The 54,357-nt window shown below is 46.3% G+C and carries 42 protein-coding genes and 1 pseudogene; 16 read left to right on the top strand and 27 right to left on the bottom strand.

What is annotated here, in order from left to right; all coding sequences use genetic code 11:
- Positions 1–126: 126 nt before the first annotated feature.
- Positions 127–1,332 carry an ABC transporter permease gene (locus tag HU824_RS11070; RefSeq protein WP_176468868.1) on the top strand — a complete coding sequence of 402 codons (1,206 nt, stop codon included), beginning with the start codon at positions 127–129 and terminating at the stop codon, positions 1,330–1,332.
- A 230-nt stretch (positions 1,333–1,562) separates the two neighbouring features.
- Here HU824_RS11070 and HU824_RS19515 read toward each other — a convergent pair.
- The 3 genes and pseudogenes from HU824_RS19515 to HU824_RS11060 all read right to left on the bottom strand — a co-directional run.
- Positions 1,563–1,907, bottom strand: a pseudogene (locus tag HU824_RS19515) (AraC family transcriptional regulator); the annotation flags it as partial.
- Positions 1,908–1,954: 47 nt separating this feature from the next.
- Positions 1,955–2,122, bottom strand: a complete 168-nt coding sequence (locus HU824_RS11065; RefSeq protein ID WP_168354345.1) for a hypothetical protein — start codon at positions 2,120–2,122, stop codon at positions 1,955–1,957.
- Between the two features lie 4 nt (positions 2,123–2,126).
- The gene (locus HU824_RS11060) at positions 2,127–2,402 is read right to left on the bottom strand and encodes a putative quinol monooxygenase (RefSeq protein ID WP_136010904.1); all 276 of its coding nucleotides are present in this window, start codon (positions 2,400–2,402) and stop codon (positions 2,127–2,129) included.
- Between the two features lie 248 nt (positions 2,403–2,650).
- Between HU824_RS11060 and HU824_RS11055 the strand changes: the two genes are divergently transcribed.
- Positions 2,651–2,962, top strand: a complete 312-nt coding sequence (locus HU824_RS11055) for a hypothetical protein (RefSeq protein WP_136010905.1) — start codon at positions 2,651–2,653, stop codon at positions 2,960–2,962.
- Positions 2,963–3,119: 157 nt separating this feature from the next.
- On the opposite strand, the gene HU824_RS11050 is transcribed toward HU824_RS11055, so the two are convergent.
- Together HU824_RS11050 and HU824_RS11045 are read right to left on the bottom strand one after the other, a co-directional pair.
- A complete protein-coding gene (locus HU824_RS11050) occupies positions 3,120–3,470 on the bottom strand; it encodes a helix-turn-helix domain-containing protein (RefSeq protein ID WP_136010906.1) in 351 nt (116 codons plus the stop codon).
- Between the two features lie 96 nt (positions 3,471–3,566).
- Positions 3,567–4,292, bottom strand: a complete 726-nt coding sequence (locus HU824_RS11045; protein ID WP_176468867.1) for a TIGR02757 family protein — start codon at positions 4,290–4,292, stop codon at positions 3,567–3,569.
- Between the two features lie 193 nt (positions 4,293–4,485).
- Between HU824_RS11045 and HU824_RS11040 the strand changes: the two genes are divergently transcribed.
- Positions 4,486–5,343 carry a GyrI-like domain-containing protein gene (locus HU824_RS11040; protein WP_176468872.1) on the top strand — a complete coding sequence of 286 codons (858 nt, stop codon included), beginning with the start codon at positions 4,486–4,488 and terminating at the stop codon, positions 5,341–5,343.
- Positions 5,344–5,388: 45 nt separating this feature from the next.
- Here the strand turns inward: HU824_RS11040 and HU824_RS11035 are convergent, their stop codons facing one another.
- Both HU824_RS11035 and HU824_RS11030 read right to left on the bottom strand, forming a co-directional pair.
- Positions 5,389–5,577, bottom strand: a complete 189-nt coding sequence (locus tag HU824_RS11035; RefSeq protein WP_176468866.1) for a hypothetical protein — start codon at positions 5,575–5,577, stop codon at positions 5,389–5,391.
- An 80-nt stretch (positions 5,578–5,657) separates the two neighbouring features.
- Positions 5,658–6,671 (bottom strand): N-acetylmuramoyl-L-alanine amidase, encoded by a 1,014-nt coding sequence (locus tag HU824_RS11030; RefSeq protein ID WP_176468865.1) that lies wholly within the window; start codon positions 6,669–6,671, stop codon positions 5,658–5,660.
- Positions 6,672–6,811: 140 nt separating this feature from the next.
- On the opposite strand from HU824_RS11030, the gene HU824_RS11025 reads away from it, so the two are divergent.
- The gene (locus tag HU824_RS11025; protein ID WP_136010912.1) at positions 6,812–8,092 is read left to right on the top strand and encodes an O-acetylhomoserine aminocarboxypropyltransferase/cysteine synthase family protein; all 1,281 of its coding nucleotides are present in this window, start codon (positions 6,812–6,814) and stop codon (positions 8,090–8,092) included.
- 104 nt (positions 8,093–8,196) lie between these two features.
- Here HU824_RS11025 and HU824_RS11020 read toward each other — a convergent pair whose 3' ends face one another.
- On the bottom strand, positions 8,197–10,701 hold the full coding sequence (locus tag HU824_RS11020; RefSeq protein ID WP_176468864.1) for a family 20 glycosylhydrolase: 2,505 nt from the start codon (positions 10,699–10,701) through the stop codon (positions 8,197–8,199).
- 175 nt (positions 10,702–10,876) lie between these two features.
- Between HU824_RS11020 and HU824_RS11015 the strand changes: the two genes are divergently transcribed.
- Both HU824_RS11015 and HU824_RS11010 read left to right on the top strand, forming a co-directional pair.
- Entirely contained in the window at positions 10,877–13,165 is a 2,289-nt protein-coding gene (locus HU824_RS11015; RefSeq protein ID WP_136010914.1) for an NADP-dependent malic enzyme, read from the top strand.
- A gap of 406 nt (positions 13,166–13,571) precedes the next feature.
- A complete protein-coding gene (locus HU824_RS11010) occupies positions 13,572–14,909 on the top strand; it encodes an NADP-specific glutamate dehydrogenase (protein ID WP_176468863.1) in 1,338 nt (445 codons plus the stop codon).
- A 93-nt stretch (positions 14,910–15,002) separates the two neighbouring features.
- Here HU824_RS11010 and HU824_RS11005 read toward each other — a convergent pair whose 3' ends face one another.
- Positions 15,003–16,181, bottom strand: a complete 1,179-nt coding sequence (locus HU824_RS11005) for an energy transducer TonB (protein WP_176468862.1) — start codon at positions 16,179–16,181, stop codon at positions 15,003–15,005.
- A 112-nt stretch (positions 16,182–16,293) separates the two neighbouring features.
- Here HU824_RS11005 and HU824_RS11000 point away from each other — a divergent pair, with 112 nt between their 5' ends.
- Positions 16,294–16,476, top strand: coding sequence for a hypothetical protein (locus HU824_RS11000; protein WP_044467943.1), 183 nt, complete (start codon positions 16,294–16,296; stop codon positions 16,474–16,476).
- Between the two features lie 208 nt (positions 16,477–16,684).
- Here the strand turns inward: HU824_RS11000 and HU824_RS10995 are convergent, their stop codons facing one another.
- The 3 genes from HU824_RS10995 to HU824_RS10985 are packed head-to-tail and all read right to left on the bottom strand — an operon-like array spanning position 16,685 to position 18,850.
- Positions 16,685–17,173 (bottom strand): outer membrane beta-barrel protein, encoded by a 489-nt coding sequence (locus tag HU824_RS10995; RefSeq protein ID WP_136010918.1) that lies wholly within the window; start codon positions 17,171–17,173, stop codon positions 16,685–16,687.
- Positions 17,174–17,198: 25 nt separating this feature from the next.
- On the bottom strand, positions 17,199–17,420 hold the full coding sequence (locus tag HU824_RS10990; protein WP_176468861.1) for a hypothetical protein: 222 nt from the start codon (positions 17,418–17,420) through the stop codon (positions 17,199–17,201).
- Complete coding sequence (locus tag HU824_RS10985) at positions 17,417–18,850, bottom strand: carbon starvation protein A (RefSeq protein WP_176468860.1); 1,434 nt, start codon at positions 18,848–18,850, stop codon at positions 17,417–17,419. The genes HU824_RS10990 and HU824_RS10985 overlap by 4 nt, the downstream gene beginning before the upstream one ends.
- Positions 18,851–19,043: 193 nt before the next feature.
- On the opposite strand from HU824_RS10985, the gene HU824_RS10980 reads away from it, so the two are divergent.
- The gene (locus HU824_RS10980; RefSeq protein WP_176468859.1) at positions 19,044–20,507 is read left to right on the top strand and encodes a glycoside hydrolase family 10 protein; all 1,464 of its coding nucleotides are present in this window, start codon (positions 19,044–19,046) and stop codon (positions 20,505–20,507) included.
- A gap of 99 nt (positions 20,508–20,606) precedes the next feature.
- Here HU824_RS10980 and HU824_RS10975 read toward each other — a convergent pair whose 3' ends face one another.
- From HU824_RS10975 to HU824_RS10955, 5 genes are all read right to left on the bottom strand, one after another.
- Positions 20,607–22,100, bottom strand: coding sequence for a hypothetical protein (locus HU824_RS10975; protein WP_176468858.1), 1,494 nt, complete (start codon positions 22,098–22,100; stop codon positions 20,607–20,609).
- A gap of 12 nt (positions 22,101–22,112) precedes the next feature.
- Entirely contained in the window at positions 22,113–23,807 is a 1,695-nt protein-coding gene (locus HU824_RS10970) for a PEGA domain-containing protein (protein ID WP_176468857.1), read from the bottom strand.
- Between the two features lie 20 nt (positions 23,808–23,827).
- A complete protein-coding gene (locus HU824_RS10965; RefSeq protein WP_176468856.1) occupies positions 23,828–25,528 on the bottom strand; it encodes a hypothetical protein in 1,701 nt (566 codons plus the stop codon).
- Positions 25,529–25,732: 204 nt separating this feature from the next.
- The gene (locus HU824_RS10960; RefSeq protein WP_136010925.1) at positions 25,733–26,368 is read right to left on the bottom strand and encodes a hypothetical protein; all 636 of its coding nucleotides are present in this window, start codon (positions 26,366–26,368) and stop codon (positions 25,733–25,735) included.
- 682 nt (positions 26,369–27,050) lie between these two features.
- Positions 27,051–28,262, bottom strand: coding sequence for a hypothetical protein (locus tag HU824_RS10955; protein WP_176468855.1), 1,212 nt, complete (start codon positions 28,260–28,262; stop codon positions 27,051–27,053).
- Between the two features lie 131 nt (positions 28,263–28,393).
- On the opposite strand from HU824_RS10955, the gene HU824_RS10950 reads away from it, so the two are divergent.
- The 3 genes from HU824_RS10950 (at position 28,394) to HU824_RS10940 (ending at position 33,450) form a co-directional block, all read left to right on the top strand.
- Positions 28,394–29,572 carry an ATP-binding protein gene (locus tag HU824_RS10950; protein ID WP_176468854.1) on the top strand — a complete coding sequence of 393 codons (1,179 nt, stop codon included), beginning with the start codon at positions 28,394–28,396 and terminating at the stop codon, positions 29,570–29,572.
- A 42-nt stretch (positions 29,573–29,614) separates the two neighbouring features.
- Positions 29,615–33,172 carry a pyruvate:ferredoxin (flavodoxin) oxidoreductase gene (gene nifJ / locus HU824_RS10945; RefSeq protein ID WP_176468853.1) on the top strand — a complete coding sequence of 1,186 codons (3,558 nt, stop codon included), beginning with the start codon at positions 29,615–29,617 and terminating at the stop codon, positions 33,170–33,172.
- 89 nt (positions 33,173–33,261) lie between these two features.
- A complete protein-coding gene (locus HU824_RS10940; protein ID WP_016273175.1) occupies positions 33,262–33,450 on the top strand; it encodes a hypothetical protein in 189 nt (62 codons plus the stop codon).
- A gap of 118 nt (positions 33,451–33,568) precedes the next feature.
- Here HU824_RS10940 and HU824_RS10935 read toward each other — a convergent pair whose 3' ends face one another.
- Complete coding sequence (locus HU824_RS10935) at positions 33,569–36,328, bottom strand: substrate-binding domain-containing protein (RefSeq protein ID WP_176468871.1); 2,760 nt, start codon at positions 36,326–36,328, stop codon at positions 33,569–33,571.
- Between the two features lie 365 nt (positions 36,329–36,693).
- Between HU824_RS10935 and HU824_RS10930 the strand changes: the two genes are divergently transcribed.
- Positions 36,694–37,137 carry a tellurite resistance TerB family protein gene (locus HU824_RS10930; RefSeq protein WP_136011094.1) on the top strand — a complete coding sequence of 148 codons (444 nt, stop codon included), beginning with the start codon at positions 36,694–36,696 and terminating at the stop codon, positions 37,135–37,137.
- A gap of 182 nt (positions 37,138–37,319) precedes the next feature.
- On the opposite strand, the gene HU824_RS10925 is transcribed toward HU824_RS10930, so the two are convergent.
- From HU824_RS10925 to HU824_RS10890, 8 genes are all read right to left on the bottom strand, one after another.
- Positions 37,320–38,207 (bottom strand): carbohydrate kinase, encoded by an 888-nt coding sequence (locus HU824_RS10925; RefSeq protein ID WP_176468852.1) that lies wholly within the window; start codon positions 38,205–38,207, stop codon positions 37,320–37,322.
- A 233-nt stretch (positions 38,208–38,440) separates the two neighbouring features.
- Positions 38,441–39,613: an MFS transporter gene (locus HU824_RS10920; protein ID WP_136011096.1), complete on the bottom strand. Its 1,173-nt coding sequence runs from the start codon at positions 39,611–39,613 to the stop codon at positions 38,441–38,443.
- Positions 39,610–41,472: a DUF4980 domain-containing protein gene (locus tag HU824_RS10915; RefSeq protein WP_255260497.1), complete on the bottom strand. Its 1,863-nt coding sequence runs from the start codon at positions 41,470–41,472 to the stop codon at positions 39,610–39,612. The genes HU824_RS10920 and HU824_RS10915 overlap by 4 nt, the downstream gene beginning before the upstream one ends.
- A gap of 132 nt (positions 41,473–41,604) precedes the next feature.
- Positions 41,605–41,811, bottom strand: coding sequence for a hypothetical protein (locus tag HU824_RS10910; protein ID WP_176468847.1), 207 nt, complete (start codon positions 41,809–41,811; stop codon positions 41,605–41,607).
- 14 nt (positions 41,812–41,825) lie between these two features.
- A complete protein-coding gene (locus HU824_RS10905) occupies positions 41,826–43,961 on the bottom strand; it encodes a glycoside hydrolase family 32 protein (RefSeq protein ID WP_176468851.1) in 2,136 nt (711 codons plus the stop codon).
- A gap of 74 nt (positions 43,962–44,035) precedes the next feature.
- Positions 44,036–45,820, bottom strand: coding sequence for a RagB/SusD family nutrient uptake outer membrane protein (locus tag HU824_RS10900; protein WP_136011099.1), 1,785 nt, complete (start codon positions 45,818–45,820; stop codon positions 44,036–44,038).
- A gap of 18 nt (positions 45,821–45,838) precedes the next feature.
- Positions 45,839–48,910 (bottom strand): TonB-dependent receptor, encoded by a 3,072-nt coding sequence (locus HU824_RS10895; protein WP_176468850.1) that lies wholly within the window; start codon positions 48,908–48,910, stop codon positions 45,839–45,841.
- A gap of 414 nt (positions 48,911–49,324) precedes the next feature.
- Complete coding sequence (locus tag HU824_RS10890; protein WP_136011101.1) at positions 49,325–50,170, bottom strand: patatin family protein; 846 nt, start codon at positions 50,168–50,170, stop codon at positions 49,325–49,327.
- A gap of 95 nt (positions 50,171–50,265) precedes the next feature.
- Here HU824_RS10890 and HU824_RS10885 point away from each other — a divergent pair, with 95 nt between their 5' ends.
- Positions 50,266–51,465: an aminopeptidase C gene (locus HU824_RS10885; RefSeq protein WP_176468869.1), complete on the top strand. Its 1,200-nt coding sequence runs from the start codon at positions 50,266–50,268 to the stop codon at positions 51,463–51,465.
- Positions 51,466–51,556: 91 nt separating this feature from the next.
- On the opposite strand, the gene HU824_RS10880 is transcribed toward HU824_RS10885, so the two are convergent.
- Positions 51,557–51,826: a hypothetical protein gene (locus tag HU824_RS10880; RefSeq protein WP_176468849.1), complete on the bottom strand. Its 270-nt coding sequence runs from the start codon at positions 51,824–51,826 to the stop codon at positions 51,557–51,559.
- A gap of 81 nt (positions 51,827–51,907) precedes the next feature.
- Between HU824_RS10880 and HU824_RS10875 the strand changes: the two genes are divergently transcribed.
- The 3 genes from HU824_RS10875 (at position 51,908) to HU824_RS10865 (ending at position 54,046) form a co-directional block, all read left to right on the top strand.
- Positions 51,908–53,296, top strand: a complete 1,389-nt coding sequence (locus HU824_RS10875) for a hypothetical protein (RefSeq protein WP_176468848.1) — start codon at positions 51,908–51,910, stop codon at positions 53,294–53,296.
- A 253-nt stretch (positions 53,297–53,549) separates the two neighbouring features.
- Positions 53,550–53,843 (top strand): DUF3244 domain-containing protein, encoded by a 294-nt coding sequence (locus HU824_RS10870; RefSeq protein WP_136011104.1) that lies wholly within the window; start codon positions 53,550–53,552, stop codon positions 53,841–53,843.
- Between the two features lie 44 nt (positions 53,844–53,887).
- Complete coding sequence (locus tag HU824_RS10865; protein ID WP_168354334.1) at positions 53,888–54,046, top strand: hypothetical protein; 159 nt, start codon at positions 53,888–53,890, stop codon at positions 54,044–54,046.
- Positions 54,047–54,357 lie beyond the last annotated feature (311 nt).

Raw genomic sequence — 54,357 nt, 5'->3', positions numbered from 1 at the left:
ATGTACTCCAACTCCACACGTTGTTTCTTGGTAAGTTTTACTTCTGTGATTCTCATAGCTGTATCTTACCTTGGTATTATGCAAAAACCGTGCCAACATATGTACATTAATTTTTAGTAGCTACTTATGAACCGACTTGTTTGGAAACTTCTTCGCCAGCACATCAGTATCGGACAGCTGGCCGGCTTTTTCCTCGCCAATCTTTTCGGCATGATGATTGTATTGTTGAGCGTACAATTCTATCGTGACGTCCTCCCCGTCTTTACGGAAGGAGATAGTTTCATGAAGAAGGATTATATCATAGTCACCAAAAAGATAAGTGCTCTCGGCAGCTTTGCCGGGAAAAGCAACACATTCTCCGAAGAGGAGATAAAGGAGCTGAAAGCCCAACCTTTTACTAAGGGAGTAGGCGCGTTCACTCCTTCCTTGTTCAAGGTTTCTGCCGGACTCGGCATGCAGGAAGCCGGTATCCGCTTATCAACAGAGATGTTTTTCGAGTCTGTACCCGACGGATATGTGGATGTCAGTCTGGACAAATGGCATTTTGACGAAGATAGCCGGATAATCCCCATCATCATTCCACGCAATTATCTGAACCTCTACAACTTTGGTTTTGCACAAAGCAGGAGCCTGCCGAAACTCTCCGAAGGCTTGATGAGTCTGGTACAGATGGACATCATGATGAGGGGCAACGGACGTGTGGAACAATACAAAGGCAACATTGTGGGATTCTCCAACCGGCTGAATACCATTCTCATCCCCCAATCCTTCATGGACTGGGCCAACAAGAACTTTGCACCGGAAAAAGAGGCCGAACCGTCCCGCCTTATTGTGGAAGTGAAGAATCCCACTGACACAGCCATCACAGATTATTTCCGACAGAAGAACTACGAAACCGAAGGCAACAACCTGGACGCAGGAAAGACAACCTATTTCCTACGCCTCATCACGGGCCTCGTCATGGGAGTAGGACTGTTCATCAGCATTCTGTCATTCTACATACTGATGCTGAGTATCTTCCTGCTTCTCCAAAAGAACACGGTAAAACTGGAAAACCTGCTGTTGATAGGATATAGCCCGACACGGGTAGCCACTCCTTATTATATACTGACAGTAGGGCTGAATGTACTGGTGCTGTTCCTCGCCATCGGTAGTGTGGTATGGGTACGCAGTTATTACATAGAAGTAGTCCGGAATCTCTTCCCGCAATTGGAAAGCGGGTCACTGCTTCCATGTATCCTGGCCGGCGGCCTGCTGTTTCTTGCAGTATCCATGCTGAACGTATTGGCAATACAACGGAAAGTCAGCAACCTCATCAGATTGAGAAGATAAAGCCAAGTTCGCCGGAACATGGTTCTGCCACACTGAGTACAAGTAAAAAAGTTCCTATAGATAAGTAATAAAATTCCGAAGAACAGATAGATAAGTTCCGAAGATTAGAACATTGTTTCTATCCCAAGCCTTGGGATAGAAATTTCAAGTGTTGGGATAGACATCCGCAACCTTGGGACGGACATCCCAACACTTGAAACAAGCTTTATCCGATTTCCTTTTCGCCCATTCCGCCGGTCTGTGGCTATGAAATGGACTCCATTGCCATCCGTTCCTACATACAGCATATTTTTGCCGTCGCTGGAAAGGGAAGAGATGATGTTACACCCCACCTCCACAAAATACTCAAATTCTCCGAAACGGGTGATATTGTTAAAAGCACACACATGCTTGCCGTCTTTTACATTATGATAGGATTTCACTTTTCTGTCAGACAATCGTAACGAATACAGTCCCTTCCCGGTTGCCATCCATAGCATTCCCTGCTCATCCAATGAAAGTCCGGTGACAACATTCGAAGCAGAAAGGGCATTTTTATCCAGTAATATTTACTCCAAGTTTCCTTTCTTTGATACCGGTGCCGGAAAACAAGAGTTCACACGGAAAGCATGGTTGCTCTTCATTACCGGATAACTCGATATACCGTACTCCCATAATAATCTGCGACGGAAGCTCTACTTTTATAATCCATAAACGTATATTGCCCTGCCGGCATCAGCACAATCTCGGCAATTCCGATGTCATAGAAATCAAGAGACTTGTCGGCTTTGGGTGCCTCTTCGGTGTGCACAGATTTAGAACTCGAATTTTTCCAACTTCATGGCAGCCAGTTTCTGTATTTTAGGCACCAGAGTCACAAAATGATCTGCTTTTTCATGGGCAGACAATGACTCTGCATCTTTCCATGTTTCACAAATCATAAGAACATCGCTGCGAGTTGCACTCTCAAACACATCGTAAGCAATGCATCCATTGTCCTTTAAGGAATATGCGACCAGTTCTTTGGCAGATTCCAATACTGCGGCACGGTTCTCCGCACTTACCTGAATAAAAACATTTAATCTAATCATACTTATATAAATTTTAAGTGTACTGCAAATGTAAACAGAATAAACCAAAACTGTGCAATTATTCCTCAAACATGTGGTCTCGTTTCCACACCTTTCCACACTCACAATAAATTAGCAAGTTTACAATTAAATCCTATCACACTGCATTACAACCACATACATCAAAACACATTTTTCTGGCATCCCCTTTGCATCATTCTTAGTATCAGAGATAACAAAATAATATATTCACCTAAAACTTAACGATTATGAAAAAAGTATTAGTAGCATTAGCAATGATTCTGGGAGTAGGCAGTTCTGTAGCATTCGCACAAGAAGCAAATGATTCTACTGTGGCAGTAGCCCAAGTTCCGCAGGATGATTTTGTAAAACTGAATCCGGCAGAGTTGCCGCAAGCCGTCATGCAGACGTTGACCAAAGAGCACCCGGAAACTTTGGTAAAGGAAGCCTACGTAAAGGGAAAAGACGAAGCCAAGGTTTACAAAGTAATTATTGCTGCCCAGGACGGAACGGAAACCACAGTTGTTTTAAACGAAAAAGGTGAAGCCGTAAAGGAATAAACTTATATCGGTAGCAGAAAGTTTCTTCATTACAGACTACACAGATTTTCACGGATCATTTTATTGAAAAAACAAGTATTTAAAATTAGTTCTGTGTCAATCTGTGTAATCCTGTGGTGAAAAGACTTTTGGTTCAATCTTTTTCCGTATCAAACACTCAGTCTTGCAAACTGCGCCTACTCAGAATATCGTCCATGTGCTTCAATGCCCATCCCACCAAAGATTCGATATGCGGCATCAGGCTACATCCGGTTTCCGTAAGATTATATTCCACGCGGGGAGGAACTTCCGCATAGACTTTCCTGACAATCAGTCCGTCCGTCTCCAATGAGCGCAATGTGACTGTCAGCATCCGTTGAGAAATATCCCCTATGGTTTTCTGTATATCGCAAAAGCGCATCGTTCCATTCGCTTTCAGTGTGACCAACACAAGCATTGTCCATTTGTCTCCCAACCTGCTCAGTACATCCCGTACCGGACAAGCATCCATACGATGAAAATTTTCCATTCTTTTATTTTACCAATCAGTTCAACCTCGGCTATGGCGGCTCTATGCTTAGAGTCCGGCATTGCACCACAAAAGTAATAAACTTACTCAAAAGAACTATCGTTTCATACGATAATTAATACTCCCGCTGACTCCGCTTCCAAACAAAGCAAAGTCCCCCAGACACGGATCATCCGGAAAGGCCTCCGCCAGAGCTTCAGTAATCCGACGGGCATTCTTCAAAGAAAATGTTTCCGTCTCGGTGAGTCCCAAGACGTATGCCACGCGGCAGACATGTGTGTCCAAAGGCACAATCAGGTCCCTGCAATCAAACCTCTCCCAAATACCAAAATCCACTTCCGGACCTTTCCTTATCATCCAGCGCAAAAACATGTTCAGTTTCTTCTGGGGACTCTTTGCCGAGACTTCCAGAAATGCACATAACCTTTCCATTGGATTACCGGCATACGTACATAAAGCATCCTCCAGACTGTCAAAAGCAGAATAGGCAGCATGCAAGCGCCTGAAATAGGAATGAAAGTCGGCATAAGAAAGCATCCGGTAAAAACTGCTTCTGTCCGCAGCAGAAAAGTCGTTCTTCCATTGGCAGGACAACACGTATTGATGAGGCGATGCCCCCATCAACCTATGCAACTCATCAGCCTTTTTCAATATCTGTTTACGGTTGCCGAAACTCATGATGGCAGTCAGCAACCCGCTGATTTCAATATCCTGCTTCCGTTCATAGCGATGTGGAAACTGTACGGGGTCGTTCTGAATGAAGCCGACGCAATGATAGGCCGCCGCCCACTCCCAAAGTTGTCTTTTAATCTCCTCGGTCATCTGCAAGCATTTGTTTTTTCATCTGAAATGCAAAGATATTGCAAATCGAATGCAAAACTTTCATGCTTGCACGAAAAAGTTGTGCCGGGATATAGCCTATCTTATTTAAAGATATTGCATTTATAGCAACATCGGACAAGTAACCTATTTCTTTTCCTCCTATTTTTGCAACATGAAAAAGCCCAATAGAGCCATGCAGCAGAAAAAGACAACCCAGGAGGAATACCAAAAGTGTGTGAACGCAGTAGTGGATTATATAAATCTGCACCTCGGAGAAGAAATTGACCTGAAATCTTTGGCCAGGATTTCCCATTTCTCTCCCTTCTACTTCCACCGCATCATGAAAGCTTTCCTGGGTGAACCCGTCGGTACGTTCATTGTCCGGACGCGTACCGAAGCCGCTGCCCGGTTGCTTCGTTACTCGGACATGCCGATAGCGGACATAGCCTACCGTATAGGCTACTCTTCGCCCTCGTCACTGTCAAAAGTATTCAAGCAGTTCTATGGCATTTCACCATTAGAGTATCGTAACAATAAAAACTTTGTAATTATGAAACCAGCCATTATTCGTCCGGAACTGGAACTGAAACACGAAATCAAAGAAGTTCCTGCCCGCAATGTGATTTACATCCGCCTCTTTGGCGACTATAAACTGAACGACTATTGCAGCGCATGGATGCGCCTTTGCCAGTTCATCCAAGAAGAAAAACTGCCTATGGGAGAAGTAATGCCCTACTGTATCTATCACGATGACCCCAAAGTGACACCAGCTGAAAAGCTGCGTACCGATGTATGTATGGTCCTGCCCTCATTTGCAACGGCCAAAGGAGACATAGGATTTAAACAGCTCGCGGCAGGCCGCTATGCCATATTCCTATACAAAGGTCCATACGAACATCTGCAGGCCGTATACGATACCATCTACGGGAAGTATATCCCCGAAATGGAATGTAACTTACGGGATGAGTCCAGTGCGGAACGTTACCTGAACAACCCCGCAGATACGGCGCCGGAGGAACTGTTGACAGAAATTTATATTCCGGTAGAATAGGCAAACTGTTCTGCCGGCGCCATCAGGCTTTCTTCCCGGAAGAGTTTAGGAGCCGGACAGCGAACAAGTATTCGTTCCGCCATGGAGTAAAAATCGTTCCACCGTGGTGGAACGATTTTTACTCCATGGCGGAACGGTTTTTATCTCATGATGGAACGAATAAATGTAAGCTCTGATAGCCGTAGCTATCGGTTTCCTGATATTCAATGAAAGCTTCACACCAATCAATGCCATCGGCATGGCGCTGATAACAACGGTTGTTACAGTCGTGGTGATACACGAAAAGAAAAAGGAAGAGCCATAGTTGATTGTGCCTATTTCGCTTTTTTATAATCCGCGATGAAACCCTCCATCATCCACTTGGACAAGGCTTGGCGGTTCGAACTGATTACAAAACGGCGCTGGTCAAAAGTGTTCTGGATATTTCCCAATTCCACGAATACGGAAGCGGGAGAAGTATTGGCTAACACATAAAGATTGCGTGCGCTGACGGTTCCGGTAAACCCACGGTTGGGCTGGTGCCTGTCATATTCCGATTCGAAAGTTTTCTTCATGGCCTTAGCCAGACGCTTGCTGTCGGGCCTGTTTTTGGAGTGGTAAAAGAACACATCGGTCTGATGGCTCTTGCTGCGACTGTCCACATGAAGAAAAATGGCACGGCAATATTTATAGTTCTTGCGGTCTTTCTTGTAAAGCTCATTGATTTTGGCACAACGCTGCCGGAGGCGCGCCACCTGATTCAAGGGTATGGAAGCTCCCATGCACGTCTCACGTTTACTGTTGGAAAGATACTTATCATCACGGATTCCGTCTTTGGCATCCTGGATAATGATACGGACTTCCGCCCCCTCTTGCATCAGGTTACGGGCAAGACGCAAAGCGATATCATAGGCATACTCGTCTTCATGCAGTTCTATTTTGCCGATTTTGCCGATGGCTCCGGGGTCGGGACCTCCATGCCCGCTCACTACATAAAAACAAGCACCCTGCAAACGGCCGGATGTCACTTTTACATCGGCAAGTGCTTTCCCGAACAAAGGTTCATTGATTGTTTTCTTCCCATTACCGGCCGGTTTTGATAATGGAGGCAGTACATACTTCACTCCCAGTCGCAACTCTTCCTTTCCTTTAAGAATTTTCTCGTTCAGCTCCAGAAAATCCTTATAATAGGCTCTCCCCGGGCGGTTGTTACGTTCCAGGAAGGCAGAGATTCCTTCTCCATGTCTCGGACTGTCCCGCTCTTCCTGAGCCGAAGCATTAAAAACACACAAAGTGCAAAATAGGATGAGTAAACAAAGTATGCGTTTCATATTCCAATTATTCATCATTCATTTGGTTCGCGGCAATCTTCCAGCCGCTAATTTATGGCATTTTACCATACTTAAGCACAAAATTATAATTTTTTCCCTACTTTTGCGACAACTTACGCGATAATAATAGATAAGAAACTTTTAAAACAGATAACATTATGGCAAAGCAATTCAAACCGGAGACGCTGTGCGTACAAGCCGGATGGACTCCTAAAAAGGGCGAGCCTCGTGTACTCCCCATCTATCAAAGTACAACTTTCAAATATGATACCAGCGAACAAATGGCACGCCTGTTCGACCTTGAAGACAGCGGTTATTTTTATACCCGCCTGCAGAATCCTACGAACGATGCAGTGGCCGCCAAGATTGCTGCCCTCGAAGGTGGTGTGGCCGCCATACTGACATCCAGCGGACAAGCCGCCAACTTCTATGCCATTTTCAATATCTGTCAGGCAGGAGACCATTTTGTTTGCTCCTCTACCATCTATGGCGGAACATTCAACCTCTTCGGAGTGACTTTGAAGAAATTGGGCATCGACGTCACTTTCGTCAACCCGGATGCCAGCGAGGAAGAGATTTCCGCTGCTTTCCGCCCCAATACCAAGGCCCTGTTCGGCGAAACCATCTCCAACCCTACGCTCGAAGTGCTCGATATTGAAAAGTTTGCCCGCATAGCCCACAGCCACGGTGTGCCCTTGATTGTGGACAACACCTTCCCTACCCCCATCAACTGCCGCCCGTTTGAGTGGGGTGCCGACATCGTAGTACACTCTACCACCAAATACATGGACGGACACGCTACCAGTGTAGGTGGAGCCATTGTGGATAGTGGCAACTTCGATTGGGATGCCCACGCCGACAAATTCCCCGGGCTGTGTACCCCGGATGAGTCTTACCACGGGCTGACTTACACAAAAGCTTTCGGCAAAATGGCTTATATCACCAAAGCTACCGCCCAACTGATGCGCGACCTGGGCAGCATCCAGTCTCCACAAAACGCATTCCTGCTGAACCTGGGTCTGGAAACACTACACCTGCGCATGCCCCAACATTGCAAAAACGCACAAACGGTAGCCGAGTATCTTGCCCAAAACGCCAAAGTGGCTTGGGTGAATTATTGTGGTCTGCCGGGCGACAAATACTACGAGCAGGCACAGAAGTACATGCCGAACGGCTCTTGCGGAGTTGTCACCTTCGGCTTGAAGGGCGGACGGGAAGAGTCTATCAAGTTTATGGATTCACTGAAACTGGCGGCCATCGTGACTCATGTGGCCGATGCACGTACTTGTGTACTGCATCCGGCCAGCCATACACACCGCCAGTTGACGGACGAACAATTGATGGAAGCAGGTGTACGCCCCGACCTGATTCGCTTCTCGGTAGGTATAGAAAATGCAGAGGATATTATTGCGGATATAGAACAAGCGCTGAATGCTTGACAAGGTATAGAGATTATTCAAAACTTTCTTAATATTCTTTTAGGCGCGGATTTCACGGATTCAGTTCATTACATCCGCGTATTCCGCGCCTAATATCACAACAACTATTTTACCTGCCACGTTATCGGCAAGCTTTCCTTTCCTTGATAGAATGTCTTTGCCTTTACCACCGAAGCATCACATTTTAACGGCTCCTTCCACAAAGCCGATTGGGTAGTAGGCTCCGAGCCATCAGTAGTGTAACGTACTTCAGCACCATCAATGGCCACATTAGCATACAGATTTCCCTCTTTTGCCCATAATCCCGGCTGGGGCAAGCGGAAGTTAATCCCATTCTTTGCCCAATAAGGCATTTCGCTCCGACTGATTTTCTCATAATAAAGTGCCAAAGCTTGATTGAAAGCCTGCTGCTCTTGTGTGCCGGATAAATTTTCCCATGCCGGATGAGCATTCCAGCCACGCTCTGCCAGCCCTAATATTTTTGGGAAAAGAAGATATTCCACACCCTCAAAACTACGGATGGTTTCGGCAAACAATTGTCCTTGTACACCCATAATATGCTTCTTGCCTATACCCGTCAAGGCAGTCTTCCCCTTCTCTGCATTATTCAAATCAATGGGATTGCCTGCCATATCCACACGCAATGAACGATAAATGCTGAAAGGAAGCATAGAGAAAGAGACAGACTCATCCACATAACCTCCCCAATCGAGTCCACGCTCGTCCGGATGACCATTGTAAGCCATATCCATATAGAAATTGCCCACGTTGCAAAGGATGACCGGATAACCGTTATTGGCTGTCTGATAAACCACTTCATCAGAGCCCGGTACAGTATTCCAGCAATACACACCGGCCGCCTGGTTCCTCAACTGTTGATGAGCCTCTTCGGTATGACCCAAAGCAACTTCCTGCCAACCACTGAATTTCAGTCCGTTCTTCTGCATCACATCCGCCATTTGCGTAATGAAATACTCCGACAAATCATGAGCTTTCGTCATGCCTTTTTCCTTCATCAGTTCCTGACATTTGGGGGAGCCCATCCACACGCCGCGAGGCACTTCGTCACCACCCAGATGCACTGTGTACAGTGAAAGACCGGCTTCCTGATACATCGCATTAAGTTCCTGAATCACCTTCTCCATAAAACGGTAAGTAGAAGGCAAGGCAACATTCATCACATTGTCCGTATAATATTGTACAGAAACATAACGTGAAGTATCTTCCGGTTCACTCAACATATATTCTGTAGCTTTCCCCGAATCGGTTTCAAAATATTTGTTATAGCGTGCCTTCATGGAGACAATGGCAGCGCGGGCGTGCCCCGGAGATTCTATTTCCGGAACAATGCGGACATGTCTTTCGGCAGCATACTTCAGCAAATCAATAAATTCCTCGTGGCTATAATATCCATTGCCTACAGTCTTTGCATCAGGGTCATAGCCACCGTCATAACATGGGTAGAGGCACTGACTCTCGTCAGTGGTATGCCCGCGACGACTACCCACAGCAGTCAGTTCCTCCAAACCGGGAATCTCCAAACGCCAGGCTTCATCATCACAAAAATGGAAATGCAGGACATTCAATTTATAAGATGCAAAAACATCCACCAGTTTCTTCAAGTTCTCCGGCGCGGTGAAATTACGGGCTATATCTATCATTTGTCCGCGATATGCCAAGTCCGGATAATCCCGGATGGAAACTGCCTCCAGCAGATAAGGTTTCTTCTTGTCCTTCAACATTGACAAAAGTGTCTGTGTGCCATTGAAGACGCCATGAGGAGTGGCAGCACTGATTTTTATCAGGTTGCCGCCCATATTTATAGTATAATATTCATCGTTTACGGCCTCCTTCCTATCAGGCAGTTCTTCCAACACAATCTTCACGGAAGCATTTTCGGCAACTTCCAAACCATACAAACCAGTCAGTTTCTCTTTCAACAACTTGGCTTCACCGGCAAAGTTCTCCGGGAATACCAAAGCTACCTTACCTTCCAATACGACATTATCGCCTTCAATGGCTATCGCTTTCTTCACCGACGGAAGAATATCCGACTGCATCAAAGCAGGAGCACCAGCCAAGCGAAGATTTGATTCATAAATCTTAGTCGCATCCGGATAGCCGCTCATTGACTCGGGAGAAGGAAGCGGCAGCGCCTTCAAAGCTACAGGCAACGGACTGCCCTCTTCACCATCCACTGTCTCTACCCAATAAGTTCCTTCCGGTACATGGGAGTTCCGGTCTAGCTTGTAAGTACAAAGGAAAGTAATCCGCATGGAATCACCGGGAGCCAGCGGAACAAATTCATCTGTCGGATACATTTTGAAAAAATTACCGTTCACCACCTCTACCTTCACTTCAGAGGCTCCCTCCTGCTTCACCTTGCGGGGAAGCTGTGAATAGTAAATTGTCCAGTTCTTTTTTAGAGGTTTTTGAGAGATATTCTTGAGAATAAAGGTATTCTCATAATATCCGGGGACGATGTCACTTGCACCCATTTCCCAGGTCAGAGCAACCGGTACCTCTGGTTCATTACTCGTTTTACATCCAGCCAATAGTACCATTATACAAAATAACAATCCTGCCAGAGGAAGTTTCAAAATTCTCATGCAACTCATGTGTTAAGTTAATAAATGGAGGTAATTTCTAAAATCTGATGCCAAAAATAAGCATTTTAAGCTAATTAACTGATAAAAGTAATAGTTTTTTTTGACAGCAAGCTTCAATTTAGAACTATTATGCCTACATTTGCAGCCAAATTATAACCAATTTAACTATTCTACCATGGCAAAAATAACCAAAGAAGCAGCCTTGCTTTACCATTCGCAAGGCAAACCGGGTAAGATTGAAGTAATACCTACCAAGCCTTACAGTACACAAACCGACCTTTCTCTCGCCTATTCTCCGGGCGTTGCAGAGCCGTGCCTCGAAATCGAGAAAAACCCGCAGGACGCATATAAATACACAGCTAAAGGTAATCTTGTTGCGGTTATTTCCAACGGTACCGCCGTACTTGGGCTGGGCGATATAGGCGCCATGGCAGGCAAGCCGGTCATGGAAGGCAAAGGACTGCTGTTCAAAATCTACGGAGGCATCGACGTCTTCGACATTGAAGTCAACGAAAAAAACGTGGACAAATTCGTGGAAGCCGTAAAAGCTATTGCCCCCACTTTCGGCGGCATCAACTTGGAAGACATCAAAGCTCCCGAATGCTTTGAGATAGAACGCCGCTTGAAAGAAGAGTTGGACATTCCCGTGATGCACGATGACCAGCATGGCACAGCCATCATCTCCAGCGCAGGCTTGTTGAACGCTCTGGATGTAGCAGGCAAGAAAATAGAAGACGTAAAGATTGTCGTGAACGGAGCCGGCGCTGCCGCCATTTCATGTACAAAACTGTATGAGTCTCTGGGTGCCACGCACGAGAACATTGTGATGCTGGACTCCAAGGGAGTAATCAGCAGCGACCGTGAAGGGCTGAATGAGACCAAACGTTACTTTGCCACCGACCGCCGCGACATCCACACACTGGAAGAAGCGGTTCGCAATGCCGATGTATTCCTCGGTCTTTCCAAAGGCAACGTTTTGACACAAGACATGATACGGAGCATGGCCGATACACCTATTGTCTTTGCCCTTGCCAACCCCGTGCCCGAAATCTCTTACGAAGACGCCATGGCTGCCCGCCCCGATGTATTAATGTCTACCGGGCGAAGCGACTATCCCAATCAAATAAACAACGTTATCGGATTCCCTTATATCTTCCGTGGCGCATTGGATGTAGCCGCCAAAGCCATCAACGAAGATATGAAGCTGGCCGCTGTGCATGCCATCGCAGATTTGGCCAAACAACCCGTACCCGACGTAGTAAACGAAGTCTATCACGTGAATAACTTCACTTTCGGTCCCGACTATTTCATCCCGAAACCCGTCGACCCACGCCTCATCACTGAAGTATCTATGGCAGTGGCAAAGGCAGCTATAGAAAGCGGAGTGGCACGCAACCCCATAACCGATTGGGAAGCTTATCGCCAACACCTGAAAGAACTGATGGGACAAGAAAGTAAACTGACCCGCCAACTCTATGATACAGCCCGCCGTAACCCGCAACGTGTGGTATTTGCCGAAGGTATCCACCCCAATATGCTAAAAGCAGCTGTGGAGGCAAAAGCAGAAGGTATCTGCCATCCCATTATATTGGGCAACGACGAAGCCATCGAAAAGCTGGCAAAAGAACTCGACCTCAGCCTCGAAGGTATTGAAATCGTAAATCTGCGTCATCCGGATGAAGCACCGCGCCGTGAACGCTATGCCCGCATTCTTGTCGAAAAGCGTGCCCGCGAAGGCGCCACATACGAAGAAGCCAATGACAAAATGTTCGAACGCAACTACTTCGGTATGATGATGGTGGAGACGGGTGAAGCAGATGCTTTCATCACAGGCCTCTACACCAAATACAGCAATACCATCAAGGTTGCCAAGGAAGTCATTGGCATCCGTCCGGAATACAAGCATTTCGGCACCATGCACATTCTGAACTCCAAGAAAGGCACATACTTCCTGGCCGACACGTTGATTAACCGTCATCCCAATGCCGAAACGTTGATTGACATCGCCAAGCTGTCGGAACACACAGTCCGCTTCTTCAATCATACCCCGATAATGGCCATGTTGAGCTACTCTAACTTCGGTGCTGATAAAGAAGGAAGTCCGGTAAGCGTACACGAAGCCGTGGATTATATGCAGCAGAACTATCCCGACCTTGCCATTGACGGAGAAATGCAAGTGAATTTCGCCATGAACCGCAAAATGCGTGATGCCAAGTATCCGTTTACACGCTTGAAAGGAAAAGACGTAAATACACTGATTTTCCCGAACTTGAGTTCTGCAAACTCTGCTTACAAGCTGTTGCAGGCAATGGATACGGACTCCGAACTGATTGGTCCCATCCAAATGGGACTGAACAAGCCTATCCACTTTACCGATTTTGAGAGCTCCGTGCGAGATATCGTTAACATCACCGCAGTGGCAGTTATCGATGCTATCGTAGACAAAAAGAAAGCAGCCAAATGAGACGGCCGTTATCAAAATTCCAAATAGTTTGCATTATGTTGCTTTGGGCAGCACTTTGCTACATCGTTTTGATATCTGCCGAACGAATTGACGGTCCAATTCTCCTAACACTTGCCATTTCGGCGGCTTTAGTATTTATTCCCGTCATAAAGTCTCTAAAAAGAGGATAAATAATATCTTTTTATTCAATTTTGCGGTATAAAACAATAAATTTGACGTTTTATACCGCATTTTATTTATAAATTGTTTGCCCATTTCATTTTTATGTATACTTTTGCAACCGCAATAAAGCAATGGGATAATATACTAATGTGGTATGACATACCAATGTAATCATAGCGCAGAAATTAGCATATTAACATATTGGCACATTAAAGCAATAAGTAACCAATAAAAGAAATAGATTATGAATGCAGCTAAGGTATTAGAAGACCTGAAAAGACGGTTCCCCAATGAACCGGAGTATCATCAAGCAGTAGAAGAAGTTCTCTCTACTATTGAAGAAGAGTACAACAAACATCCGGAGTTTGACAAAGCCAATCTGATTGAACGTCTTTGCATCCCCGATCGCGTTTACCAATTCCGTGTTACTTGGGTAGACGATAAAGGTAACGTACAAACCAACATGGGCTATCGTGTACAGCACAACAATGCCATCGGCCCATATAAAGGCGGTGTTCGTTTCCATGCTTCTGTGAACCTGAGCATCCTGAAGTTCCTTGCTTTTGAGCAGACATTTAAAAACTCATTGACAACTCTGCCTATGGGTGGCGGTAAAGGTGGTTCGGACTTCTCTCCACGCGGCAAGTCCAATGCCGAGGTTATGCGTTTCGTTCAGGCTTTCATGCTGGAGCTGTGGCGTCATATCGGTCCTGAGACAGACGTACCTGCCGGTGATATCGGTGTAGGTGGTCGCGAAGTAGGTTTCATGTTCGGCATGTATAAGAAGCTGGCTCATGAATTCACCGGTACTTTCACTGGCAAAGGCCGTGAATTCGGTGGTTCGCTGATTCGTCCGGAAGCTACGGGGTACGGTAACATTTACTTCTTGATGGAAATGTTGAAGACTAGGGGTACTGACCTGAAAGGCAAGACTTGCCTGATCTCCGGTTCCGGCAACGTAGCTCAATATACGGCCGAGAAAGTATTGGAATTGGGAGGTAAAGTATTGACCATGTCTGATTCTGACGGTTACATATACGATCCGGACGGTATTGACCGCGAGAAGTTGGATTACATCATGGAGCTGAAAAACCTCTACCGTGGACGTATCCGCGAGTATGCCGAACAATATCCGGGTGTCAAGTATGTAGAAGGTGCCAAACCTTGGGGTGAAAAAGCAGACATCGCTTTGCCCTCTGCCACTCAAAATGAATTGAACGGTGACCACGCCCGTCAGTTGATAGCCAATGGTGTAATAGCAGTGTCCGAAGGCGCCAACATGCCTTCCACTCCGGAAGCCATCAAAGTATTCCAAGATGCAAAAATTTTGTATGCTCCGGGTAAGGCAGCCAACGCCGGCGGTGTATCAGTATCCGGTCTCGAAATGACTCAGAACTCCATCAAGCTGAGCTGGAGTGCAGAGGAAGTGGACGAGAAACTGAAGAGCATTATGAAGAACATTCACGAAGCTTGCGTACAATACGGCACAGAAGCCGACGGTTATGTAAATTACGTGAAGGGTGCCAATGTGGCCGGATTTATGAAGGTGGCAAAGGCTATGATGGCACAAGGGATTTTGTAAAAACTAAAGCCATAGTTATTATGAAGAAAGGCGAAGAGAGTTGCAAACCTCTTCGCCTTTCTTCATAATAGTAACTTAATCTTACCGGTGCTACTACTCCAATTTAAAAGTAACCGGAAAAGTAAATTCCACCTTCACGGCTTTACCCTGCTGCATCCCCGGTTTCCATTGTGGCATCAATCCTACAATCCGTAATGCTTCCTCATCCAAGGCAGGATACCTGCTGCGCATAATAACGGGGTCCGTCACACGACCATTCTCGTCAATCACCACGCTGACAGCAACTCTTCCCTGAATGCCATTCTTACGGGCTTCTTCCGGATAACGGATATTCTTTTGAATAAAATCCATTAAGGCTTTCATACCTCCCGGAAACTCGGGCATCACTTCCACTACTTTATAGACCGGTTCCTCCATTGGCTCTTCCGTTATCAATTGTGGGCTTCCGCCCTTCCCTGCATCCGAAATATAAGGGGGAAGAGATGTCTTTTCCGCCGTTCTCCATTCTTCCTCATTGTCCGTCAATCTGAACTCAGCCATCATCAAGACAGGTTTCCTCCTGATGGTTATCTCATAAAAGTAACGGTAGCGTCCCGGCTTGTTGGGATGCACATCCGGATAAAGAGAGGCTTTCATAACCCTTTCCTCCCCATCCCGCAGCACATAGGCGATGTCCCAAAAGGCAGCGTTTATCGGCAATTCCCGCCAGGTACCTTTTTCGTCTTCGAACGTCAGGTAGTAATGCTCGCCGCAGGTCAAATCTCCGCCACTGTGATTGCTGAGGATGAATGTCGCATGAGGCGCTTTCGTTGAAAAGACTGGATATTCGGGACGGATATGGATGCCACGAATATGATTCCTGCCTACTCTCTCGTTGATGACGGGGACTTCTACACCATGAAAACAGAAAACGGGGGAGTCCATTATCTCCTCCCGGAACTCTTTCCGTTTTTCAGGAGTATTCACAATCAAATCTATATCTATGCAATGCATCCCCACCCCATATCCGGTCACATTCCTCTGAATGTGTGTATATGGTGTATTATTCAATCTTTTTCTCAGTTCTTCGTGAATGGCAAGCAATTGTCTTTGCAAGTAGTCACCATCATCCGCAATCCCTATCTTGAGGCTATCGCTCACTGATTTTTCCTGCAACCGTCGATCTAACCCTACCGTATCTACAGAATCTTCAGGCATTTCTACGCGTTCCGTCTTATTCATCTTGCAGGATGAAAGGCAACAAAGCAATAGGAGAAAACAAACTCTGTTCATAGCATTTTGTATTTCAAGTCCATAGCATCAAATATACTCATTTTCGCAATCATAATCAAAAATAGAACCCCTAATCTCATAAGACTATATTAGGAATACATGTAATAACGGTATGAGAATAGAAAAGATTACGGCTAAAAGACACTGCATCGCCACTGCAAAGTCACTGCATTCCTTTTGCAGTGCTGCTGCACGCCCATTGCAGTACGACTGCAACCGTATTGCAGAGCTACTGCAAGCCTCATGCAGTGACACTGCAAAAAGCGTGCAGAACTTTGCAGTAGGAAAGAACTGATAACTAAGATAATAGCGCCAACGAAAGAAGTATGCAGTACAATTGAAATGGAAACGAAATGGGCGTGACAGATAAGTGTAACGATTCTTATCTATCACGCCTATCTATCACGCGGTAAGGTATTTGTAATCAATAGAATATACCCCTCCGCGTGATAGCATGACAGATGTTTTGCAAAAACAAGCTCTGTAGTAGTAGCAAAATGAGATTAGAAATAGAACCCGAAACCTACTTTCAAACCGAATTTAGAACGGTCGTCATTAATGTTCCAGTAAGCGGCAGGCTCAATGGTTACCGTACGTGTCAGGAAAAACGCATAACCGGCTTCCAGACCGAAAGAGAACTTGGTATCATCCAAATCGTGTCCCCAATCCCAACGGTCTACATTGACATCGGCACCCAGATACACGCCAATCTTGTCGAAATAATAACGTCCGCCTACACCCAGCGTATAGACATCGAGGTCAGATCCTCCGGTGTTCCAAGCAACTCCTGCATGCACCAGCAAGGCGATGTTGTCGAGTAGGAAAGCACCTCCCTTAGCCTCAAGCCCAAAACTTGTCTTGTCGGTTCCCGTGTCATGAGAGAGTTCTAACCCTGTGATGGATGGATTCAAAATCCACTTACCCTTTTCAAACTGTGCCTGAGCTGCCACTGTGACAACAAGCAAGCAAACGAATAATGCCAGTTTCTTCATCTTGTTCTGTTTTTTAAGTGAATAATCAATGTTGTTTATTGTCTTCTTCGAATCGTTTGCGTTGCAGTGCCTCCTTCTTGCGAAGTACCAGCCACAACACAAATACAATGAGGTACGAAGCAGCTACAGTAACATACTTCTCCGTATTACTGATTTCCGTATTACGGGGAAGAAAATAGGCGGCAGTAGCAGAAACGTAAATAAGCAGGGCCAGCGTAAGCCCGGTAGATTTCCTTATTCTCTTCATTTCCAAAGTTTTTTAGTTGTCTTGAAATACCAGATATTAAACCAAAGAGCAGCCAGTGCAGCAGTTATCAAGGCTATGCTCAGTGCACTATCGGGACCGAGCCCGAAGCCTTCGGGAGCAATGCAGATGTAAGAGCCACACACGGCTGTCATGAACAATGCCGGAAAATAGGTTACGTAATAACAATGCCCTTTCTTCTCGCGCACCAGATAAACGGTAATTGCCCACAAGGTAAAAACAGACAAAGTCTGGTTGGCCCAGGCAAAATAGCGCCAAATCATATCAAAGCCATCCTTGTCGCGCAAGCTATAGAGCAACAGCCCGATGGACGCCAGAAACATCGGTATGCAAATATACAAACGATGACGTATGGATTTCTGCTCCATTCCCAAGAAGTCGGCCACGATGAGACGTGCCGAGCGGAAAGCCGTATCACCACTGGTAATAGGAGCGGCAATGACACCCAGAATAGCCAACACTCCGCCTACGATGCCCAGCCAGTCTTTTGTAATGGCATCTACAATAATGGAGGCATTCGTCTCTTCCATACCATTCTGATGGAAAAAGCAAGTGGCGGCAGCGGCCCAAATCAAAGCTACAATGCCTTCGGTTATCATGGCTCCGTAGAAAACGGGGCGTCCGTAATGTTCACTTGTCATGCAGCGTGCCATGAGAGGACTTTGAGTGGCATGAAAACCACTGATTGCACCACAAGCTATACTGACAAACATAATAGGGAAGATAGGCAACAGGGCAGCATCGGGATGCGTGTTCTGCAATCCGTCCCATATCTCCGGCAATGCGGGATGGTTGACGTAAAGCATTACCAGAATACCGACAGCCATAAACAGCAAGGCTATGGCAAACAACGGATATATCTTGCCGATAATTTTATCTACCGGCAACAATGTAGCAAGAATATAATAAGCAAATACTACAATAATCCAGAAAGCGGTGTCCAGACTTTCGGGAGTCAGCTTGGCAAGCAGTCCGGCAGGGCCTGCCACGAATACCGCCCCTACCAATATCATCAGGATAACAGTAAAGCCACGCATCACCTGCTTAGTGGTCAACCCCAAATAACGTCCGATGATTTCAGGAAGGCTCTCTCCTCCATGACGCAGTGAAAGCATACCGGCAAGATAATCGTGCACGGCACCGGCAAAGATACTGCCAAGTACAATCCACAGATAGGATGCCGTGCCGAACTTGGCTCCCATGATGGCACCGAAGATAGGTCCCAGTCCGGCTATATTGAGAAACTGTATCATGAAAATCTTCCAGATAGGCAGCGGAATGTAATCCACACCATCGGCTCTTGTAAGGGCAGGTGTTTTGCGGTTGTCGGGACCAAAGACGCGTTCCATAAAGCGTCCGTAGAGAAAATAGCCGGCTATCAACGCCAGCAGGCAAAGCGTAAATGTAATCATGGCATGTTCATGTTTTTAATTTCGCAAATGTAACTGTTTCCAAGTAAACAGCACAAAATAATCGGGTGTTTTGCTTATCTTCGCCGAGAAAATGTATACTAAATAAGAAATTATGTACTTTCCTATCCTCCATCCGAGCTTCATGATATCTTCGTATCCGCTCCGTACCAAGTCTGCCCATCACACGCAACTTATGAAACGGGCATTTTTTATCTTACTGTATATAGCCGTCTTGCTGCCGCTTGCCGCACAACCGCGCAAACATGAAGTGCGCGCCGCCTGGATAACCGCCGTTTATGGACTGGACTGGCCTCAGACGCGTGCCACTTCGCCCGAAGGCATCCGCAAGCAGAAAGCCGAACTGACTGAAATACTGGACAGACTGAAAGCTGCCAATTTCAACACCGTATTGTTCCAGACCCGTACACGGGGAGATGTCCTCTATAAATCATCCATCGAGCCCTACAACTCCATACTAACCGGAAAGGTGGGCGGAGACCCCGGTTACGACCCGCTGGCTTTTGCCGTAGCCGAATGCCACAAGCGCGGCATGGAATGCCATGCCTGGATGGTAACGATTCCGTTGGGCAACAGCAAGCATGTGGCTGCCCTTGGCAAAGAATCGGTCACCAAGAAGAAACGCGCTATCTGCGTGCCCTACAAACGCGAGTACTTCCTGAACCCCGGACACCCGCAAACCAAGGAATATCTGATGAGCCTTGTCCGCGAAGTGGTGGAACGCTATGATATAGACGGTGTGCACTTCGACTACCTGCGCTATCCGGAAAACGCCCCCCGCTTTCCCGACAGCTACGACTACCGCAAGTATAGCAAAGGACGCAGCCTTGCCCAATGGCGCCGGGATAACCTGACGGAAATAATGCGCTATATATATAAAGGTGTAAAAGCAATGAAACCCTGGGTAAAGGTCAGCACCTGCCCGGTAGGAAAATACAAAGACACTTCCCGCTATCCGTCGCGTGGCTGGAATGCCTTCCACACCGTCTATCAGGACGTGCAGGGTTGGCTGGGCGAGGGTATCCAGGACCAGATTTATCCGATGCTCTATTTCCGTGGCAACCACTTCTACCCTTTTGCCCTCGACTGGCAGGAACAAAGCAACGGACGCCAAATCATCCCCGGTCTGGGCATCTACTTCCTCGACCCCGGTGAGGGGAACTGGACGCTGGACGAGATTGAGCGGCAGATGTACTTTATCCGTGCACAAGGTCTGGCAGGCGAGGCGCACTATCGGGTGAAGTATCTGATGGACAACACGCAAGGGCTTTATGGTGCGCTGGAAGAAGACTTCTATACCGCCCCTGCCCTGCATCCCGCCATGCCGTGGATAGACAATGTAGCCCCTACACCTCCCGCCGGACTCACAGTAACAGCACCGGAAAACGGCTATTGGAAACTAAGCTGGCAACCCGCCACGGACAATGACAAGCGGAATGCCCCGATGTATGTAGTCTACGGTTCGGACACCTATCCCGTAGATACCTCCAATCCGGAGAATATCCTGGCACAACGAGTGCAAGGCACGGAATACACCTATGCCCCCATCCGTCCTTGGATGGCACGGAAGTACTTTGCCGTGACAGCGATAGACCGCTGCGGAAATGAGAGTGAGGCGTGCCAGTCGGGAAATCGGTAAAAAGAAAGTACTCTCTACCGGTTCATCTAAGAAAACGTTCTATATTAACAGAATCGTCCATTGCCATGATATGTGGATTAATAAAACGTTTCACAAAGATTATTCCAGCAATATTATTTTTGCTTTGGCGTTATCCATTTTAGGCATTGTAGCACCCACAGGTGCACCAATATAGGTAGGGTCGCATATAACGTAACGTTTACCGTTCATTGCGACGTAATCACCGGTTATATTCTCTGTAAATTGTACAGCGGTAGCCAAATGCCCCGGATAATAAATCAGTACGACTTCCAGTCCTAACAAATCGCGCACCAATCGCGAAAATAGTATAGACCGATCCTCACAATCACAATAGGGATAATAAAGAGTCTCGTCGGCAAAGAATGCTCTGTCTCCACCCCATACTTTGTCGTCATATTCATAGACAAATGCCGTTTGTACAAAGTTAAGTATCCGATTTACAGCTTCTGACTGCGTCTTTCCTGCTATTGCTTTTTTCAGACTGGGATACAAAGAGTTTTTAGCCTGCTTACTTAACGGCGTGTTTGCATACATAGCCCACCGAGTTCCGAAATCTTCGTTTATCATTGACGTGGGATAGGTATCAAAGAATTTCACCAGATTTTCATTAGTATTTACTGTAACTATCATTTCAGGGTAACGCTTGGATTGCAGGGAGCGTTGAGCCGAAATTCGTACGGCCAATAGCGGTTCTGTTGGAATCTGCAATGAGAGCGGAGTTTCTTTCGGGAAAGCGACCTGACATATACGCAATTGTTTTTGGTCACAATCCAATGGATAAAAGCTTTCTCCATCAATTCTCCAATAATTTTTATCATATATCTCATGGTTACTTGCATACAATAAATACAGCCGGTTTCCAGCACTTGCCAACCGCATCTTATATCCCGACTGGCAATAAAGGAAAGCAGTGAACAAAACGGCTTCATTGGAACCCGATTTAAAGAAACTATAGGACAAATCGCGCAGCATCAACAGATAAGCCCAATCGCATAACCTGTTTTGGGAACGTATTCCAAGGCAATCATTTATAACATTGTTATAAGCCGTACCTGACAGTTTGTTCCAAATTGTCGCTATCTCATTTTCATTACAACTGCGCAAAGTGAAACGATGCTTGTCTTCCAACCGTACTTTCAGCGAAGTGTTGAAGAACTTAAAAGCGTAGTATGATTCAACCGGCGGTTTCGGAGTTTCCTCAATAGGTACAACCGGTTCAGGTTGAGGCTCCGGCTTAACAATCGGAATTATTTCATCAAAAGGTTTCGGAGTGTCTTTTATTGGCTTATCCTTGTCTTCGTCGGGATAAACCACCGGTGGGACAGGTTTGTCTTCATCAGGCACAGGTATGCCCTGGAAAGCATTAAATTCCTTCCATGTCTTTTTTAGCAATGAAGCGTATTCTTCATTAATCTTGTTCCTGAAGTCTTCAAACTCTTTGTTCCGTGTATCCCTGAATGAAGCGTAGTCACCTTCAAGTTTCTTCTTGAATTCCTCGAACGTATTTTGTGCCTTGATGCCCAAAGGCATCAAGACACAAAAAAGTACTAAATAAATAATTTTATTTACCATAACACCAAGCTGTTAATTACTGCCAAATACATAAGATACACTTAAAGAAAGCTTATTCTGCTTCGTTTTATAATCACCTAATGACTCATAAGATTTATGGTTGGTGATACCTTTGGCATATTGTGCATTGATCTGCACCAGTCCAACCCGGAAGCCAAGCCCTATTTCAGCAGCCATATTGAAACGTTTTGGGAAAGCTTCTTCTCCATAAAAATCAGTAAAATCTTCAAGATTATCTTCATCGTCAGTGTAAGCACCATACACACTGTAGTTGAAGCCTAAACCGCCATGTACCGATAATGCCACTTTATTTGCAAAAGGCAATCTGTAATAAGCATGCAACGGAACATAGATACAATGCTCCATAAATTGATTGTAATCATAGTCATCGTTCCACGACATATACAATTCATAGAATACTCCAGAATAAAACCCGAGTCCGAAAGAAAAACATGGCTGGAAATGCAACCCAAGCTGCATGCCATGTAGTGACTTTCCTTCCCCATCATCCCAAACTCCATTTTCTTTCAGTTTCTCCCCTTCCCCTCTGGTCACCAATTGCTTTGACACGTATCCCATCGAGAATCCCACCGGGCAAACATCATATTCGCGTTGCCAAGGCCATACAAAAGAATTGCGTGCGGAAATCTTGAATTCTTGTTCCACATCCATGTCTTTGGTTATCCTTATCTTCCGCTTTTTACTATTTCCATAGTAAATCATGTTCATATCGTAGCTTTTCCCAATGGGCTTGGTCAATGTGTAAGAAGCCTGCCGGGTTCCCTCTTGTTTTCCGTCGATATAAAGATCCGCATCCACTTTTTTCCCGTTGTAGGTTGCGAAAGCTTCAAATGTCTTTTTCTTGATAGGCTCCAGTTTGATTTTAGTTTCAGAAAGTCCGCTTACGGTAAATGCCTTTGAATCCGTCTCTTGAAGGCTGAGCCTGGCTTCCACATTATAAGAATCGTAAGGCAACTCTATTGTCAACGGAGTTTTCCCTTTTTCTTCACCATTAATGAATAGCACCGCTCCGGTGGGATCGCTTATGAATTCCACCATTTTTCTTTCTCTGAGGTCATACTCAAAACGTACATTTTCTTCCGTCACTTCTATCTCCTCTTTTTTCAGTGTTTTCCCATTATGACTGATTGTAAGAGTATGCTTTCCAAGCGAAACGCCAGTAATGGTAGCCGGAGTATTTTCTTTTTGACCGGTTTCCAACGAAGCTATGGCACCCTCAGGTTTTGTTATAATGTTGATTGACATCGTTTTGTCATTCCTCAGCACAACGTCGTATGCTTGTTTAGGTTCCAACTTTATATTAGACAAGCGGTTGCTCATCCCATACTTATCGAGCCCGGCTTCCATATACGCATTCTCTGTGGGGGTAACAAAAAGCCATATCTCGTGTTCCGCTTCTTTCAGTTTGTCTTTGATATCTTCAATCGGGGCACTGTTTCCGAAACTGAATTTTACGTTGGCTGCATCTGCCATCGTCATATTCTCAAATCTCACACGTACCCATGCGCAATCTTCTTCACCGTTGGAATCTTTCGGCCACCCGTTCTGGAACAAGGTTCCCAAATTTGCCATGCCGCCTGCCGATTTCACAATTCTGAAGGAGTGTAGTTGTAATTGAGGCTTGTCTTGACCGTAAACCAAGCATGACAACATTATTACAAAAATAGCCAACAAAATCCTTTTCATAATTTATAAAGATTAAAACATTAAAACTCAAATTTATTCATGAATTCATCCAATGTCAGCATGTTGGATTTCTCCGGTTGCCACAGCCTGACATGGATGACAGGAAGCTCCTTCGAAGCATCCAATATAAGGGTCAAATATCCTCGGTCAGAATAGATCGGTGAATTATACAATTGGTTAATTTGTATGGCAAACGCCGTTCCGCGAGGTATCCGTGGAGCATTTATCACTTTGGTCTGGTTGTCTTCGAAAGTAAGGTGAATGTATTCCCGCTCATTGAAATGTCTCCGCAAATTGGAAAGATATTGTTGCTTGTTCTGTCGAGTAAACCGCACATCTGTATTCCCGAAATCGATTGGCATCCCTTCAACTTGATTGGAAGAAGCTGTTTTCAATACCGTGCCGGTTATGATAATCGCTTCATCAGAGAATATCTTTTCAAGATAATCCAGCCTTTTTAAAGAATAAGCAGTCTGATAATCTTCCATGAATTGCAGAATGGTAAAACGCGATATTTCCGTCCACGAAGAGGCTGCGTTGAAAATGTCTTCCTCTGCCTTTTTGCTCAAAGCCAAAGCTACCGACTGGATTTTCTTGCTTTCTTCATTAAATCTGAATACCAAGTTTTCCATGAACGACTTCCCATTCCTGAATTTGATTTTCACCTTGCAGAAGCGTGCCAGAACTTGCCCGTTGGCTTGTATGAATTCATAATTCTGCTTTTCGCCTACCAAAGAGACAGTTCCTGTCTTACTCAGTAAAGTCTCAAACAACTTATACCCTTCAGGAGTGAAATGCGGATAAGCAGCTTGGGGCGTTCCCTGCTTGATGGCATTTTCCACCTGCTGCAAGACATTGGCAAGCTCTCCACTATTGGAAACTGTGGAAAGTTCCATCCGTTGCTTGGTACGTATCGGTTCCGCAGGAACTTCGGCTACAACAACAGAGGCTGCTGTTTCTTTCATACGCTTTTCATCAATAGCCATTGTGTTTTTCTTCACATTTACTTTGACAGGTATTTCTGCCAAAGCATTGTCTATCGGTGGAGCAGATATTTCTGAAAATATAGCCCTCAACTCTGCATCAAGATTCTCAGCTTCTTTGCGAAAACTATATTCATAGCGCATTTTCATCTTTCCATCGGCAGGCAATGAGACTAAATCCATTTCCCCGATGCCGTCTTTTACAACTAAAGGACCAACGAAAGACTGCCCATCGAAATAGCGTAGTTGTATGCTTGCCACATCCCGATTCTCATAGGTGAAACGCATTTTGGCAAAATAGCGGTTATCGCTATTGACACATTCTTCCAGATTTGCTCTGACGCGGGATATGACTGATTTTATCTTCAACGGCAGGAAAGTAAGACAATTCACCTCCTCGCCAGTATTGAAATCTGCATAGACAGCATCCCGATTGACCTTGGCGAGCATCAATGCCCAATAATAGTTGCGCAACGCATCGTCTATCTGTAATCTTTGTTCCGCAATCTTTCCGGTTTTTACAAAATCAAGAATCTTGTTCTTCCGTTCCTCAAACATTCGGTCAACCTCACTTTTGGCAACCCATCTGAAAACTTTGGCATTGGGTTCCGGTTCCAGAACAATCATTTCCACGTTTTGCAGGGAAGCAAAAGAAGATGATTTGACAAATCCCTTTTGAGCATAATATGAATATTCAACTCCCTCATTGACCAGTCTATTCTCATTTTCTTCTTGCATTGTCGTTGATACACTGACTGATATTTGCCTAATAATTTGAGATAAAGCATCATGATCAGCCTCTTCTACCGTAGTACCATTTCCTTCTGCACTCCAATATTTAGAATCTGACTTTATATGCTGTATATTTACCTGGGCATACAAACCATAACTGCGAAAATTAATCAATATCAGAATTGTTAATATTAATACTCTCATCGATGCCTACTTGTTACTTCTTTTAGCCAATTCCTTTTCTATTTTTTCTTCGAATTTTTGAAATTGATATTCCATCTTTATTCTATCTTCATCCGGGACTTGCTGTTTTACCTTATCAACTATTTTAGCCGCCATTTTAGTCACATCCCCCTGATACTCAACACAAACAAAGATATGATATTGACGATTGGGTTGCATATACTGATTCGTTTTTATCACTACAGTATTTTCAACGATTTCCTCTGCTATTTGCAACGCTTTCCCTTCTCCTTTACTGCCTTCATCTATGACACTTTGTCCCTCCGATGTTGTCCCCGCATACTTCTCCCATGAAAGATCAGCTTCATTCGTTGCAGTTTTGATTATGGCACTGATAGCACGTGCCAATGCAGCTCTTGCTTGTCCTTCTGCATAAGCTTTTGCAAACGACAACCGATGATTCGTTGCTTCTCCATAGGCACGTGTTGCCGGGCTTTGTTCAGCCAAAATCTGACATTCGTTCAACTCTATTTCAGTCCCCCATGGGGCTTGTTTGGTACCTTTAGTCGTACCTCCTGGCGTTGTTACTTGCTTTGACCCTCCACATGCACCCAACAAACAGATTGATGCAATAGCAAACACTAATGTTTTAAACTCTTTCATAACGATTTCTTTTAAATTAATAACTAAAATTGTAAAATTATTTTGGCAATGGAAGAGAAAGTATAACGAAAAACTATTGTCTTTAGGATAAGGAGAGAAGAGATGCAAAAAAAGCGCAGGGCATCTTTTTCTGTCTTCTGTAGTTGAGGTCTTAGGAAACCTTGCATAATCAAAGAAGTAAGATGCACCTACGCTAAACGTAGGCGTCAGCCATCTTATTCTTAATCATTATGCAATTTGAAAGTTCCTAAGTTTCAACTACGATTAAAGAATAATAGCAAACGCTAATATTTTCCCATAAAAATGATTACCAGCAACACTTCACTCTTATAATCGAAGGCAAATGTATGGAATCTTATTTAAAAATCGAAGAAAAAAGAGTTTTTTTATAATGATTATCCGTAATATACCCTCATGTCTTCCACATTACGGCACATCAATGCTACCAGGAAGCAAGATACGTGTATAAGTCTGTTGGAAAGGGAGCATAGGGAAGACGCTATTAAAAGCCTTATAATATAGCATTGAAAGGCTTATAACATGACATTAAAAGGCTTTCAATGACACATCACTATAAGGACGAAGCCGACAGAAGCAGTGAAAGGATAAAGATGAAGCATGCAAACAGCCTATCAGAGGCGAGGAATGCGGATAATCATATTTTCTCACTATGAATACAGGACTACTCCACCCTTACAAACGCCCGATACCTGCTTCTCGGCGTAACCGGTATCAACGGCAGATAGCCCGACACCACCCTGCCTTGCTCCACACGCAACGGGTGTTCCAGCATATCCCTTGCGTGCTGCTCCTGCAAAGCCTCTTGAGCGGGAAAGTATTCGATAGAGAAAAATCCTTCGCCACCGGGAGCGACGAATCTATCGCAGAACGTATGAGCAACAATCCCCATATTCATCCGCAAATTAACCTCCACACAAGGATTGACTGCATACGGATGCCCCTTCTCTTGGCGGCAGACCATCATGTCTACCCCCAAAAAGCCGGTATAATCAGTCCCCAGCGCAGCCAGGCCTTTTCGCACAGACTCGCGCAGACGATGGAATGCTTCCAAAGGAACATAAGTCTGAATCCACTCCTCCACCTGCATGTCCGTGGCCAGCAAATTACCGCGATAGGCCCCTTTGCCATCCGTGACAAAGCGGGAATAGCCTACAAAACGGACACCTCCCTTGCCATCGGCATAGAACTCCATTGCAAAATCCTCCACCTTATTATATATAGGTTCCAACCAGAAAGCCCCATCGGTACGCAAAGCGCGACAACACCAGTCTATCACCTTTTCCATCTCCTCCTGCCGATACCAGCAAAGTCCCTTCCCACTGCCCGACCAAAGCGACTTGCAGATGCACCCACAGTCCTGCCAACGCAACAGCAGCTCCTGCACAGCCTCCCGCCCCTTGTTTGCAAAATCGTCTGCCGTCACAAGAACGCCTTCACCACCACAGAGATAGGACATATTCCCGGCCTCACCACCACATGCGTAGAGCAAACGGACATTGGCGCGCGAAGCCAGTCGGCGATAACGGGAAAGGTCTGCTGCCGAAGGAAGCAGCGATTCCGCTACTCCCCCTTTCAGCATCCGCTTACGGATAGCGGGATTCCATCCCCAAGGCATCACCTGCATATCAGCATAATCGGGTAGCTCCGGCTCCGTCACCAACTGCACATCCAACCGGAACAACTGTTGCATCTGTTTCAGATAATCTGCATTATAGGCGGAAGGAGCCAACACGCCACTACCCGGCCGGGCATACCAAATCGGCAGCAAAGCCAGGTCTTCAGCCATACGACGGATGGTAGCGGGCGCCATATAATTTTCTTCGTTATTTCCCAATGCCATGTCAGCATCAGGATTGAACACATAAAGTTTCATCTCTTTCAATTATTTAATCAATTACCCACTTTTTGTTTGAAAGTGCAAAGTTATACAATATTTTGCCATCTCTACTTTGCAAATACACAAAAAAGCAGTATATTTGCCGCCTGATAAACCGAATTGAAAGCATGGAAGCATTTTACCGTACACACGCTTATCTCGTAGAGCATACCCATGCTCCCGTACGCCGCGACCTGATGGACGAAATAGACTGGAACGACCGTCTTATCGGTATCAAGGGGACAAGAGGCGTAGGTAAGACCACCTTCTTGCTACAATACGCCAAAGAAAAATTCGGAACAGACCGTTCCTGCCTTTTCATCAACATGAACAACTTCTACTTCTCCGGACATGGCATCGTGGAATTTGCCGCCGAGTTCCAGCGCCGCGGAGGAAAAGTGCTGTTGATAGACCAAGTATTCAAATATCCAGAGTGGAGCAAGGAGCTACGCATGTGCTACGACCGTTTCCCAAACTTGAAAATCGTATTCACCGGTTCCTCTGTGATGCGTCTGAAAGAAGAGAATATGGAGTTGCGCGACATTGTGAAAAGCTACAACCTGCGCGGCTTCTCCTTCCGCGAATACCTGAACCTGCAGACGGGCATGAAATTCCATGCCTATCCGCTGGAAGAAATCCTGAGCAACCACGAACAAATAGCCAAAGGCATCCTCTCCAAAGTACGTCCGCTGGACTACATGCAGGACTATATGCACCACGGCTTCTACCCTTTCTTCCTCGAAAAGCGCAACTTTTCGGAGAATCTGCTCAAGACGATGAACATGATGGTGGAAGTGGATATCCTTCTAATCAAACAAATAGAACTGAAATATCTTTCGAAGATAAAGAAATTGCTATATTTATTGGCTGTGGACGGACCGAAAGCACCGAACGTCAGCCAACTGGCAAACGACATACAGACATCCCGCGCCACAGTAATGAATTACATCAAGTATCTGGCAGACGCACGACTCATCAATATGGTATATCCGAAGGGAGAGGAATTTCCCAAGAAGCCGTCGAAGATAATGATGCACAATTCAAATCTGATGTATTCCATCTATCCCGTCAAGGTGGAAGAGCAGGACGTACTGAACACTTTCTTTGCCAACACAATGTGGAAAGACCACAAGGTGAACAAGGGCGACAAGAACATCTCGTTCATGGTAGACGAGGTGATGCCTTTCAAGATTTGTCCGGAAGGGACAAAGATAAAGAATAATCCGGGAGTCACTTATGTACTGCATAAGGCGGAAATAGGCCGAGGTAACCAAATACCTCTCTGGTTATTCGGCTTCTTGTATTAAGAAAGAGAGATTTTTTACTTAAATAAATAATTCAATTTAGTTATGACTAAACAGAAGAAATTCATTACTTGTGATGGTAACCAGGCTGCTGCACATATCTCATATATGTTCTCCGAAGTAGCTGCCATCTACCCCATCACCCCCTCTTCTACGATGGCTGAATATGTAGACGAATGGGCTGCCGCAGGTCGCAAGAACATCTTCGGCGAAACAGTATTGGTACAGGAAATGCAATCGGAAGGCGGTGCTGCCGGTGCCGTTCACGGCTCTCTGCAAGCCGGTGCGCTGACTACCACCTACACAGCTTCACAGGGTCTGTTGCTGATGATTCCGAACATGTACAAGATTGCCGGTGAATTCCTGCCTTGCGTGTTCCACGTATCGGCACGTACACTGGCAAGCCATGCACTGTGTATCTTCGGCGACCACCAAGACGTCATGTCTGCACGCCAGACAGGTTTTGCCATGTTGGCCGAAGGTTCCGTACAAGAAGTCATGGACCTAGCAGGTGTTGCCCACCTGTCCACCATCAAGGCACGTGTTCCGTTTATGAACTTCTTCGACGGTTTCCGTACTTCTCACGAAATCCAGAAGATTGAGATGCTGGAGAACGAAGACCTCGCTCCGCTTATCGACCAGGAAGCTCTGGCTGAATTCCGCGCACGTGCATTGAACCCGATGAATCCGGTTGCCCGTGGTATGGCCGAAAACCCCGACCACTTCTTCCAACACCGTGAGTCTTGCAACAATTACTACGAAGCTGTTCCGGCTATCGTTGAGGAATACATGAACGAGATTTCCAAAATCACAGGCCGCAAGTACGGTTTGTTCGATTACTATGGTGCAGAAGATGCAGAACGCGTCATCATCGCCATGGGTTCTGTAACGGAAGCTGCCCGCGAAGCCATCGACCACCTCGTTGCCAATGGCGAAAAGGTAGGTTTGGTTGCCGTTCACTTGTATCGTCCGTTCTCTGCCAAGCACTTCCTGGCCGCCGTTCCCAAGACTGCCAAGAAGATTGCCGTACTGGATCGTACGAAAGAACCGGGTGCCAACGGTGAACCGCTGTACCTCGACGTAAAAGACTGCTTCTACGGTGCAGAGAATGCTCCGGTCATCGTAGGCGGCCGTTACGGTTTGGGCTCAAAGGACACTACTCCCGCACAAATCCTCGCCGTTTACAAGAACCTGGCCATGCCGATGCCGAAGAACCACTTCACTATCGGTATCGTAGACGACGTCACCTTCACTTCTCTGCCGCAGGAAGAAGAAATCGCATTGGGCGGCGAAGGCATGTTCGAAGCCAAATTCTACGGTTTGGGTGCTGACGGTACGGTAGGTGCCAACAAGAACTCCGTGAAGATTATCGGTGACAATACCGACAAGCACTGTCAGGCTTATTTCTCTTACGACTCCAAGAAATCAGGCGGTTTCACCTGCTCGCACCTGCGTTTCGGTGACACTCCTATCCGCTCTACATATCTGGTAAATACACCTAACTTTGTGGCTTGCCACGTTCAGGCTTACCTGCACATGTACGACGTAACCCGCGGTTTGCGTAAAAACGGCTCTTTCTTGCTGAACACCATCTGGGAAGGCGAAGAACTGGCCAAGAACCTGCCTAACAAGGTGAAGAAGTACTTTGCACAAAACAATATCACTGTTTACTATATCAACGCAACCCAGATTGCACAAGAAATCGGTTTGGGCAACCGTACCAACACCATCCTGCAGTCCGCATTCTTCCGTATCACCGGCGTTATTCCGGTTGACTTGGCTGTAGAGCAGATGAAGAAATTCATCGTTAAGTCTTACGGCAAGAAGGGTGAAGATGTTGTCAACAAGAACTATGCAGCCGTTGACCGTGGCGGTGAATACAAGCAGCTGGCCGTCGATCCTGCTTGGGCCAATCTGGCAGACGACGCCAAGGCTGAAAACAACGACCCCGCATTCATCAACGAAGTGGTTCGTCCTATCAATGCACAAGACGGTGACCTGTTGCCGGTATCTGCATTCAAGGGTATCGAAGACGGTACTTGGGAACAAGGTACTGCCAAATACGAAAAACGTGGCGTGGCTGCATTCGTTCCCGAATGGAATGCTGAAAACTGTATTCAGTGTAACAAGTGCGCTTACGTTTGTCCTCACGCTGCCATCCGTCCGTTCGTACTCGATGCCGAAGAGCAGAAGGGTGCCGACTTCACTCAACTGAAGGCTGTAGGTAAGGCATTCGACGGCATGACATTCCGTATTCAGGTAGACGTTCTCGACTGTCTGGGTTGTGGCAACTGTGCCGATGTTTGTCCGGGTAACCCGAAGAAGGGTGGCAAGGCTCTGACTATGAAGCACCTCGAAAGCCAATTGCCGGAAGCTGCCAACTGGACTTACTGTACTGAAAACGTGAAGAGTAAACAACACCTGGTCGACATCAAGGCTAACGTGAAGAACTCTCAGTTCGCTACTCCTTTGTTCGAGTTCTCAGGCGCTTGCTCCGGTTGTGGTGAAACTCCGTACGTCAAACTGATTTCCCAGTTGTTCGGTGACCGCGAAATGGTGGCCAACGCAACAGGATGTTCTTCCATCTACTCCGGTTCAGTACCTTCCACTCCTTATACCAGGAACGAAAAAGGTCACGGTCCTGCTTGGGCAAACTCATTGTTCGAGGACTTCTGCGAATTCGGTCTGGGTATGGAGCTTGCCAACGAAAAGATGCGTGCACGTATCGTGAAGGCTATGGAAGATGCCATCGCAGCAGAAGGAACTCCGGCCGAATACAAAGAAGTATTCCAGGCTTGGATTGAAAACATGTACGATGCAGACAAGAGCAAAGAACTGGCTGAAAAGATCATTCCGATGGTAGAAGCAGCCAAAGACAAGTGCGACAGCTGCAAGGCCATCGCCAGCTTGTCTCAATACCTGGTAAAACGCAGCCAGTGGATTATCGGTGGTGACGGTGCTTCTTACGACATCGGTTACGGTGGTCTCGACCATGTAATCGCAAGCGGTAAGGATGTCAACATCCTCGTACTGGATACCGAGGTTTACTCCAACACGGGCGGACAGTCTTCTAAGTCTACTCCGGTAGGTGCCATCGCCAAGTTTGCCGCTGCCGGCAAGCGTGTACGCAAGAAAGACCTCGGTCTGATGGCTACTACTTACGGTTATGTATACGTTGCTCAAATCGCCATGGGTGCCGACCAGGCTCAAACCTTGAAGGCTATCCGTGAGGCAGAAGCATATCCCGGCCCGTCACTCATCATCGCTTACGCTCCGTGTATCAACCACGGTCTGAAGGCAGGTATGGGCAAGAGCCAGGCAGAGGAAGAAAAGGCTGTCAAGTGTGGTTACTGGCACTTGTGGCGCTACAACCCGGCTTTGGAAGCCGAAGGCAAGAATCCGTTCACGCTGGATAGCAAGGAACCGGATTGGAGCGGATTCCAAGACTTCTTGAAAGGCGAAGTTCGTTACGCATCCGTAATGAAACAATATCCGCAGGAAGCCGACGAGCTGTTCAAGGCAGCTGAAGAAAACGCTAAATGGCGTTACAACAGCTACAAGCGTCTTTCCAAAGAGAATTGGGGCGCTGAAGTTGCAGAGTAATTCCGATTACTAAATAAAGAATAGAGGCTGCTCCTGAATAAGGCGCAGTCTCTATTTGTTTTAATCAACAATACTAAATATCACAGGTTATGATTGGATTTATCATTTGGGTTATCGGCGTGGTTCTGTGTGTCAAAGCCGTACTTGAAATCATGAAGTGGCCGGTAGACGGCGTGAAGAAACTATTAGTTGCGATTATCCTCCTGCTTACCAGCTGGATCGGAATCTGCGTCTACTACTTCTGGGGAAGAGAGAACCTGCCTCAAATACTGAAATAAACTTTGGTATCGTCTGAACAGAAGTAAAAACAAACATGTGTATCGGGTGGGAATCGCACGACAGCGTTTCCCGCCCGATTTATTTTCGGGAGTCAAACGGAGAATACAATCCGTTTCATTAGCCTCTTCTTTTCAGGAACCCGGTAGGACTCTCCCCAAACTGTTCCTTATAGCATTTCGTGAAATAGGAAGGTGACGAAAAGCCCACTTCATAAGCAATCTCCGCTACCGTCATGTCAGAGGAAGCAAGCAGTGAGGCAGCCTTTTTCAACCTCATCTGGCGCAGCAGCTCATTCGGCGAATAGTTGGTCAGCGATTTCAGCTTACGGTAAAGCTGCACACGGCTCATACCCATATTCCGTCCCAAGTCCTCCACATTGAGTTCCGCATCTTTCATCCTCTCCCCGACAAGCGATTTGAAGCGGGAGACGAAGTCCTTATCCAAGTCACTGATGGTTTCCTTCTCAATAGTCTGGTTATCTCCGAAAAACTGCCTCAACTGACGACGGTTTGCAATGAGATTGCGGACACGCGACAAGAGCAACTGCGAATTGAACGGCTTGGAAATATAAGAATCGGCACCGCCATCATAGCCTTGGATACGCTGTTCGTCCAGCGAGCAGGCCGTCAGCAGAATCACCGGGATATGGCATGTCTGCAACTCTCCCTTCAAGCGGCGGCAACATTCCACACCATCCATACCAGGCATCATTACATCCGAGACAATCACATCCGGCACATACCTCATGGCCAGCCGGATACCCTCTGACCCGTCCGCTGCATCCAGTACGCGGAATTCGTTCGACAACAGCGACTTCACATAGCTGCGTATATCCGAATTATCGTCAATTACCAGCACAGTAGGACAATCGGCCTCAACCACCTCTTCGCCTGCCTTCACTTCCATATCTATCAGGGTAGACGACACTTCCTCCCCTTCGACAGGCAGCGTCACTATAGTGGGGCGATACTGCGAAACATCCTGCTGTGGAAAAGTAACGGTAAAGGTAGTACCTTTCTCGTCGCTGCGTGCCGTGATGTTGCCGCCATGCATCTCCACAAAGGCACGTACCAGCGCCAGTCCGATACCGGTACCGGCCTGATGCCCGTTTACTTGATAGAAACGCTCGAAGATGGCTTCCACATCGGTTGTAGAAATGTAACTGCCGGAATTGAAGACGGACAGAGTATAGTTCTGTTCCGCCTTTAACAAGCGTAGGGCGATTTTCCCGTTCTCCGGCGTATACTTCACGGCATTGGAGAAGAGATTGAAGTAAATGCGCTCCATCTTCTCCGCATCCGCCATCATCCGGAAGTCCGCATCGGGAGATGCCTCAAAGCTGAAAGCAATATGTTTCTTCAGCAACGCCATGCGGAAAGAATCGTTCCAGCCCCGGAAGCTGTCGAGTAAATCAAAAGGTTCGAGATGAAGCTCCATGCGCCCGTTCTCCACCTTCCGGAAATCAAGTATCTGGTTAACCAGGCGAAGCAGGATATGCACATTCTTTTTCATCAGTTCGAGGAGCTGGCGCGGCTGTCCGTCGATAGTGCGGTTTGCAAGAAGCTGCTCTATGGGATCGGCTATCAGCGTCAGCGGAGTACGGAAATCGTGCGAAATATTCGTGAAGAACACCAACTTGGCATGCGTAGCCTCCTCCAATTCATGAGAAAGCTGTTCCAACTGCGACTTCTGCACTTCCAGCTGTTCCTTCTGCTGTATCAACTGTGTTTTCTGTTCCTCCAGTTTCTTTTTCTGCATGGACAGCTCACGGTTCAACCGATTCTTGGCACGCAAGGAGAGGTAGACAGCCACCAACAAGCCGACCAGCAACAACAAGGCGGACAGACTGCCGTACAAGACAACCTGCTGTGTGGCATAGCGGACCAAATACTGGTTTATCTTTCCGTTCAGGGTTTCTATCTTTCCATCCAGGGTGCCGATGTGGGCGGTCTGCATCTTCATGATGAGAGCATTGTCGCGATTGACGACGGAAGTGCCCAGGATAGTTTCACGGGGAAAATCACGCTTGTTCAGGATATCCATGGCAATCTGCATCACACGGTCGCCACCGGTAGGATATATAAACGTGGCATCCAGTTCGCCGGCAAGCACTTTCTCCACTCCATAGTCTTTGCCGGGCAGAGCATCTATGCCGATGAACCGCATTTCTTTCTCCCGTCCCTTGCTAGCAACGGCAGCATAGGCCCCTGCCGCCATGCGGTCATTCTGTGCATACACCAGGTCGATATGAGGGAAACGGTCTAGCAGGATATCCATTTTTTCTTCGGCCTTAAGTTGCAGCCAGGCACCGTCTTCAACGGCCAGCAACCGGATACCGGGATAAGCGGATAGAGCCTTCACAAATCCTTGATGACGGTCTACGGCGGGTGTGGAGCCCACCAAACCGGAAATTTCAACCACATCTCCCTGCCCGTGCAACACATTGGCCACATACTCTCCCACAGCTTTCCCTATCTCGTAGTTGTCTGCACCGACGTAGGCCGTGTATTTATCCGAAAGGATTTTACGATCTATCACAATCACCGGAATGCCCCGGTTGTATGCCTCTTCCACCACCGGAGTGATCGGAGCGGCTTCATTAGGGGCCACAATCAGCAGGTCCACCCCTTCGGCTATCAGTTCACGAATGTCTTCTGCCTGACGGTCGTTGTCGTCGACGGCAGTACGGATGTCCACCTCCACATCTTCATAGAAATGGGCTTCACGGAGTATCTCGCTGTTCATCCGGCGGCGCCATTCATCCTCGCTACATTGGGAAACGCCGATACGGAAACGTGCCTCACGCCGGGAGCAGGCCACCGCCACTCCCCAAAACACAAGCAAAAAGAATAAAATCCGAAGGTTATGTTGTCTCATCATTTTACTTTTGATTTAAGATATTGTTTCGTTTTTCTTTTATATTCTCCACCATTGCTCCCAATCCACACAACAACAGACACTCCCGAAAAACCGGAGCAAGGCCAAGCCGATAACCGCAGTTGAGCAAATCTAAATAAAATCTTCCAAAAAGACGAATAAAATGGGAAAAAGTTGCCTCACCAGCACTGTTACCCCAATGGCAATGCAAACGCTTCCCGGCCCATGGCATCAATGTATAATGAATAAAGAGAAACTCTTTTTCTCTCTAAAAGCTTTTCTAAACCGATGCAAATATATACCTTTGTATCACCATCGAACAACTCAATGGTAACAAAACATTATTAATTTCAAACATAATCAATATGGGAATATTTGACAAAATCTTCAAAGCTGTGCCAGAAGAAGAGAAGCTGACCCAGCAAGAAGCATTTGCCGGAATTGCTCTTGCAATGGCCGGTGCAGATGGAAGTATTGCAGAATCCGAATGGGCAGGAATCGTTAACTACATCCGTCGATTGAGAATATACGACAACTTCTCCAATCCGGCTTTCGACAAGCTGTTCGACAAGTTATTCAGAATCCTCAGGAACCAAGGTCCCGGTGCATTGGTCAACGCTTCCGTTGAAGGTCTTTCCGAAGATTTGAGGCTCACAGCTTTTGCATGCGCGGTAGATATTGCATTGGCAGACGGCGTGCTGGAAGAAGAAGAAAAGGAACTGATTAACCAGATGGCAGAATCTCTCGAAATCCCCGAACAGACTGCCATATCCATCATCGAGGTAATGATTATCAAGAACAAAGCCTAAACAACCTGAACCCGATATAAGACTTTGTTTTTAATGGTATAGAAACCAAACGTGATTAAACAATGCTATCTCGATTTCCCTTCCCCACTGGAGGAGAGAAATCGAGATAGTACTTTTAACTCATAACACTTCTGAAAAAACTTATAACTGATAAGAAACGAGCAAAGTCTTTTATCACCTTATCACCCCAATCGTTCTCTGAACGCTTCGGGCAACTCCGGCATGGCACCGCTTTGCGTGCAAACGTATGCAGAGAACTCCGCGGCCAGTTTATGAGCTTCGGGTACCTGCTTTCCGCTGAGAATGGCAGCCGTGAAAGCTGCCGTGAACGAATCGCCCGCCCCCACGGTATCAGCCACCGGCACTTTCGGAGTCTCCTGGAAGGATACCACTCCCGGAGTAAACACATAACTGCCGTTCGTTCCGCAAGTCAGGATAAGCATTTTCAAATTATATTTGGCCAGCAGAATCCAGCATTTGTCCTGCAAGTCGATGCCCGGATAGCCGAAGATACGGCTGATGGTCACCAGTTCCTCATCGTTTATCTTGAGAACATTGCAGCGGCGCATGGATTCGCAAAGTATCTCCTTAGTATAGAACCCCTGGCGGAGGTTGATGTCGAATATCTTCAACTGCTCGTCCATATCAGGCATCGCATCAAGAAAACGGTTGATAGTGGCGCGGCTAGTTTCACTGCGTTGCGCCAAAGAACCGAAACACACGGCACGGGTATTCAGTGCCAGATGTCTCAATTCATCCGTAAACGGGATATTATCCCAAGCGACCCCTTCCTTTATTTCATAGCAAGGAACCCCTACGGCATCAAGAGTCACCTGTACGGTTCCGGTCGGATAAGGCACACGCTCTATCTGAGTTCGCAAGCCTTTCCGGGCAAAGACATCCAGAATCTCGTTTCCGTCGGCATCGGCACCTACGGCACTGACCACGCAACTGTCGAACCCAAACTGCGATGCATGGTAAGCAAAGTTTGCCGGAGCACCGCCTATCTTCTTCCCTTCGGGGAGGCAATCCCATAAAGCCTCACCCATTCCTACAATTACCTTATTCATGATATTATTTAGTTTATTGAATCATATGTTTTCATTCGTAGCGGCCTATTTTTCCACCTGACAAGAAGCAGTAAAAAAGTTGCCAAGTATAGGACAAAAAGTTGCCAACTACCTATTAAAAAGTTTCTAAGAACCAAGGATTATCTCTATCCCAAGGCTTGGGATAGACATCCGCAGGCTGGGGACAGATATCCGCAGCTTTGGGACATGCGTCCCCATCCTGCGAACAAACATTACCGCTTCATACGCAGCATATAGAAGAACAGATAGACTACCCCTACCGTCATCACAGCCACGGCACCGCTTTGTCCTACAGCATCACTTGCCAAGCCCATTGCTATCGGAAATACCGTACCGCCGAAGAGCCCCATAATCATCAAGCCGGAAACCTCGTTCTTCTTTTGTGGCATAGCAAGCAACGCCTGAGAGAAAATAACCGGAAAGATGTTCGAATTGCCGAAACCGATGAGGGCAATGCAAATATATATCATCGTCTTTTCATGGAATACGAACAACCCTACCATCGCCACTAACATACATAACACGCTGATGCCGAAGAAGGTTCGGGGAGCCATCTTTTGAAGGATGAAGGTTCCGAGAAAGCAACCCGCCGTGCGGAAGATGAAGTAAAGGCTGGTGGCAAAGCCGGCATCGGCCAGCGTCATGCCCAGGCGCTCCATCAGAATCTTGGGCGCCGTGGTATTCGTACCTACGTCAATGCCTACATGGCACATGATGCCCAAGAAGCAGAGAAAGATAAACGGCTTGCCCAGCAGGGCGAGGCACTCCCCGAAGGTGGAAGGGCGCCCCTCTTCCTTTTCTTCGCGGATGGAAGTACCGCTCAGCCAAAGAATGGCAATCACCGCAATGACCATATAGACCGGGAACAGCACCCTCCAGCCCATGCCCAGAGACGGAATGACCTGCGTAGCTCCCCACATGGCAATGTATGGAGCCAGAAACGAAGCAATGGCTTTTACAAACTGTCCGAAAGTGAGCGAACTTGCCAGCCGCTCGCCGCTTACGATGTTGGAAAGCAGCGGGTTGAGCGACGTTTGCATCAGCGCATTACCGATGCCCAGCAATGAGAACGAGAGCAGCATCAGCACGTAGCCGTCTCCGAAAACCGGGAGAAGCAAAGAGGCAAACGTGATGACAAGGCTGAGAAGCACCGTCTTCTTGCGTCCGATGCGGTTCATCAGCATACCCGTAGGTACGGAGAAGATGAGAAACCAGAAGAACACCAGAGACGGGAATATATTGGCTTGCGAGTCGGTCAGGTTCAAGTCGGCCTTCACGTAGTTGGAAGCGATGCCTACCAAGTCTACAAAGCCCATGGCGAAGAAGCAAAGCATGACCGGAAAGAGCTTTGCCAAGGAAGCGGAAGATGTAGCAGATTGTTTCATTTTACAATGTTCTTTTTAATGGTCAAATTATTTTCTACCTCCAGCGGATAGACGGTCAGGTTTCCTACCCGGCAACGGCCTTTGTCGGTCGATATGGAAAGAGTGGTGTAGGGTTCCGTGGGGAAAACCAAGTTTGTCATGACGAAACGCCCCTCTCCGTCGAAAGCCTCGATGCTGCAACGATCTATGAACAAACGCAGATGTTGTTTTCTGCCCTGAGGGGCCGGAGCCAGCGTGATGGCAGGAAAATCCTTGCTGAAGTCCGTCAGACCGCTTCGGGTGCGATCCATGCCGAAACTGTTGTCTGTCAGATTATAGGTCAGGACGGTCTGTTCCCCTTTAGGATTACTCAAGGTAATGTTTACCTTTCCGGCAGTGCGGGCGTCCAATTCCAGATTCACCTCACAGATTCCGTTATTGGCAACAGGCAGTTTCTTTGCCACACCGTTCTTGCCTACAGAGAAAGCACCGTAATCCATCGTTTTCTTGCCCCGCAAAGCCAATGTTTCGGGAGCCGGTACGGTAGTGAGATAATAGTCGCCGTCACCGACTTTGTAAAGACCCAAGTCGCGCGGAAGAGAATTGGCACTGCGATACTGCTTGGTGGGCACGTTGTTGGCGTACTGCCAATTACTCATCCACGCTATCACAGTATGTCTGTCATCAGGAGCATTGCTCCACGACACAGTGGCATAATGGTCCTTTCCGTAGTCCATCCACTTGGTGACTTCGGGCTTGGTGTCGCAAGTAAACGTCTTGCCGTCGAAATCACCTACAAAGTACTGTGCCGCACTGCCGCCGAAGGGGCCTCCGGGATTGATGTTGCAGATAAGCACCCACTTCTTCTCGTCGGTACCCCGAACGGGCAACTGCATCAGGTCCGGGCATTCCCATACTCCCTCCTGACATCCGTAACCACGACCGAAGCTGCTCTCCTTTTTCCAGCTCTTCAAGTCGGGAGAAGAGTATATCCACATCTCCCTCTCCAGCGCGGCGGCAAGGACAAGAATCCATCTGCCGCTTTCGGCATGCCAGAACATATTCGGGTCGCGGCACTCCTTGTCCGAGGTGATGATGGGATTGTTTTCGTAGGTCTTGAAAGTCCGTCCGTTGTCCAAGCTATAGGCAAGACTCTGTATCTGGCTGGCACCCGCCGAGGTATAGATAGCGACAACGGCATCCTTGCCGAAACCAGCGGTGTTCTCCTTGTCCACCACACAGCTGCCGCTGAAAATCATTCCCAGCCCGTCGGGCACGAGCACCGGCTCTTCCGCTTTCCAGTTCACCAGGTCGGTGCTGATGGAGTGTCCCCAACTAAGATTTCCCCACATGGAACCGTAGGGATTGTACTGGAAACAGAGATGATACACCCCATCCTTGTAGAACATCCCGTTGGGATCATTCATCCAGCCATAGCGGGGAGTATGATGAAAAAGCGGGCGGAAAGCTTCGCTGTTAGATGCGTCAAACGTATCGCTCAGGCATATATCGCTCCAGCAGGCATCCTCCATGGCATCGCGTACGTTGGCACGGCTGTTGCCCGTATGCACGTCCAGCGACACCTTGCCGGTTTCATACGGAGCCAGGTCGAAAGGCACCCGGTAATCCACGCGATTCATGGCAAGACGTACCGTCAGCGTACGCTCCACCTTATTATTTACCAGTACATGAATGGTTGCCTCCGGAGCAGCCTCTTCAACGGGCAACAACAGATACTTCCTGGGAGACACTACTTGTATCAGACTATGGTTGGCACCCAGATAATGGACCTTCAGTCCCTCTTGATTTTGCGCCGCACAAAGTCCAACGCTCATCCACAGCAGGAAGAGCAATGCGGCCAAATTTCGTTTTACGTTCATAATAGATATTTTATGTTTATTCATGGTTTCATGTTTTTCATCCGTTGCAAAGATACGGCCTTACGCCATTCCCGACTATCTTTTTTGTTTCAAAGCATACTACAAATGTTACATTCAGTCTAAAAATAGCCGTCAAGGCAAGACCTGCGTGTCCTTTTCGTTCACAAAGAAAGAGACAATTCCACAACCATCATTGTTGGCAAACCATCTTAGCGAATCGGGAGACACAAAAGAGTGAGGACGATAAGGCTCCTTGTATAAACTGTCTGAATTCATTTGTGCACCGGCAGACAATGTTCCTGCCAATAAAAGCACACCCAATATAGTTGGTATCTTCATTTTCTGCATTTTCATTAAAAGTTCATCTTTACCCTTGCATCTTTCAGTCTCCAAACTTCGGCAGCAACTTCCGTTGTATTTCCATCAGAGAATAGCTCCAATAGCGTACTGTTTTCTTTCAGAGGAAAGATTCTTGTAGTAAACGCATCTTCGTTATTGATAAATCCTTCCACTACAGAACCGTCAATAAACAAACGAATTTCCACCGACTTGGTTGTGTCCAACCGATACCGGTCCTTGCGGATCTTCAAAGGAATGTGTGCACGCAAGGAAGAATGCGTCTGGTCTACAATAAGTTCCTCCTTTTCCACATCATAATAAATCTGGCTATATTCGCTATTATCCGGATTCTTGCACAATGTAAATCCAAACCGTCTTGCGTCACCGGGATAAAAAGTCGCCTTGACTTCAAGCTGATGTTCCCTTCTGCTCAAAATGCATGGTTTCGCAGCAGTCAATGCCTGCCTGGAATAAACCGTGGATTGTTCACGCAATTGTTTCATTACGGGATGGGGTGTCTGGCATAGTTTTCCATCTTTCAACTGCCATCTTCTGGGCATACTATAGAGATGCGCCCATCCTTGTTCATAAGTGGCTTCCCCTCCTATTTCATCGGGTATAATGGCAATGGCAGCAACATCCCCTTCCAGAGTCTCCACAACAGAGGGAGACAGCAAGCGGTTGATGACCTCCAGATTTTGAGGAACCGGATTGTCCGGTACAAACTTCTCATTCTTGAAATCTCCTATCCAATATTGGCAACGCGCAGGTATGCCTTTATGAGGAACCCTATTCACCAAAAGAACATACTTGCCGCCCATCTTCTTAAAGACCGGCATTTCCCAGAAAATACCGGAATCATCCACTTCCGGATTTCCCTCAAACAGTAAATGTACAAAATCCCATTTCTTCAGGTCTGCCGATTTATAAAGCAACAAAGCTCCATGGGGTGTATCGGTCTGCTCAATGCCGAAGCCGATAATCATATACCAGACATCACCTTCTTTCCAGACATACTGGTCGCGCATGTCCGTACGGGTATATCCGGCAGGCTTCTCGGCGATAACCGGATTACCCGCATATTTCTCCCATTCTATCAGCGCAGTATCTTTCGGAAAAGCAATACCTACTCCCAGATTGTCTCCACCGGCTGTATATATCAGTTGGGGGATACCGTCATCATTGATGACAGCATATCCGGACCATATTCCATTCTTGTCATAAGCAGCATCAGGAGTCAAAGCCGGCTTTTCCTCGGTCCAATGAAGCATATCGGGACTGCTGAAATGTCCCCAATTTATCTGCCCCAGGAAAATGGCAGAAGCATTCTTCTGATTGAATATATGGTATTTACCTTTATAAAGAAGCAAGCCATGCGTTTCATTAGTCCAGTTGGCAGCCGGCAACAGATGATAGCGGGGACGGTTGAAGTCCTTCGCAAAACGGGTTTCCGGAATAGCCAAAACCGGAGTTTTCTTCAATCCCAAGGCAATCTCGTCTCTCCATGCAGACGAATCATCGGAAAAGGGAGTGAGGCTTATCCCGTCAATCAACCCGTTTATAGCCGTAACATCGTACATCCAAACCTTCTTTTCCCTGAAATCCTTACCTACCCGAAGGGTCATTTCCCCACCCAGTAAGTTCCGAGGCCATACCTCCGCACTCATCCTCTGCCCATTCAGGCAAACCGATTCATTGGTCAAATCAAGGCCCACATGCAGCCACTTGAAACGGTCGACTTTTGTCTTTAATGAACAGTAAGAGTATGAGCCATTCTGCCCCATTCCCAACAGCAACTCACCATAACGGTCTACACACACCGCTACAGATGTTCCTGCCATGTCTCTGATTCCCATAAAGGCAGCAGTATCCGTCGGATAAGATTCCAAAGCAAACCATCCGGACAACGACGAAACCTCTCCTTCCGCGGTGGTTTCCATCCAGGTGGAATAGCCGTCTGTACGAAGGGCCTTACCTTCGACTCCGGCAACAAATTCCGGTATTTCCTTTATAGTGTACAAATTCAACAGTGACTTGCCGTCACTGGAAAGTAAGGAGTCCTGCCCGTCAAACGACCATGTTTTTTGAGCAAAAGCTGCATTCAAAGAAAGCAATAGACAGCCCAATATAGAATAGGCAAAGTGTTTCATAATAAAAGATTGTTTAAAGAAAGAGGGGGGAAACAAATGTTTCACCTCCCTTGCGTTTCTATTTCAAAATACAATTAGTTGAACGGAGCATAACCGGGATTCTGTACATACTTGCCTCCCGAGAATCCGTATTGATTGTTCGGAACCGGATAATACTCATCCTTTCCACCCGTAAAGTGCGCATTGGCATAGTAAATGCGATTGTCTGCCTCCGCAGCGATGTACTTGTTCATGGTTGTTTCCACTATGCCCCAACGAACCAAGTCAAAGAAACGTTCACCTTCCAAAGCCTTCTCCAGACGTGTTTCCCAACGGAGGGCCTGACGGGCATAATCCTGATTCCATACATCAGCAGGATAAGGATTGACAAGATAGTTGGCCGCATTGTGGGAATGGTCGTTGAAATCCTTTACATAGGCGCTGTTCCGGGCACGATTGCGTATCCGGTTAATCAAATCACGGGCAGTTTCGAGTCCATTGCCTTCATTGAGTTCAATAAGAGCCTCAGCTTTCCAAAGAAGGATATCCGCGTAACGTATAATCTGCCAGTTCAACTGTGAAGCCCCCCAAGGCCATCCATTAAACATATCACTACTTTCCGGAGAAACCCAAAAGCGCTTCGCACAATTATAGCCGTAAGTTTCCTTATCACGCACCCATCCTTCACACGGTTTGTCCGGGTAAGTTTTCCAAGTTATATTAGGACGGCCCACAACAAAATCAAGACGCGGGTCTACATTGGGAGTCGTGTTTTGCAAAGTATAAACACCATTGTTCAGTACCGCCCAACTATAATCAGGCTTTGACTGATAATTAAAATCGGGCAAACCGTTTGCATCTGTCTGGTAAGCATTGATCAGGTCTTGGCTGGGCAAGAAGAAACCGTCGCCTCCGTAAGGGCTGCCTCCGCCCGGAGAATTCAACAGATTGCTCCAATTGATGCGGCCGGCACTTTCGGTACCGTCATTCATGGAATATTGAATGGCAAAAACAGACTCTTTACCGTTTTCATTAGCTACCAAATCCAATCCCTGGAAATCGTCAAGCAAACCGTAACGGTTGCTGGCAGTCACCTGGTCGCAAAGCGAAACGACTTCCCTCAGCAGCTCTTTATTGATGGAAGTTACGGCATGCGTAGTCTCATCTTGCTGATACGCCTGGTACAGCTTGATTTTAGCCGCATAGGCCAGTGCTATGTATTTATGAATACGCCCTACCTCCGGCTGTGATGCAGGAAGCTGTTCGGCAGCATCAAGCATCTCCTTGGCCAGCATACTCAGAATCTCGTCACGGGTAAACTCATTGTTCGGAATATCCGGATATCGGGAAATCTCAACGTTCTCGTCAAAATAAGGTATCTTGTTGAAAAGCCGGCTCAACTCAAAGTAATAATGGGCACGAAGCACTTTCATCTCCGCAATGCGGGATACACGCCCGTTCACCTGCTCGTCTGTTGCAGCATTCAGTACGCGCAATGCAGAGTTACAACGCTGCACACTGCAATATAGATGGTACCACTTGCTGTCCAGAAATCCATTGGTAGCATCCATATCAAATGTCTCCATACGGTGCACTTCATTAAGGTCACCGACACCGCCACCGCCTTTATAGGCATTGTCCGAACGCACCTCACCATAAGTCCAATTGGAAGTAGGATGACACCATACACTCCAGCTCTGTCCCTCGGGACCACCCAAAGCTGCATACGCAGCATTCACCAAAAGGTCGGCACCTTTTGTAGAAGTCATAATATCTTCGTTCAAGCTACCCTGGGGCTTCAAATCCAGAAACCGGTCTTCATTACAACTTGCAGTCATCAGCGCTACTGCGCCAAGCATATATAAATGTTTCAATTTCATGATAGTATATTTTAAAGTTTAGAAACCAAATGATAATCCCAAAGAGAACGTACGAGGCAACGGATAAGGATAGCCCAGACCTTCAGGGTCGGCACCCGTATAACCGGTAATCGTAAACAAATTCTGAGCCTGGAAATAAATGCGCGCATGACGCATCTTCATCTTGTCGAGAACTGCTTTAGGAAGCGTGTAACCCAATGTCAGGCTTTTCAGCTTGATATACGAACCATTTTCAATATAGAACTCGGAAACCTCGTGCTCATTGTTGCTGTTAAGGGTGGTCAAAGCAGGTACACTGCTATTATAAACACCTGTCTTTTCAAAATTCTCGTAGGCATGCATGGCATCGAGCAGGCGGGTAGAGTGATTACCGGTCCAGCATTGGAACAAATCCGTATAATATTTGGAGTTGTTATAGGCATCACGAATCATACCGTTGAAGAACATGCTGAGGTCAAAGCCTTTCCAAGATGCCCCAAGATTCAGACCTGCAATCACTTTCGGATTGTCAGAACCCAACCATACACGGTCGTTCGTATCAATCGTACCGTTACCGTCAGCATCCACGTATTTGATACGTCCTACTCCGGGAGCACCAAACCGTACATTATATTTGGATTTATACTCATCCACCTCCTGCTGGGTACGGAACACTCCATCTGTCTTGAAGCCCATCCATGAACCGAACGGTTGGCCAACCAAAGTCTTGTCAACACCATTACCGCCACCATAAGTATAGTAAATTTCTTCCGTCAGCTCTGTCACCTCATTTTTGTAGTATGAAAGATTAAATGCTACATTATACTGGAAATCCTTCACTTTATCATTCCAGGTCAATGCCATCTCGAAACCTTTATTGTTCATCGTACCACCATTATACCAGCAGTAACCACCCTCGCCAATGACAGCAATATACGGTTTCTCTACAAGCATATCGCTTGTCTTCTTATCAAAATAATCGAGAGAAGCACTCAGACGTCCGTTCAGGAAAGCAGCGTCCACACCGATATTGAGCTGCCTTGTACTCTCCCACTTCAAATCAGGATTGGTAGACCTCACTTTGTAACCACCGGGAGCCAAAGTTGTTCCATCACCGTTCATGTTGTAGCTTGCATCCTTCAGACTAATCAAATATTTTGTGTAGGGAGCTTCATTATCAATAATATCGTTACCGTTGATACCCCATGAAGCACGTAGTTTCAAATCTGCCAACCAATTTCCGGTCGCTTCCATAAACTTCTCACTCGAGATGCGCCAGCCTGCCGACACTGAGGGGAAGTAATCAACATTATTACCCTTTGCCAAGCGGGAAGAAGCATCACGACGCACCGTAACAGAGGCCAGATACCGTCCTTCATAATCATAGTTCACTTTACCGAAGTAAGACACCATGCCATAATTGGAAGCACCGGCACCTACATTCTTACCGGCAGTCACACCGTCGAGATAAATATAATCTTCATCTTCTATGGCCAGTCCCGTACCATAACCGAACATGGATTCCGAATGGTTCTTCTTAGCCTCTGTACCAAGAAGTGCAGTCAGATTGTTCTTTCCAAATGTTTTGCTATAAGTCACGGTATTGGTCCATACCCAATCCAGCCTTTTGTTGGATGATTGAGTCAGCTTATTGACCTCATCGCGTGCCCATGCCGGCTCAAAGGTTTTGTTGGTTTCATCGTAATAGTTCATACCAAAATTGGTTTTCAGTACCAAGTCCTTTATCGGTTCAATTTCAAGGAAGGCATTACCGAAGATACGCCAATAATCATGTTTGTTCCGCTTTTCATTCTCCAACAGACGCGCCATGTTTGGGGCATCACCCAAAACATCATTGATGGCATCGTTATAACCGCCATTCTCATCATAAACCGTCTTGGCAGGATGCTGCTTGATGGCATTCTCATCTACACCGGCCGGACTGAGGGTCTGCGTCCAACGATTGACGGCAACGTTCTCGCCTATGCGTAAGCGATTGTCAAGATAATGATAGTTGGAACTGATACGGGTATTGATTCGCTGGAAATTCGTATTCTCTACCAAACCATCGTGGTCGAGATAGTTCAACGCCAACGAGAAAGCCCCATTGTCAGAACCCTTTGAAAGCGTAGCACTGTAATTCTGCATCAAGGCAGTGCGGTAAACCACATCGCGCCAATCCGTATCAACGGCATGTACTTTAGCTCCATTCAGGCCGATGTAGTCCTGAAGTTTGGGAGTTGCACCATTACCATATATTTCGCTGCTTGGTGTAGCGCCATTATTGGCATACTTATAAGCTGACCAGTAAACCTGCCCCCACTCATCAGCATTCAGCATATCAAAACCACATTGATAGCCCTGCAAAGTCAACGACATATCAAAATCCACGCGGGTCTCCCCTTTCTTGGCACGCTTGGTAGTAATGATAATCACACCATTGGCAGCCTGCGCACCATAAATGGAAGCAGAAGCGGCATCTTTCAATACCTGAATGGATTCTACATCATTGGAAGAAAGGATAGACGAGATGTTTTCACGGGTCATCACCCCGTCGATGACATAAAGCGGAGAGTTGGCATCGCCACGGAAAGAAGACTTACCACGTACCAATGTAGAGGTATTTCCACCGCCCGGCGTGCCGTCAGTAGTGATGTTCATACCGGCAACACGTCCCTGCAAGCTCGACAACACATTCCCCGTAGGAATATCCGCTACATCCTTCATCTTGACCACAGCCACCGAACCGGTCAAGCTGGCCTTTTTCTCGGACATATAGCCGGTCACCACTACTTCATCAATCAACTGGGAATCTTCCGTCAACTCAATGCGTAAAGTGGACTGGGCCTTTACTGTAACGGTTTTATATCCTATATAGGATATGGACAATGTGGCACCGGAAGCCACAGACAGCGTGAAGTTTCCGTCAATATCCGTAATTGTTCCATTACTGTTGGAACCTACTTCCATGACAGAAGCACCGATAATGGATTCACCACTCGATTTTTCAACGACAGTACCTTTTACCTGGACTTGCTGGGCAAAGGAACAGATGCCCGCAAAGAGAAGCACAATTAGTGTGCAAAGCCTGAGACTAATGCTTTTCAACATATCTATTAATTTAAAGTTAATAATAAACCAATTCTGCAATTGAGTTTTGTGTCGGCAAAATTAAGCGATACCGGCATTTTAGCCTATAACAAATGTTACGAAAGATGGAACTTTTGATACATCCCCTTTCCAAAGGTATTCTACGCGTGTTTTTTGATGAATAAACTTGAATGATTATCCGTAATATTCCCCCATGATACTTTCCACATCACGGCATATCAGTGCTAAAGGGAAACAGGATACGTGTATAAGTCTGCCGGGAAGGCAGTATAGGGAAGATATGATTAAAAGGCTTATAATATAGCATTAAAAGGCTTATAATATGATATTAAAAGCCTTTTAATCATACATCACTATGGGAACGAGGTTGGCAGAGACGGTGAAAGAATAAGGATGAAGCATGCAAATAACCGATTACGGGAAGAACCGTTCCGCACACCGGTATCCTTCTTCATAAAGCTCCCTCAGCTTCTTGATGTCACGTTCGATGCGGTCTACCACTACCGGCTTCTGCGGACGAATAACAACGATCTCTCCGGCGGCTTCCATCCGTTCCACCTGCTCCAACTGCCGGTTATAGACCATGCTGCGGCGATTGATGGCTTCACGCAATAGCGGATATTTCCTATATATAAAAGGTGGAACTTTCGTTCCCTGAATTTCCTTACGGTACCCATGATTGCGCGTCAGCACCACCACATTATTGGTAAATCCATCCTGACGGGCACGCATCAAAGGGATACTGTCCACTATACCTCCGTCCAGCATCGGGATGTTGTCCACGTAGGCAATGGGACAGACAAACGGCAGACTGCTCGAAGCACGCACAATATCAATGACGCGCTCCTTGTTCCGCTTCTCCTCAAAGTAGTTCGCTTCGCCCGTCTCGCAGTTGGTGGTCACCATCACATAGCGTTCGGGGCAACGAAAGTATGCCTCGTAGTCGTAGGGAAGTATGTGTTCCGGAAACTCCCGGAACAACAAGTCGAAATCCATGATATTCCGTTTCTTCAACAGATACTTCAACCCGATGTAATTGTATTTTTCCAGCAAGTCGATATTGCTGTACTTGGCACGCCCGCGCTGACCGGACATATAGGAAAGTCCGTTGCAGGCTCCGGCACTGACGCCGATGGTATAGGGAAAGCGAATGCCACGATCCATAAAGCTGTCGAGCACACCGCAAGTGAAGACGCCGCGCATGCCGCCGCCCTCCAAAACAAGACCGCTACGGTCGTCAATACGTATCATTTTCTCCATAAGTGTCGGAATTAACGCTCCAAAGATAGCTTTTGTTTACGATATTCTACCTATATTTGCAGCTGCAACTATAAATCTATAACATTTTAATCATGATGAAGAAATCAATACTGATTGCCGCATTGGGTCTGCTGAGCGTAAATGCCTTGGCACAAGACACTCCGAAAGAAGAAGGTTTCGTCTTCACCACCGTGAAGGAAAACCCCATCACATCCATCAAAAACCAGAACCGCGCCGGTACATGCTGGTGCTACTCCGGACTGGCGTTCATCGAATCCGAACTGCTCCGTATGGGCAAGGGCGAGTACGACCTCTCTGAAATGTTCATCGTGCACAACACCTATCTGGACCGTGCCGACAAGGCAGTGCGTACACACGGCGACATCTCCTTCTCACAAGGCGGTTCGTTCTATGACGTTGTATATGGCATGAAAACCTTCGGTCTGGTTCCCGAAAGCGAAATGCGTCCGGGCGTGATGTATGGCGACACGCTGAGCAACCACAACGAACTGACAGCCGTATCCAACGCTGTAGTGGCTGCCATTGCCAAAGGAAACCACCGCAGCCTGCAAGCCGACAAAAACAAGACTCCGCTCTGGAAGAAAGCCATTGCTTCCATCCACGACATCTATCTGGGCGAACGTCCCGAAAAGTTCACTTACAACGGCAAGGAATACACCCCGAAGTCTTTCTATGAATCTACCGGGCTGAATGCCGATGACTACATCTCACTGACTTCCTACACGCATCATCCGTTCTACCAGTCGTTCATCCTCGAGATTCAGGACAACTGGCGTTGGGCTTCTTCCTACAACCTGCCCATCGACGAACTGATGCAGGTGTTCGACAATGCCATCAACAAAGGTTACACCATCGCCTGGGGTAGCGACGTAAGCGAACAGGGCTTCACACGCGACGGTATCGCCGTACTGCCCGATGCCGAAAAGGCGCAGGAACTGAGCGGTTCGGACATGGCACACTGGCTGAAGATGAAACCCGAAGAGAAGAAACTCAACACCAAGCCTCAGCCGCAGAAGTGGTGTACACAAGAGGAACGCCAACTGGCCTACGACAACTGGGAAACTACCGACGACCACGGTATGCAGATTTACGGTATCGCCAAAGACCAGACAGGCAACGAATACTATATGGTAAAGAATTCTTGGGGCAAAGCCGGCAAATATGATGGCAAATGGTATGCTTCCAAAGCATTCGTACGCTATAAAACAATGAACATCATTGTGCACAAGGATGCACTGCCTAAGGATATTTCCAAGAAACTGGGTATTAAATAAGAATAAGGGCATTCTTAAAGAAGAACACTTAAAACAGAAGGGGAAGCATGCCGAAAAACCGACATGCTTCCCTTTTTTTCAGATTATTTCCTTACATTTGCCGCCTAAACTGACTACAACTATTATGAAGCAGCTTCTTTATCTGCCCCTCTTCCTTCTCTTCTGCCTCCTTGCAGCAAGATGTACCGACGAAACTGCCACGCGCCGCCTCGCCATGTTCGATGCAGCCGAACGCCTGCTGCCGACCGATGCCGACAGCGCCTCCCTGCTGCTTGCAGGCATCCCCCACCCCGAAGAACTGGGCAACCGCGACTTTGCCAGATATTGCATGCTGTGCGGTCGTTCCACGAACTACACCCATGCAGACACTCTTTCCGTCCACCAATGGAAACGGGCACAGAAGTGGATAGACAAGCACGGCTCACCCGAAGAACGGGCACAAGTGGGATTGTTCTTAGGACGTGCATACGCCGAAGACGGAGAATGGGATTTGGCGATGCAGACGTATGCGGAAGCTCTGCACTATGCCAAGGAATACAAGGTGTATAATGTGGCAGGGTATATTTGTACGTATATGGCAGACTTATACAACTTTAAAAACATGCCTGATGAAATAAGAGCGAAATACACAGAGGCTTCTTTTTTGTTTGCTAAAGCAGGAAACCCCAAGAGTCAAGTTTATGCAATGAAGAATTTGGCAATGGAGTTCGCCTTCGTAGATTCGTTTTCGTATGCAAAAAAAATAATGAAAGAAGCAGATTCAATAGCCTCCACACTGCATATCCAAAGAGTAGATTATAATATAGCCAATGCCTACGCTAATATTTATGATATGCAAGAATGTTATGATTTAGCAGAAAAATACTACAAGAAAGCAATATCACTCAATACTCGTCATAGTATGAAAGATTCTATGGGATTGGCTGGCATTTATATTGCTTCAGGAAAGATTAAGCAAGCCAAAGAATTAGTAGACAACATGGCATTACATAGCCCTACTGCGTATGGAGTTAATCTACTATATGGGAATATATATAAACTTACGGGCAATTATGAGAAAGCACTTTATTTCAAGGAATTTTGTTTCGAGATAGTCGATTCTTTGACCAACGCCCAAAGCAAAGCCAAGATTCTTGAAGTAGAGAAAAAATACAATCATCTTAAAATACAGGAAGAAAACGGAAGACTAAAAAATGCCCGACAACGCTCTTTCATTTATCTGATTATTTGTGTCAGCCTATTAATAATAGGAAGCATCGTTTTCTATTTTTATCGCAAACATGCCAAGATGCAACTACATTGGCAGGAAGAAAAGTTGTATAGCTTAGATAAAGAGCGTTCCGAAATAGCCGCACAATTATCCGAAGCACGTCACTCTTTGGAAACCATACAAGAAGACAGGGAAGAAAACATAAGATTACAACAAAAGATTCTGTCTCTATCAAAAAAATACAAAGAGTTACAAAAACAACGTTTAGAAGGCTCTGCAATATACAAAAAGCTTTCATCCCTATTGGTAAAGCCACAACCCAATAATAACAAACCATTATTGACGGACAAACTTTGGAATATGCTGGTTATTGAATTAAGTAGAATCTATCCGGGCTTTCGCTCCTCTCTTTATGAACAATGCCCCAATCTATCCGAAGAAGAATGCCGTTATTGTCACCTCCATGTTTTAGGGTTTGATGGAAACAATGAGGCTGTATTGTTAAACATCAATCCTTCTTCTATATGGATGAAGCGTACCAGAATCAAGCAAAAATTGGGTCGTAATCTCCCCAAAGAACAAACATTGCACAATATTTTGGTTGATACATTTCTAAACTAACTATAATACTTAAAACCAGCTCATTACATTAATAGTTGTATAGGTTATCCGTATAGGATTTAATTCGTAATCATTTGATTTTCAGCACTAGGTTGTATAGTAAGAAATAAAATGAAATTGCTATGTAAAATTTTATTTCCTATAATTTCGCAGCATCATTAACTGAAAACAAATGTATTATGATGAAACTAAAAACTGTATTATTATGTGTATGCTTGGCCGCACCTTTATTGTCTAATGCAAAAAGACCCTAATTGATTGGACGTATACAACACGCCATACTGACGACCGCAGTTTAGGCCCAGCCATCCCCATCGAAGCCACCTACGATGACGAGCTTCACGAACTCACCTTGATGCTTTTTGATGAAGGCTATTCTATCCTTGTAGAAGTCAAAGATGAAAAAGGCAATGTAATCTACACCGATTATCTTATGATGATTGATGGCAGTAAAGTACAGATTCCTTTAGAAGGACTCGCTATCGGCAAATACACCCTTTCCATTTCAGACGGAGAGGACAATTTTATTGGAGATTTCGTTTATTGATGAAATTAATCTTAAAGATATTTATACATGTAACTAATATCTATATGCCAGAAGCTAAGGTGGCACTTTCTTATTATATCTCAGAATGGGATGAAGATGCTGTTTTAGACGATTATGGTATCCGCGATTGGGTGGAAAATCTACCCGAAAAGAAGATAGCCATATCATCCTTGGCTAATTACTATACCATTATAGGCCTTTAATGTAATAGTTCGGGGCGTTACAACGCCCCAAACCTTATAAAACAATATGAGAACAATATGAGAACAATTTATCTGACTTTAACGACGCTTGCGTTACTGCTACTCCTCTCTTGCTGCCACGAAAACGATACAATCCTGACTTTCGATACCGGAAGCAAGAAGCTAATCAATAGTAAACTGGAGTCATTAGTGTCCCATAAAAAATAGGGACTAGTTAAACATTAAATAAATTTGGCCCATTTGGTCCGAAACGGTCTTTGTCATATTGAAATTTAGTTTTGTCGAAGAGGTCTTTCAAGTGCGTTTTGTCA

Origin of the sequence: Bacteroides sp. L10-4 (assembly GCF_013373675.1) — a bacterium.
Lineage (GTDB): Bacteria > Bacteroidota > Bacteroidia > Bacteroidales > Bacteroidaceae > Bacteroides > Bacteroides muris.
The sequence above is the reverse complement of the archived record's forward strand: the minus strand, read 5'-3'. Positions and strand labels throughout refer to the sequence as shown.

Bases quoted from the DNA above. Each gene is read 5' to 3' on its own strand.
- HU824_RS11070 (WP_176468868.1), top strand. From the start codon at position 127: ATGAACCGACTTGTTTGGAAACTTCTTCGCCAGCACATCAGTATCGGA.
- HU824_RS11060 (WP_136010904.1), bottom strand. From the start codon at position 2,402: ATGATTAGATTAAATGTTTTTATTCAGGTAAGTGCGGAGAACCGTGCC.
- HU824_RS11055 (WP_136010905.1), top strand. From the start codon at position 2,651: ATGAAAAAAGTATTAGTAGCATTAGCAATGATTCTGGGAGTAGGCAGT.
- HU824_RS11050 (WP_136010906.1), bottom strand. From the start codon at position 3,470: ATGGAAAATTTTCATCGTATGGATGCTTGTCCGGTACGGGATGTACTG.
- HU824_RS11045 (WP_176468867.1), bottom strand. From the start codon at position 4,292: ATGACCGAGGAGATTAAAAGACAACTTTGGGAGTGGGCGGCGGCCTAT.
- HU824_RS11040 (WP_176468872.1), top strand. From the start codon at position 4,486: ATGCAGCAGAAAAAGACAACCCAGGAGGAATACCAAAAGTGTGTGAAC.
- HU824_RS11035 (WP_176468866.1), bottom strand. From the start codon at position 5,577: ATGGCATTGATTGGTGTGAAGCTTTCATTGAATATCAGGAAACCGATA.
- HU824_RS11030 (WP_176468865.1), bottom strand. From the start codon at position 6,671: ATGATGAATAATTGGAATATGAAACGCATACTTTGTTTACTCATCCTA.
- HU824_RS11025 (WP_136010912.1), top strand. From the start codon at position 6,812: ATGGCAAAGCAATTCAAACCGGAGACGCTGTGCGTACAAGCCGGATGG.
- HU824_RS11020 (WP_176468864.1), bottom strand. From the start codon at position 10,701: ATGAGAATTTTGAAACTTCCTCTGGCAGGATTGTTATTTTGTATAATG.
- HU824_RS11015 (WP_136010914.1), top strand. From the start codon at position 10,877: ATGGCAAAAATAACCAAAGAAGCAGCCTTGCTTTACCATTCGCAAGGC.
- HU824_RS11010 (WP_176468863.1), top strand. From the start codon at position 13,572: ATGAATGCAGCTAAGGTATTAGAAGACCTGAAAAGACGGTTCCCCAAT.
- HU824_RS11005 (WP_176468862.1), bottom strand. From the start codon at position 16,181: ATGAACAGAGTTTGTTTTCTCCTATTGCTTTGTTGCCTTTCATCCTGC.
- HU824_RS11000 (WP_044467943.1), top strand. From the start codon at position 16,294: ATGAGAATAGAAAAGATTACGGCTAAAAGACACTGCATCGCCACTGCA.
- HU824_RS10995 (WP_136010918.1), bottom strand. From the start codon at position 17,173: ATGAAGAAACTGGCATTATTCGTTTGCTTGCTTGTTGTCACAGTGGCA.
- HU824_RS10990 (WP_176468861.1), bottom strand. From the start codon at position 17,420: ATGAAGAGAATAAGGAAATCTACCGGGCTTACGCTGGCCCTGCTTATT.
- HU824_RS10985 (WP_176468860.1), bottom strand. From the start codon at position 18,850: ATGATTACATTTACGCTTTGCCTGCTGGCGTTGATAGCCGGCTATTTT.
- HU824_RS10980 (WP_176468859.1), top strand. From the start codon at position 19,044: ATGAAACGGGCATTTTTTATCTTACTGTATATAGCCGTCTTGCTGCCG.
- HU824_RS10975 (WP_176468858.1), bottom strand. From the start codon at position 22,100: ATGGTAAATAAAATTATTTATTTAGTACTTTTTTGTGTCTTGATGCCT.
- HU824_RS10970 (WP_176468857.1), bottom strand. From the start codon at position 23,807: ATGAAAAGGATTTTGTTGGCTATTTTTGTAATAATGTTGTCATGCTTG.
- HU824_RS10965 (WP_176468856.1), bottom strand. From the start codon at position 25,528: ATGCAAGAAGAAAATGAGAATAGACTGGTCAATGAGGGAGTTGAATAT.
- HU824_RS10960 (WP_136010925.1), bottom strand. From the start codon at position 26,368: ATGAAAGAGTTTAAAACATTAGTGTTTGCTATTGCATCAATCTGTTTG.
- HU824_RS10955 (WP_176468855.1), bottom strand. From the start codon at position 28,262: ATGAAACTTTATGTGTTCAATCCTGATGCTGACATGGCATTGGGAAAT.
- HU824_RS10950 (WP_176468854.1), top strand. From the start codon at position 28,394: ATGGAAGCATTTTACCGTACACACGCTTATCTCGTAGAGCATACCCAT.
- nifJ (WP_176468853.1), top strand. From the start codon at position 29,615: ATGACTAAACAGAAGAAATTCATTACTTGTGATGGTAACCAGGCTGCT.
- HU824_RS10940 (WP_016273175.1), top strand. From the start codon at position 33,262: ATGATTGGATTTATCATTTGGGTTATCGGCGTGGTTCTGTGTGTCAAA.
- HU824_RS10935 (WP_176468871.1), bottom strand. From the start codon at position 36,328: ATGAGACAACATAACCTTCGGATTTTATTCTTTTTGCTTGTGTTTTGG.
- HU824_RS10930 (WP_136011094.1), top strand. From the start codon at position 36,694: ATGGGAATATTTGACAAAATCTTCAAAGCTGTGCCAGAAGAAGAGAAG.
- HU824_RS10925 (WP_176468852.1), bottom strand. From the start codon at position 38,207: ATGAATAAGGTAATTGTAGGAATGGGTGAGGCTTTATGGGATTGCCTC.
- HU824_RS10920 (WP_136011096.1), bottom strand. From the start codon at position 39,613: ATGAAACAATCTGCTACATCTTCCGCTTCCTTGGCAAAGCTCTTTCCG.
- HU824_RS10915 (WP_255260497.1), bottom strand. From the start codon at position 41,472: ATGAACGTAAAACGAAATTTGGCCGCATTGCTCTTCCTGCTGTGGATG.
- HU824_RS10910 (WP_176468847.1), bottom strand. From the start codon at position 41,811: ATGAAGATACCAACTATATTGGGTGTGCTTTTATTGGCAGGAACATTG.
- HU824_RS10905 (WP_176468851.1), bottom strand. From the start codon at position 43,961: ATGAAACACTTTGCCTATTCTATATTGGGCTGTCTATTGCTTTCTTTG.
- HU824_RS10900 (WP_136011099.1), bottom strand. From the start codon at position 45,820: ATGAAATTGAAACATTTATATATGCTTGGCGCAGTAGCGCTGATGACT.
- HU824_RS10895 (WP_176468850.1), bottom strand. From the start codon at position 48,910: ATGTTGAAAAGCATTAGTCTCAGGCTTTGCACACTAATTGTGCTTCTC.
- HU824_RS10890 (WP_136011101.1), bottom strand. From the start codon at position 50,170: ATGGAGAAAATGATACGTATTGACGACCGTAGCGGTCTTGTTTTGGAG.
- HU824_RS10885 (WP_176468869.1), top strand. From the start codon at position 50,266: ATGAAGAAATCAATACTGATTGCCGCATTGGGTCTGCTGAGCGTAAAT.
- HU824_RS10880 (WP_176468849.1), bottom strand. From the start codon at position 51,826: ATGGGTGTAGTTCGTGGAACGACCGCACAGCATGCAATATCTGGCAAA.
- HU824_RS10865 (WP_168354334.1), top strand. From the start codon at position 53,888: ATGCCAGAAGCTAAGGTGGCACTTTCTTATTATATCTCAGAATGGGAT.